Origin of the sequence: Micromonospora sp. HNM0581, assembly GCF_012726175.1 — a bacterium.
In the GTDB taxonomy this organism is placed as follows: domain Bacteria; phylum Actinomycetota; class Actinomycetes; order Mycobacteriales; family Micromonosporaceae; genus Micromonospora.
On the sequence record NZ_JAASAD010000016.1, the window covers coordinates 1 to 57,221 of the forward strand.

50 protein-coding genes and 3 pseudogenes (1 of these 53 running past the window's edge) are annotated in these 57,221 nt (G+C 70.5%); 23 read left to right on the forward strand and 30 right to left on the reverse strand.

Going from position 1 to position 57,221, the window contains the following annotated elements; translation table 11 throughout:
- Positions 1–118: 118 nt before the first annotated feature.
- From HCA58_RS18130 to folP, 6 genes and pseudogenes are all read right to left on the reverse strand, one after another.
- Positions 119–424: a hypothetical protein gene (locus HCA58_RS18130; RefSeq protein WP_169599041.1), complete on the reverse strand. Its 306-nt coding sequence runs from the start codon at positions 422–424 to the stop codon at positions 119–121.
- A 65-nt stretch (positions 425–489) separates the two neighbouring features.
- On the reverse strand, positions 490–1,695 hold the full coding sequence (locus tag HCA58_RS18135) for an ABC transporter permease (RefSeq protein ID WP_169599042.1): 1,206 nt from the start codon (positions 1,693–1,695) through the stop codon (positions 490–492).
- A 189-nt stretch (positions 1,696–1,884) separates the two neighbouring features.
- Positions 1,885–2,370: a DUF3180 domain-containing protein gene (locus tag HCA58_RS18140; RefSeq protein ID WP_205808986.1), complete on the reverse strand. Its 486-nt coding sequence runs from the start codon at positions 2,368–2,370 to the stop codon at positions 1,885–1,887.
- Between the two features lie 109 nt (positions 2,371–2,479).
- A complete protein-coding gene (gene folK / locus HCA58_RS18145; protein ID WP_169599044.1) occupies positions 2,480–3,007 on the reverse strand; it encodes a 2-amino-4-hydroxy-6-hydroxymethyldihydropteridine diphosphokinase in 528 nt (175 codons plus the stop codon).
- The gene (gene folB, locus HCA58_RS23215; protein ID WP_346776039.1) at positions 3,004–3,411 is read right to left on the reverse strand and encodes a dihydroneopterin aldolase; all 408 of its coding nucleotides are present in this window, start codon (positions 3,409–3,411) and stop codon (positions 3,004–3,006) included. Before folB ends, folK begins: the two co-directional genes overlap by 4 nt.
- An 84-nt stretch (positions 3,412–3,495) precedes the next feature.
- A pseudogene (gene folP, locus HCA58_RS23220) lies at positions 3,496–4,329 on the reverse strand (dihydropteroate synthase); the annotation flags it as partial.
- Between the two features lie 344 nt (positions 4,330–4,673).
- On the opposite strand from folP, the gene HCA58_RS18155 reads away from it, so the two are divergent.
- Genes HCA58_RS18155 through HCA58_RS18185 form a run of 7 tightly spaced genes read left to right on the forward strand, consistent with a single transcriptional unit; the run spans position 4,674 to position 12,975 of the window.
- Positions 4,674–4,991, forward strand: a complete 318-nt coding sequence (locus HCA58_RS18155) for a hypothetical protein (protein WP_169599045.1) — start codon at positions 4,674–4,676, stop codon at positions 4,989–4,991.
- A gap of 13 nt (positions 4,992–5,004) precedes the next feature.
- Positions 5,005–5,367 (forward strand): hypothetical protein, encoded by a 363-nt coding sequence (locus HCA58_RS18160; protein WP_169599046.1) that lies wholly within the window; start codon positions 5,005–5,007, stop codon positions 5,365–5,367.
- Between the two features lie 49 nt (positions 5,368–5,416).
- Positions 5,417–8,710, forward strand: a complete 3,294-nt coding sequence (locus HCA58_RS18165; RefSeq protein ID WP_169599047.1) for an ATP-binding protein — start codon at positions 5,417–5,419, stop codon at positions 8,708–8,710.
- A gap of 1 nt (position 8,711) precedes the next feature.
- Positions 8,712–10,652, forward strand: coding sequence for an MFS transporter (locus HCA58_RS18170; protein WP_169599048.1), 1,941 nt, complete (start codon positions 8,712–8,714; stop codon positions 10,650–10,652).
- A 6-nt stretch (positions 10,653–10,658) separates the two neighbouring features.
- Positions 10,659–11,210 (forward strand): hypothetical protein, encoded by a 552-nt coding sequence (locus HCA58_RS18175; RefSeq protein ID WP_169599049.1) that lies wholly within the window; start codon positions 10,659–10,661, stop codon positions 11,208–11,210.
- On the forward strand, positions 11,203–12,369 hold the full coding sequence (locus HCA58_RS18180; protein WP_169599050.1) for a M23 family metallopeptidase: 1,167 nt from the start codon (positions 11,203–11,205) through the stop codon (positions 12,367–12,369). The genes HCA58_RS18175 and HCA58_RS18180 overlap by 8 nt, the downstream gene beginning before the upstream one ends.
- 12 nt (positions 12,370–12,381) lie before the next feature.
- On the forward strand, positions 12,382–12,975 hold the full coding sequence (locus HCA58_RS18185) for a hypothetical protein (protein ID WP_169599051.1): 594 nt from the start codon (positions 12,382–12,384) through the stop codon (positions 12,973–12,975).
- 2 nt (positions 12,976–12,977) lie between these two features.
- Here the strand turns inward: HCA58_RS18185 and HCA58_RS18190 are convergent, their stop codons facing one another.
- Entirely contained in the window at positions 12,978–13,535 is a 558-nt protein-coding gene (locus HCA58_RS18190) for a hypothetical protein (protein WP_169599122.1), read from the reverse strand.
- 195 nt (positions 13,536–13,730) lie between these two features.
- Here HCA58_RS18190 and HCA58_RS18195 point away from each other — a divergent pair, with 195 nt between their 5' ends.
- Entirely contained in the window at positions 13,731–16,286 is a 2,556-nt protein-coding gene (locus HCA58_RS18195; RefSeq protein WP_169599123.1) for an FtsK/SpoIIIE domain-containing protein, read from the forward strand.
- Positions 16,283–16,993 (forward strand): hypothetical protein, encoded by a 711-nt coding sequence (locus tag HCA58_RS18200; RefSeq protein WP_240956460.1) that lies wholly within the window; start codon positions 16,283–16,285, stop codon positions 16,991–16,993. Before HCA58_RS18195 ends, HCA58_RS18200 begins: the two co-directional genes overlap by 4 nt.
- An 11-nt stretch (positions 16,994–17,004) precedes the next feature.
- Here HCA58_RS18200 and folE read toward each other — a convergent pair whose 3' ends face one another.
- From folE to HCA58_RS18220, 4 genes are all read right to left on the reverse strand, one after another.
- On the reverse strand, positions 17,005–17,622 hold the full coding sequence (gene folE, locus HCA58_RS18205) for a GTP cyclohydrolase I FolE (protein WP_169599125.1): 618 nt from the start codon (positions 17,620–17,622) through the stop codon (positions 17,005–17,007).
- 77 nt (positions 17,623–17,699) lie between these two features.
- Positions 17,700–19,718 carry an ATP-dependent zinc metalloprotease FtsH gene (ftsH, locus tag HCA58_RS18210; RefSeq protein ID WP_169599052.1) on the reverse strand — a complete coding sequence of 673 codons (2,019 nt, stop codon included), beginning with the start codon at positions 19,716–19,718 and terminating at the stop codon, positions 17,700–17,702.
- Positions 19,719–20,065: 347 nt separating this feature from the next.
- Positions 20,066–20,641, reverse strand: a complete 576-nt coding sequence (hpt, locus tag HCA58_RS18215) for a hypoxanthine phosphoribosyltransferase (protein ID WP_169599053.1) — start codon at positions 20,639–20,641, stop codon at positions 20,066–20,068.
- A gap of 108 nt (positions 20,642–20,749) precedes the next feature.
- A complete protein-coding gene (locus HCA58_RS18220; protein ID WP_169599039.1) occupies positions 20,750–20,890 on the reverse strand; it encodes a hypothetical protein in 141 nt (46 codons plus the stop codon).
- A 140-nt stretch (positions 20,891–21,030) separates the two neighbouring features.
- Here HCA58_RS18220 and HCA58_RS18225 point away from each other — a divergent pair, with 140 nt between their 5' ends.
- Positions 21,031–21,993: a helix-turn-helix domain-containing protein gene (locus HCA58_RS18225; protein WP_169599054.1), complete on the forward strand. Its 963-nt coding sequence runs from the start codon at positions 21,031–21,033 to the stop codon at positions 21,991–21,993.
- Positions 21,994–22,189: 196 nt separating this feature from the next.
- On the opposite strand, the pseudogene tilS reads toward HCA58_RS18225, so the two are convergent.
- The 3 genes and pseudogenes from tilS to dacB form a co-directional block, all read right to left on the reverse strand.
- Positions 22,190–23,167 (reverse strand): annotated as a pseudogene (tilS, locus tag HCA58_RS18230) (tRNA lysidine(34) synthetase TilS); the annotation flags it as partial.
- Between the two features lie 16 nt (positions 23,168–23,183).
- A complete protein-coding gene (locus HCA58_RS18235) occupies positions 23,184–24,251 on the reverse strand; it encodes a zinc-dependent metalloprotease (protein ID WP_169599056.1) in 1,068 nt (355 codons plus the stop codon).
- Between the two features lie 143 nt (positions 24,252–24,394).
- Positions 24,395–25,870: a D-alanyl-D-alanine carboxypeptidase/D-alanyl-D-alanine-endopeptidase gene (gene dacB / locus HCA58_RS18240; protein ID WP_205809014.1), complete on the reverse strand. Its 1,476-nt coding sequence runs from the start codon at positions 25,868–25,870 to the stop codon at positions 24,395–24,397.
- A gap of 10 nt (positions 25,871–25,880) precedes the next feature.
- Here dacB and HCA58_RS18245 point away from each other — a divergent pair, with 10 nt between their 5' ends.
- Together HCA58_RS18245 and HCA58_RS18250 are read left to right on the forward strand one after the other, a co-directional pair.
- Positions 25,881–26,066, forward strand: a complete 186-nt coding sequence (locus tag HCA58_RS18245; RefSeq protein ID WP_169599058.1) for a hypothetical protein — start codon at positions 25,881–25,883, stop codon at positions 26,064–26,066.
- 331 nt (positions 26,067–26,397) lie between these two features.
- A complete protein-coding gene (locus tag HCA58_RS18250; RefSeq protein ID WP_093409905.1) occupies positions 26,398–26,904 on the forward strand; it encodes an inorganic diphosphatase in 507 nt (168 codons plus the stop codon).
- A 24-nt stretch (positions 26,905–26,928) separates the two neighbouring features.
- Here HCA58_RS18250 and eccD read toward each other — a convergent pair whose 3' ends face one another.
- Complete coding sequence (eccD, locus tag HCA58_RS18255) at positions 26,929–28,329, reverse strand: type VII secretion integral membrane protein EccD (protein WP_169599059.1); 1,401 nt, start codon at positions 28,327–28,329, stop codon at positions 26,929–26,931.
- A 101-nt stretch (positions 28,330–28,430) separates the two neighbouring features.
- On the opposite strand from eccD, the gene eccCa reads away from it, so the two are divergent.
- From eccCa to HCA58_RS18270, 3 genes are all read left to right on the forward strand, one after another.
- Positions 28,431–32,369: a type VII secretion protein EccCa gene (gene eccCa / locus HCA58_RS18260; RefSeq protein WP_169599060.1), complete on the forward strand. Its 3,939-nt coding sequence runs from the start codon at positions 28,431–28,433 to the stop codon at positions 32,367–32,369.
- Between the two features lie 84 nt (positions 32,370–32,453).
- Positions 32,454–33,764 (forward strand): type VII secretion-associated serine protease mycosin, encoded by a 1,311-nt coding sequence (gene mycP, locus HCA58_RS18265; RefSeq protein ID WP_169599061.1) that lies wholly within the window; start codon positions 32,454–32,456, stop codon positions 33,762–33,764.
- 184 nt (positions 33,765–33,948) lie between these two features.
- Positions 33,949–34,656, forward strand: a complete 708-nt coding sequence (locus HCA58_RS18270; RefSeq protein ID WP_346776035.1) for a phosphatase PAP2 family protein — start codon at positions 33,949–33,951, stop codon at positions 34,654–34,656.
- Here HCA58_RS18270 and HCA58_RS18275 read toward each other — a convergent pair.
- The 6 genes from HCA58_RS18275 to HCA58_RS18300 form a co-directional block, all read right to left on the reverse strand.
- Positions 34,577–35,755, reverse strand: coding sequence for a MarP family serine protease (locus HCA58_RS18275; protein ID WP_169599063.1), 1,179 nt, complete (start codon positions 35,753–35,755; stop codon positions 34,577–34,579). The genes HCA58_RS18270 and HCA58_RS18275 overlap by 80 nt on opposite strands.
- A 64-nt stretch (positions 35,756–35,819) precedes the next feature.
- Positions 35,820–36,530, reverse strand: a complete 711-nt coding sequence (locus HCA58_RS18280) for a CoA pyrophosphatase (protein ID WP_169599064.1) — start codon at positions 36,528–36,530, stop codon at positions 35,820–35,822.
- The gene (locus HCA58_RS18285) at positions 36,527–37,135 is read right to left on the reverse strand and encodes a TlpA disulfide reductase family protein (RefSeq protein WP_169599065.1); all 609 of its coding nucleotides are present in this window, start codon (positions 37,133–37,135) and stop codon (positions 36,527–36,529) included. The genes HCA58_RS18280 and HCA58_RS18285 overlap by 4 nt, the downstream gene beginning before the upstream one ends.
- Positions 37,132–37,911 carry an endonuclease III gene (gene nth / locus HCA58_RS18290; protein WP_169599066.1) on the reverse strand — a complete coding sequence of 260 codons (780 nt, stop codon included), beginning with the start codon at positions 37,909–37,911 and terminating at the stop codon, positions 37,132–37,134. The genes HCA58_RS18285 and nth overlap by 4 nt, the downstream gene beginning before the upstream one ends.
- A gap of 45 nt (positions 37,912–37,956) precedes the next feature.
- A complete protein-coding gene (locus tag HCA58_RS18295) occupies positions 37,957–39,096 on the reverse strand; it encodes a CapA family protein (protein WP_169599067.1) in 1,140 nt (379 codons plus the stop codon).
- A 25-nt stretch (positions 39,097–39,121) separates the two neighbouring features.
- On the reverse strand, positions 39,122–39,817 hold the full coding sequence (locus HCA58_RS18300; protein ID WP_169599068.1) for an adenosylcobinamide amidohydrolase: 696 nt from the start codon (positions 39,815–39,817) through the stop codon (positions 39,122–39,124).
- Positions 39,818–40,036: 219 nt separating this feature from the next.
- On the opposite strand from HCA58_RS18300, the gene HCA58_RS18305 reads away from it, so the two are divergent.
- From HCA58_RS18305 to HCA58_RS18315, 3 genes and pseudogenes are all read left to right on the forward strand, one after another.
- Positions 40,037–40,714, forward strand: coding sequence for a Crp/Fnr family transcriptional regulator (locus HCA58_RS18305; protein WP_013736306.1), 678 nt, complete (start codon positions 40,037–40,039; stop codon positions 40,712–40,714).
- Positions 40,715–40,827: 113 nt separating this feature from the next.
- A pseudogene (locus HCA58_RS18310) lies at positions 40,828–41,025 on the forward strand (acyl-CoA dehydrogenase family protein); the annotation flags it as partial.
- A gap of 144 nt (positions 41,026–41,169) precedes the next feature.
- Positions 41,170–41,505, forward strand: a complete 336-nt coding sequence (locus tag HCA58_RS18315; protein ID WP_169599069.1) for a hypothetical protein — start codon at positions 41,170–41,172, stop codon at positions 41,503–41,505.
- A gap of 10 nt (positions 41,506–41,515) precedes the next feature.
- On the opposite strand, the gene HCA58_RS18320 is transcribed toward HCA58_RS18315, so the two are convergent.
- The 7 genes from HCA58_RS18320 to HCA58_RS18350 all read right to left on the reverse strand — a co-directional run bounded on the left by HCA58_RS18320 (position 41,516) and on the right by HCA58_RS18350 (position 49,452).
- The gene (locus HCA58_RS18320) at positions 41,516–42,982 is read right to left on the reverse strand and encodes a serine/threonine-protein kinase (protein ID WP_169599126.1); all 1,467 of its coding nucleotides are present in this window, start codon (positions 42,980–42,982) and stop codon (positions 41,516–41,518) included.
- A 31-nt stretch (positions 42,983–43,013) separates the two neighbouring features.
- Positions 43,014–43,553: a hypothetical protein gene (locus tag HCA58_RS18325; RefSeq protein ID WP_169599070.1), complete on the reverse strand. Its 540-nt coding sequence runs from the start codon at positions 43,551–43,553 to the stop codon at positions 43,014–43,016.
- A gap of 227 nt (positions 43,554–43,780) precedes the next feature.
- On the reverse strand, positions 43,781–47,356 hold the full coding sequence (locus tag HCA58_RS18330) for an adenylate/guanylate cyclase domain-containing protein (protein ID WP_169599071.1): 3,576 nt from the start codon (positions 47,354–47,356) through the stop codon (positions 43,781–43,783).
- Complete coding sequence (locus HCA58_RS18335; protein ID WP_169599072.1) at positions 47,353–48,180, reverse strand: MBL fold metallo-hydrolase; 828 nt, start codon at positions 48,178–48,180, stop codon at positions 47,353–47,355. Before HCA58_RS18335 ends, HCA58_RS18330 begins: the two co-directional genes overlap by 4 nt.
- A 111-nt stretch (positions 48,181–48,291) precedes the next feature.
- A complete protein-coding gene (locus HCA58_RS18340; RefSeq protein ID WP_169599073.1) occupies positions 48,292–48,753 on the reverse strand; it encodes a RidA family protein in 462 nt (153 codons plus the stop codon).
- Between the two features lie 4 nt (positions 48,754–48,757).
- On the reverse strand, positions 48,758–48,913 hold the full coding sequence (locus HCA58_RS18345) for a DUF4177 domain-containing protein (RefSeq protein WP_013736319.1): 156 nt from the start codon (positions 48,911–48,913) through the stop codon (positions 48,758–48,760).
- A 44-nt stretch (positions 48,914–48,957) separates the two neighbouring features.
- Positions 48,958–49,452 carry a hypothetical protein gene (locus HCA58_RS18350; protein WP_169599074.1) on the reverse strand — a complete coding sequence of 165 codons (495 nt, stop codon included), beginning with the start codon at positions 49,450–49,452 and terminating at the stop codon, positions 48,958–48,960.
- A gap of 324 nt (positions 49,453–49,776) precedes the next feature.
- On the opposite strand from HCA58_RS18350, the gene HCA58_RS18355 reads away from it, so the two are divergent.
- From HCA58_RS18355 to HCA58_RS18365, 3 genes are read left to right on the forward strand one after another with little or no spacing between them, the layout of a single operon-like run.
- Positions 49,777–50,352, forward strand: a complete 576-nt coding sequence (locus HCA58_RS18355; protein WP_169599075.1) for a hypothetical protein — start codon at positions 49,777–49,779, stop codon at positions 50,350–50,352.
- 26 nt (positions 50,353–50,378) lie between these two features.
- On the forward strand, positions 50,379–51,356 hold the full coding sequence (locus HCA58_RS18360; RefSeq protein WP_169599076.1) for an ArsA family ATPase: 978 nt from the start codon (positions 50,379–50,381) through the stop codon (positions 51,354–51,356).
- 51 nt (positions 51,357–51,407) lie between these two features.
- Positions 51,408–52,559: an ArsA-related P-loop ATPase gene (locus HCA58_RS18365; RefSeq protein WP_205808994.1), complete on the forward strand. Its 1,152-nt coding sequence runs from the start codon at positions 51,408–51,410 to the stop codon at positions 52,557–52,559.
- Positions 52,560–52,603: 44 nt separating this feature from the next.
- Here HCA58_RS18365 and HCA58_RS18370 read toward each other — a convergent pair whose 3' ends face one another.
- Complete coding sequence (locus HCA58_RS18370; RefSeq protein ID WP_169599078.1) at positions 52,604–52,924, reverse strand: WhiB family transcriptional regulator; 321 nt, start codon at positions 52,922–52,924, stop codon at positions 52,604–52,606.
- Positions 52,925–53,327: 403 nt separating this feature from the next.
- Here HCA58_RS18370 and HCA58_RS18375 point away from each other — a divergent pair, with 403 nt between their 5' ends.
- Positions 53,328–55,775, forward strand: coding sequence for a transglycosylase domain-containing protein (locus HCA58_RS18375; RefSeq protein WP_169599079.1), 2,448 nt, complete (start codon positions 53,328–53,330; stop codon positions 55,773–55,775).
- 84 nt (positions 55,776–55,859) lie between these two features.
- On the opposite strand, the gene HCA58_RS18380 is transcribed toward HCA58_RS18375, so the two are convergent.
- The gene (locus HCA58_RS18380; RefSeq protein WP_169599080.1) at positions 55,860–56,315 is read right to left on the reverse strand and encodes a GatB/YqeY domain-containing protein; all 456 of its coding nucleotides are present in this window, start codon (positions 56,313–56,315) and stop codon (positions 55,860–55,862) included.
- Between the two features lie 25 nt (positions 56,316–56,340).
- Between HCA58_RS18380 and HCA58_RS18385 the strand changes: the two genes are divergently transcribed.
- Positions 56,341–57,221, forward strand: partial view of a metallophosphoesterase gene (locus HCA58_RS18385; protein WP_169599081.1) — the 5' portion only. It continues 13 nt past the right edge of the window; only the first 881 of its 894 coding nucleotides appear in the window; the start codon lies at positions 56,341–56,343; the stop codon falls past the right edge of the window.

The following is a 57,221-nucleotide window of genomic DNA, read 5'->3' on the forward strand; positions in this document are numbered from 1 at the left end:
GCGTCATCGCCGGCAACAACGCCGCGATCCGCGCGTACTCGACCTCGGTCAGCTCGAAGCGTCCACTCACGACAAACATGGATAGCCGAACCGCACCCCAAGATCCAGGAGACACGCCCTAGTGCTTCATCAGGTAGTCGATGAACGCGGCCCGTAACAGCGGTGCGGACTCCTCGTAGCCGTGCCCGGTCATCTCCCGCCAGAGGGCGACCGCCTCGTCGACCGTCGGCCCCACCGAATTCGGTGCGCCGTCAAGCGCGGCGGCCTCGTCCGCGTTCGGCAGGTGCCGCAGCACCGACCAGAAGAAGCGTACGTCGCGGCGCTCCCGAGCGACGGTGAACGCCCGTTCCCGCAGCTCCTCGGTGGAGAGGACGTCCAGCTCCTCGAACGACCGGCCGCCGGAGATCGATGATGTGTCGGACATGTGCCGAGCCTAACCGCCGAGATCACTCTCGGCGCGGCGACGAGACGCGGCGAGCCACCAACCCGTCACCGGTCGTCGGGCTCCCAGGCCCGTGAACCGGTCTCCCACCGTCGAGCTGCCCACGGGTCCGTACCGTCGACGGTGGGTCGAGTCGGCAGCACGGGCGGCCAGTCGGCGACCGGCTGCGGCTGCGTCACGCTCCATCCGCCCCCGGTGGCCGTCGTCTCGTCGGGTGGCGAGGGCAGCGCTCCGAGTACCGGCGTCGGCCGTCCGTACGCCTCCACCAGGCGGGTGACGATGAGTCCGCCGGCCAGCGCCGTACCGCCGACCGCCCAGTGACTGACCGTCCAACCACGGGCCGACGCGTACGCCAGGAACAGCCCGATCGCACCCGCTGTCAGCAGTGTGCCGAAGACACCACCCCGGAGCCCGAACGCGCTGGTGCCGGCGAGCAACGACGCCCCCACCGCGAGCACCGTCCAGTCCAACCCCGCCGCCGGTGTCACCGCACCGTCTGTCGAGGCGACGAGCACTCCGGCGAGGGTCGCGAACACGGTGGAGCAGACGTACCCGGTGGTCGCCATCGCGGCGGCCGCCGCACCTCGCCGGCGGGCCGGGTCGACGATCGGACGGAACCGACCGACCAGCCGACGGATCGGGCTGACCGCTCCGAACAGCCCACCGAACACCGCGACTGCGGCGAAGCCGACGAAGAGTTGTCCAGCGGTGCCCCGAGGGTCGTAGTCGCCCTGCACTAGCACAGGCGCGGAGCGCTGCTCGATGTAGACGACGACACCCGCCGCACCACCGAGGCTCGCCGCCCAACCCGGCACGTGCAGCAGCACGACCACCAACCCGAGCACCAGCCCACCGATCGCGGCCACCGCCGCGGCCGTGCCGACGGCGCCGAGCGCCCCGCGGTCACTCTGTTCGGCGAAGTGCAGCCCCGCCGCGACCGTCACCGGCCCGACAGCGAGGTTCACCGCACCGGTACGCAACGTCAACCCGACGGCCAGTGCCAGTAGACCCAGGGCGACAACGTCGACGATGACGTCCCGCAACCCGCTGCCGCGCAGCAGGGTCGGGTCCTCCCGCCACACCAGGTAGACAAGCGCGCCGAAGCCGAGCAGGAGAAGCGTCTCCCAGACGATGTAGATGCCGAAACGGTCCCGGCCCGGCTCGGCGTCGGATTCGTCGAGGACCTCCTCCACCCCGGTCGCGGGACCAGCCGGCTCCGGCGGTCCGTCGCGGTCCGGTTCGTCGTACCCCATGGTCCTGCCTCCCAGCGGCTGCCCGGACTCCACCGGCGTACGGGCGGACCGGCGGCGGGGCGTTGCCTTTCGGTCCGAGGCACCGTACCCGCGCACGCTGGCCGGGCGGAACCCCTCCGCCGGATCCCAACGGCGGGGCCGTGTCCGCCCGGGCCGTTCCGCGCCGCAGCACGCTCAGGGTGGGCGACGCTAGCGATGACCCGGGTGGCTCTCCCAGTCGTCCGGCTCATGTTCGTCGTCGGGCCGCTCCGGGACCCGACACGCCCGCTCCAGCCAGAGCGCGGCGGCCACCAGGGCAACCGAGGCCAGCAGGCCCGCGACAGCAGCCGGGCGATCATCGGCAGCCGCCCGCGTCGGCTGCACGAACAACCATCCCGTCAGCCCCGCATACCCACCGGCGAAGATGGCACCGACCAGCGAGGACGCCTTCGCCAGCACGACGAAGCGAGCCACCATCAACGGGTCGACCGGATCACGGCCGGGTCGGCGGTCGATCCGGCCCCGGGTGTTGACCGCTGCGTACGCCTGCAGCACAGCCAGCCCGGCAAGCGTCACCACCGGCAACCAGGGCAACGCCGGCAGCCGGTCGTAGTAGATACCGCTGATCAACAGCCACGCTGCCGCAGCGGCAGCGAGGGCGGTCACCACCAGGGTCGAGATGCGGGTGGGGCCCATCCTCGATCCGTCAGGCGGTTGGGGCCCGCTCATCGGTGCCCTCCGCTCACAGCCACACCGTCAGGGAAGCCCGTCGCGCTGAGCCTGACGGTCCGCTCGCTGCGCTCGCTCATGCCGTCGACTCTAACGTCAGATCGGGTCGGGGGTTCAGTTCCGGTACCTCCATCGCGACCGGGCCGGCGGTGAGCAGGTCGGTCAGCCAGCCGTGCCCGGGCAGCCGGCCGTAGGGCTCGATGTCGATCCACGGCCGCAGCACGAAGGCCCGCAGATGTGCCCGGGGATGCGGCAGGGTCAGCTCCGGGTCGTCACTCAACACCGGGCGGGCGTCGTCGGTCCACACCGCGACGACGTCGACGTCGAGCGTACGGGGACCGAAGCGCCGCTTCGGATCCCGGAGCCGACCGGCGGCGTCCTCCGCCGCCCGGGCCCGCGCCAACCAGTCGTAGGGACCGGCGCTCGGATCCGTGGCCAGCAGCACGGCGTTGAGGTACGTGGGCTGCTCGGTATCGCCCCACGGTGGGGTCTCGTATACCCCCGAGACGACCAGCACACTGTCACCGAGGACGGCGAGAGCGGTACGCAGGTGACAGAGCCGGTCACCGAGGTTGCTGCCGAGGGAGAGCACCGCGCGGGTCATCGGGTACGCGTCCGACGCATCGTCACGGCCACGTCGGTGAAGGCGTGCGGAACCGGAGCCTCGGGCTTGTGCACCGTGATCGACGCGCCACACACCCGCGGATCCGCCAGACACTCCTCGATCAGCCGGTCGGCCAGGGTCTCGATCAGACTGACCGGCTCGCCGGTGATCACCCCGATCAACCGCTCGGCCAGTTCGCCGTAGTGCACGGTGTCCCGTACGTCGTCCGACCGGGCTGCCGGGGACAGATCGAGTTCGAGCGTCGCGTCGACGACGAACTCCTGCCCGTTGGCGCGTTCGAAGTCGTATACGCCGTGCCGGCCGTGGGCCCGCAGTCCGGTCAGCTCGATCCGGCCGGTCGTGCCGTCGACCGCAGCTCCCTCGACGGCATCCGGCTGCCCGATCTGACCAACCGCCGACCCGGAGGAGGAGACACCCGCGGTCGACTCGGTGGTCGGTGGAGTGCCGGCGGCCGGCACCGCGGTGATCAGGCGGGGACGGCCGGTGGCCTGCCAGACGGCGAGTGCGTCGACGGTGGCGCGTACGTCGTGCACACGTACCCCCCAGGCGCCGGCGGCGACCGCGAGCAGGCTGGTGGCGACGGTAGCTGTCTCCCGCCCGTCCGTGGGACGGGGCGCACCGTCCGCACCGGCCAGCAGGTGACCCAGGTAGGACTTTCGACTCGCGCCGAACAGCAGGGGGAAGCCGAGTTCGAGCAGCTCCGACAACCGGGCGCTGAGCTGCCAGTTGTGCGAGGCGTGCTTGGCGAATCCGAGACCTGGATCGATGATGATTTGATCAGGACCCACCCCGGCGGCGAGCGCCGCGTCCGCCCGCCGACCGAGTTCGGCACGGACGTCGCCGACCACGTCGCCGTAGCTGGCCAGCTCACTCATCCGTCGGGAGTGGCCGCGCCAGTGCATGAGCACCCAGGGGCAGCCGGTGTCGCGTACCACCCGGGCCATGTCGGTGTCCGCGAGCCCGCCCGAGACGTCGTTGACCACGACTGCGCCGGCCTGCAGCGCCGCCAGGGCCACCTGGGCGCGGGTGGTGTCGATGCTGACCGGAACGCCGGCCGCGGCGAGTTCCCGGACGACTGGCAGTACGCGGGCGGCCTCGGTCTGCGCAGCCACCCGGTCGGCACCCGGCCTGGTCGACTCCCCGCCGACATCCACCAACGCCGCCCCTTCGTGTCGGAGCCGGACGCCGTGTGCGACGGCGGCGTCGATGTCGGCGTAGCGTCCGCCATCGGAGAACGAGTCGGGCGTGACGTTCAGGACGCCCATCACCACTGGGGCCGGGGCCCGCACCAGATCGGTCACGAGTAGGACCGTACCGGTCCCGTCGCTCGCCGCATTCCACCCGGTCGACAGCCCCTGACATGCGGATTCGAACGGGTGTGCGATCGGTCGTCCAGGTCGGTTCAGGCAGTATCTTCGCGGCTTGTCGCAAAGGGGGGCGGCCCGTACGCTGTGGAATTGCCCAGCATCGAGATGGCGACGGTTGGAGGGAGGGCCGAAGCGGGACAACCCGCCCAAAAATCGCCACCCTACGTGGTGGTTGTCGCACGCAGGGTCTCCGGCGCTGCGCACAGTGAGCACCGATCCCGCAAGGCTTGCCTACTGCACCACCGCGGCGCCGCCGGCCGCGATTTGGGGAGGTTTCAGTGATCGCCATCGAGCTGATGGAAACGGCGTCCGCAGGCGCCCTCCACCTGCTCTCCACCTTGGCATCGTCGATCCCGTTCGCCGCCGAGGAACCGAAGGGGATCGACACCGAAGGCGTCGTCACCTTCTTCGCCAGCAAGATCGCGCCGATCCTGCTCGCGGTGCTCGGCGTCATCTTCATCGGCCGTGCCAGCCGTGGTGAGATCTCGAAGGTGCTGACCAGCTCGGCCATCGCCATCGTCGGGTTGGCCTTCATAGCCGGAGCCGCCACCCTCTTCTTCATCGGCGACTTCCTGATCAACCTGATCTTCGAATAGGCGCGGGCACGAGATGCGGCTACGCACCGACGACGACATCTACCGGGCTCGCCTGGTCTATCTCGGCCCGCCCGGCTACACCCTTCCGGTACACCTGCCGTACGCCCAGTACGGGCTGTTCATGCTGCTCGTTCCCCTCTACATGTTCATCCACTGGCTGTTCACGTTGCAGGTCGAGCTCTTCCCCGCCTGGGAGATCGCGCTCGCCATCGTGAGCACCTCGTTCGTCTTCCGGTACGTCGACCCGGACCGTCCGGCGCGCATGGTCATCCGCACCGCGCTGACCGACTGGCGACGCACCCGGGAGCCGGCCGCCGAACAGCGCGATCCCCGCCTGGTCGGCAGCGGGATCAGGATCCGGGAGGAACTGGCATGACCGGCTACACGCCGTACGGGCCGAACGAGGACACGGGCAGGGCGATCGCATGAGCCGCTCCACCACGCCGGGATCCCCGGCGGGACGTCCGGCCGCAGCACACGGTAACCGTGCGCGTTCATTCGACTACCCGGAATCCGGCGAGGTGGACGAGTCCACGCTCGATCCGGCTCTCGCCACCACCCCCGGTCACGGCGGCGTCGGCGTGTTCCAGGCGCCCCGCCCGGCGCAACGTCGGCCGGCTCCGGCCGAACCGGCGCCGGCCAGCCGGGACGGCGCAGACATCGACTCTCCGTTCCTCGATCTGTTCGGAGGGACGTACCCCCGCCCCGGTTCCGCCCAGCGGGGCAACGGCCTTCCCACCCGCACCCTGCCCCAGCAGCCGCATCCCACATCCGCACCCGCCGCCGGCCCCACGCCGGCGAGCCGTCACACGGCCCAACCACCAACGCCCCCGCGACCACCCGAGCCCACCCCACCCGCTCCGGTGGTCGACGACGCGACGGCGGCCACCAGCGTGCCGCCGAACCAATCCCGGGCAACACCTGTCCCAGTAGACCGACTGCCGAGCGCCCGGTCACCAGCCGACGATCGTCCCGCCGAGCACGACCGCCCGCTCCGCGAAGACCGCCGTACCCGTGACAGTGCCCCGCCGGCCGTCGACACCGAGACAGGGCCGCCGCGTCAGGTAGCGGTGCCGACGAGCCGCCCGGCCCCCCGGCAACGGTCCGTCGACCACCGGGACCGGCCCGTGAAACCGGTCCGCGTCCGACCACCGAAGATCAAATTCGGTGACCGGGATCCGGCGGTCGAGCTTGCCATCACCGAGATCGCCGGCCACCTGACCTTCACTCCCAACACGGTCACCGCCTGGTACTGGCTGCCCGAGGTCCGCTGGGCCTTCCGCCCCGACGCGGAACGAGAGGCGTTGCTCTCGGCCATCTCCGAGCAGTACGCCGGCCTGGCCGGCTTCCGGCTGCACCTGCGTCGGACCACCCGGCCCTTCCCAGCCGACGAGTGGGCCCGCACCATCGACGCGAACACCGCCGCGCCGCTACCCGACGTCCCCGGCACCCCCGGCTGGGCAGAACACCTGGTCGCCGCGCAACGCCACCTACTCTCGGTCAACCACGCCGAGGGCCAGACCTACCTCGGCGTCACCTTCGCCCGCCGTTCCCTCGGCGACTCGCTGACCGAACGCCTGCTGCGCACCTTCGGCCGCGGCGTCGCCGAGGGCGAGCGACGCAAACTCGGCCGCACCGTCGAACAGTTCGACGAGGTGCTCGGCGCCTTCGGCATGCGCGGACGGCGGGTCACCGCGCACGAACTGGAATGGCTGCTCTACCGGTCGGTGGCACTCTGCATGGCACCCCCCGGCACCCTCTCGCCCATCACCGACGGCCGCTGGGAACGCGGCGACCTGCTCGCCCTCACCGAACAGGTCGAGCGCTACCGCACGCCGTACGGTTCCACCGTCAAGCTGGTCCACCGGATGACCGGCGAGGAACGACACGTGGCGGTGCTCGCCGTCGGACGGATGGAGCCGCTCGAGATTCCTGAGCGTCACGAACCCTGGCTGCACTTCCACGAGCGGTTGCCATGGCCGATGGAACTCTCCACCCGGGTCGACATCCTCGGATCGAGCGACTCCTTCCGCAACCTCGAACACCGGCTCCGGATGATCCGGTCACAGCAGCTGGACTACGCCGAGCACGGCATCGACGCCCCGCCCGAGCTGGAGCGACTCGCCAAACGAGCCCTGGTCATCGGCGACGAGATGACCACCGGCCTGCCGGTGGACTCCGCCCGAGCCCACGGCTGGCACCGGATCGCGGTCGGCGGCCGTACCCGCGAAGAGTGCCTGGAGAGGGCCCGCCGGCTCATCCAGCTCTACTCACGCGAGTTGCGCATCTCCCTGCAGCACCCGAAGAACCAGGACTGGCTGGCCCGTGAATTCATCCCCGGGGAGCCCATCGCCAACACCGGCTACGTACGCCGGATGCCCGTCAACTTGCTCGCCGCGGCGCTGCCGCAGGCGGCCTCCACGGTCGGTGACCGACGAGGCGACCTGGTCGGACGCACCGCCGGCACCTGCCGCCGTCCGGTTTTCCTGGACCTGCACTTCCCCATGGAGGTGCGGGAACGCTCCGGCCTGGCGGTCTTCGTGGCCGAGCCGGGCGGCGGCAAGTCCACGCTACTCGGCGCATTGGGCTACCTCGCCGCCCGCCGCGGCGTCCAGGTGACTCTGCTCGACCCGTCCGGCCCCCTGGCCCGACTCTGCGCGATGCCGGAACTCCGCCCATACTCGCGAGTGCTGAACCTGACCGGCTCCGAACACGGCACGCTGGCACCGTACTCGCTCATCCCGACACCGCTGCGCAGCGAATTCGCCTCCGGAACCGCCGGTGACCGAGAGTTCGAGATCGCGGTCTCCAACGCGCGGGCCGAACGCCGAATGCTGGTACAGGACATCTGCATGATGCTCGTGCCCCCGCAGGTGGCCCGGGAGGCCTCCACCGCCACCCTGTTCCGGCACGCCGTACGCCAGGTGCCCGCCGAGGAGACCTCCACCCTCGACGACGTCGTCACCTGTCTCGGGCAACTCGACGACCACGCCGGCCGGGAACTCGCCAACCTGCTGCTGGACACCGCCGAAATGCCGCTGGCGATGCTCTTCTTCGGTCGCCCACCGGAAGGCCTACTCGGTCCCGACGCCACACTCACCGTGATCACGATGGCCGGCCTGCGACTGCCCGACCTCAAAATCGAACGCGAGTACTGGTCGGCCGAGGAAGCGCTCGCCCTGCCGATGCTGCACACCGCGCACCGGCTGGCGGTCCGCCGCTGTTACGGCGGCTCGATGGGCTCGCGGAAGCTGGTCGGACTGGACGAGGCGCACTTCATGGAGGGGTGGCGCTCAGGCCGGTCCTTCCTTGTCAGACTCGCCCGCGACTCCCGAAAATGGAACCTCGCCGCCCTCGTCGCCTCGCAGAACCCACGCGACATCCTCGGTCTCGACGTACAGAACCTCGTCTCCACCGTGTTCGTCGGCCGGATCGCCGAGGATGCCGAGATCGCATCCGAAGCACTGCGGCTGCTGCGCGTACCGGTCGACGACGGCTACGAGGCCACCCTCGCCTCCCTCTCGACAGCCGACGCGACCTCCGCCAACCGGTTGGGTTTCCGTGAGTTCGTGATGCGTGACGTCGACGGCCGGGTGCAGAAAGTCCGGGTCGACGTGTCCTATGTAGAAGGATTGCTGGACCACCTCGACACCACCCCCGCCGCCATCGCCGCCGCCGCAGGGGTGCTGCCGACCGTGCTGCCTGACTTGGAGGCGTGACATGGCGAGGGCCCGGGCAAGGATCACGGCGCTCCTCCTGGTACTCGGCGTCCTAGCCGCAGCGACAATCAGCTGGCCCGGGCTCCCGGCCGCCCCGGCGTACGCGGCTTCGTCCGCGTACGCGGCGAAAGCCGCCGAGCTCTGCACAACCGAAGAGTGGCAGGTCGATTTCCGCGCCTGCGTAACCAAACTGCAGCAGGTCGCGGAGTCGGAGGTGACCTGCCGCAATCCCCCGACACCGACCGCGCCGGACTCCGGCATCGCCGGCTGGTTCGCCTCCCGCCCGGAGGCCTCAAAACTAAGAGGTCCGAAGGGCTACTACAGCGACTACGGCTATGCCGGCTACAGCTACAGTACCTATAAGATCGAATCTGGGTGTGCGACTACTTTGCTGCATCCGGATTACAAGTTCACGAACACCATCGCCAATGGCGAGTTCATGATTGCGACGGCGATCATCGGTGCCTCGAACGCACTGCGCGAACGCGCATGGGAGCCGGGCAACATGTGGGGCTGGGCGGATCCCCTCGTCGACCAGGCTACCAAGGCGATCTACCAGAAGGTGTTCAGCGTCTTCGGCATCGTCACCCTCTGCGTCGTCGGGCTCTACCTGCTCTGGCGCTCACGCCAGTCCGACATGAGCAGCGCGATGACGACTGCGGGGTGGGCGTTGGTGGTGATGGTGGCGGTGACGGCGCTGGCCGCCTGGCCGGTGAAATCGGCGAACCTCGCCGACGGTGCCCTCGTCTCCACACTCGGCGTCGTACACAACGCCGTGGGCCCCGCCGCCAAGGACGTGCCGCCGGACCGGTGTGCGATGCCCAACCCGGACGCCTGTATCGACAAGCGTCCCCCGGCGGTCCGTGCCAGTGACACCGCCACCGAGTCGATGCTCTATCGGAACTGGCTGCGCGGTGTGCTCGGCTCGGCCGACAGCGAGACTGCCAAGAAGTACGGCGCCGCACTCTACGACGCCAAGTCCCTGTCCTGGGGCGAGGCCGAGAAGATCCGGACCAGTCCTGAAACACGCGAAGCCACCATCAGCGCCAAGAAGCAACAGTGGATGACCGTCGCCGCGCAGATCGAGCGGGAGGACCCGGAGGCATACGAGTACCTGCAGGGCGTCCGGGACATGGACCGGGTGGGTGCCGGATTCATCGCGGTGCTCGCCGCGCTGCTCTTCGCGATGTTCGACCTGACCGCGTCACTGCTGGTACTGCTCGGCTTCCTGCTGTTCCGCTGGGCAGTGATCGCGGCACCGATTCTGGGCACCATCGGCCTGCTCCGACCTGCCAGCGCCGGTTTGCGCCGGCTGGGCAACGCGGTGGTGGCGGCGCTGTTCAACATCGCCATCTTCGGCACCGGTGCCGCCATCTACCTCTTCGCGGTAGACCTCATCATGAGCACGGCCACCCTCCCCGGGTGGCTTCAGGTGGTACTGGTGTGGCTCTGCGGGGTGGTCGGCTGGCTGCTGTTGCGCCCCTACCGCCGGATCACCCAGCTCGGCGGCAAGGACAACAGCGAGGCGGTGAGTACTGCGGGCTCCTGGCATCGCAGGTTCTTCCGAGACATGCGCACTGCCGCGCGGCTAGACGTCGCCGAGCCCGGCGGCACCACGGAGCCCAGCCTGGGTCGGCGTAGGGCGATCGCGGCGGAGCAACCGAAGGTGCGCCCGGAGGCCCGTCCGGATCCGACTCCGGCCGATGCACCGCCCACCGCGAAGCGGCCAGCGGATCGGAAGACGGACCGCGACGAAAGCTCCGCCCAAGAGCAAGGCACCAAGGCTGCCTCGGATGCCACCAAACCTCGGCGTCGGCAGCCGGCTTCGTGGACCGAGCCGGACGTGCCGGACGAGAACCCCTCCTACGTCATCTACCGTCCCGGTTCCAGCGACAAGGCCCGCGAGAAGCCGGCACCACGGGTCCGCACCGAGGCCAGGTGAGCACACGTGCGCCGGTTGATCGATTTTCTGCTGCTGCGGTTGCTGCGGTCCCGGATCGGTATCGCGCTCGGCATCGCCCTTCTGGTGCTCGGGGTGATCGGAGCCGCCAGGCTGGTGGCCGGCCCGACCGACCCGTCGGCAGGGTTGAGCAACCGCCCGCCAGACCCGATCACCACCGTGCACCCGACCACCGGGAACGACGGGGCGATCTCCACGACCACGACTCCCTCCCCGTCCACCCGATCCGGCCAGCCGGGCCCGGACGTGATCGCCGCGCGATTCGCCGCCGCCTGGCTCGGTCGACCAGGCCAAGCCACTACGGACTGGCACGACGCGCTGCGTCCGCTTTCGACATCCGGTCTCACCGAGAAGCTCGCCGGTGCCGACCCCATCAGTGTGCCTGCCGACGCAGTTGTCGGCGACGTCACACTGCGTCCACGAGGCGCGACGTTCGTGGAGGCGACGATTCCGCTCGACGACGGGCAACTCCGGCTGGAACTGTTGGCGCCCGACGGGCGATGGTTGGTGGATGCGGTGGACTGGAGCAGGTATGAGTGAGCAGCAGCGTCCCCGCCGGCCGGTCCGAATCGGTGCGCTGGCCGCCGCGCTTACCGCAACACTGGTGTTGCTCTGCTGCACCGGAGGCGCCGGGGCCTTCTTCCTCACCGAGTTGGGCGGCGACGCTGCCGAGCAGTTCACTCCGGCCAGTATGGATTGCACTGGCGACTTCGAGGTGGACGTCACAGGCACGATGCCCCGCTTTGCCGAGTACGGCGAGCGTCAGTTGCGGAACGCGGCTGTAATAATCAAGGTCGGCCAGGAGATGGCGGTGCCGCCGCGAGGTTGGGTGGTCGCAGTGGCGACCGCAATGCAGGAGTCGCGGTTACTCAACCTGGCCAACAGCACAGTCGCTGAGTCTCGGGACATCCCGAACGAGGGAGTCGGGGCCGATCACGACTCCGTCGGTCTGTTCCAGCAACGGCCCTCGTGGGGAACGATCGCCCAGCGGATGAATCCCGAATACGCGTCCCGCAGGTTCTACGAGAAGCTCGTCGACGTGGACGGCTGGGAACGACTGCCACTGACCGTGGCTGCTCAGCGGGTGCAGATCAGCGCTTTTCCGGACGCGTACGCCAAGCACGAAGAACTCGCCGCCCGCATCGTGGACGCCCTGGCGGGGGGTGCGGCGCGAAGTGCACTCATCGCGGGTAAGGAAGTTTGCGACGCCGCGGCGAGCGGTGAGGTCGCCGCCTCCGGTTGGACTGCGCCGATTCCGGGCGGAGTCGGCTCCGGCTTCCGCACCGCCAGCCGGCCCGGACACAACGGTGTGGACATCTCAGCGATAAAGGGCACGTCGATCAGGGTCGCGGCGACCGGCCGGGTGCTGGTTTCCCGCTGTGACCCTGACTGGAGTGGAAGGATCAGCTGCGACGAGGACGGCTGGCCGGGCAAGGGTGGCTGCGGGTGGTTCATCGACGTCCTGCACAGCCAGGGTGTCATCACCCGCTACTGTCACCTGAAGGATCGTCCCGATGCTGCCGTAGGCGATACGGTGCACGCTGGTGACGAAATCGGCAAGGTGGGTAGCAGCGGCAACTCGTCCGGGCCACACCTGCACTTCGAGGTGCATGTCGACGGCGACCGCAGTAGTCAGGGCGCCATCGACCCGGTGCCGTTCATGCGGTCGAAGGGCGCGCCGTTGAAGGGCGTCGGGTGAACCACGGACATCATGACCGAATCATTCCCAGACCCGTTCGCCGATCAGCCCGACTGGGCTCCTCGGCCGCCCGGCCCGATCGAGATCGTCACTGCCGCCGAGAGCACCGAGCTACGCGGTCGACGGGTGCTGGTCGGGTTGCCTGGTCTGGGATGGCGCGCAGACCTGCGTGCCGACGAACGGGTGGTGCAGAACAGCCGCACCTACGTTCCCGTCATTCCCGAGCATGAGTGGTACCGCGCGGAATCGGACCGGGTCGAGGTGTTCGCTCCGCTGGTGCCGCTCGAACGGGTCTGGGTCGAGACAGTTGGCCAGTCGACCCCTCCGGCGAGGGTTGACGGCTTACGTCTCGTCTCATTGGACGCACCGGCCGGCCGGGCGCCGACTCCGGCCTTCGAGGCGACTTCGATAACCGGGCGACGGGTCGTGCACATGGTCGGCACCGTCGAGCACCGTGATCTGCGCGCCGTGACCGAGACCTACTCGGGTGCAGAAGGCGACATCTGCGTGCGGGTGACGCCTGAACTGGAATGGTACCGGTGGGCCTGGCGCGGTCAGTCACCATCCACCTTGGAGGTACCAGTCCACGAGCTCTGGGTGGAGTAAGGCTAGCTAGACATCGTGGCAGAGCAGATTCGCCAATCGTCGTTTAGACGTGTGGCGAAGATCCACTCCTGCCGATCGCTCTGTCGTACACCCTCGATCTGTGCAGAGAAAGTTAGGTCGACGCGAACTTGGGCTTTATCGTCGATCCGATCTACTTCGAAACTTTCCCAACTCACATAAATAGACGTACCAAACCGCTCTTCGCGGGCAACGAGATCTTCTCGCAACCGTCGCAGCGCGTCGAAATCACTAACCCCTTCGCAGTTGAATAGGCTCGCGCGAGCGTCATTGCCATCGACCAGATAGGCACGCAGATGGCTATCAACCACTACTGCGGGGGTGCTGCGATCGGGGGTGGTGGCTCGGTCGTAGACGACGTAGGCCACCACCCCTCCAGTCAGGCAAAGCACCGCGACCACACCGGCGACCACAGTCAGGACCGTCCGTAGGCGCCGTCTGGGCCGGTTGGGCACCGGCACGGCTGCGGGCGGTGCCAGCTGCTCCTGCGGGGTCCTCTGCGTCGGTACCCGGGAAAGCTGGGAACCGGCGGGGGGCGGCACTGATTCCACCCCCTGAGGCTATCGGCTGTCGGCCCGCGACCCAATGCCCCAGTTTTCGCAGATCGTGACTGGGCGCTGCCGATGGGTCATTTCCGCCACGACACCAGTGCGGTAGCGCCGCGCGTCCCGGAGGTGAAGCACTTGCTGGGTTACCGTCGATTCTGCCCGGCGAGTGCGCGCCGACCGGGCAGAGGGGTGGACACGGTGGGCAGTCCGAAGGCACGGACGCTCCGCGCCGCCGCGCTGCACCGCCGGGCCGCGGCGACGGTGGTGGCGGCGACGTCGATCCTCGACGGAACCCGCCCTGTCCCAGCTGACCAGCGTCGCCAGTACGCGCTTGCCGAGAAGCTGCGTGACGCGGCCGCCATCCTCGCTCCTGGTTGGGCGGGCGCACCTTTGGACACCGTCGAACCGGAACAAGCTGCCGGCGAGGGGCCGCCTCCGTTCGTCCGGCTGGGCGTGGCTGCCCCATTGGACGACGCGCGTTACCCGGCCCTGGTGCCGCTGTTCGGCAGCGGCCACCTCGTGGTGGACGCCGACGCGCACGATCCGAGGGTCGCCGGCCTCCTGCGGGCCGTGCTGCTACGGGCGCTGGCGACGACGCCGGCGGGGGCGCTGCTGGTGCGGGCGGTGGACGGGACAGGTGCCGCGCTGGCTTCGTTCGCGGCGCTCGGCGACGCCGGGCTGCTGGCCCCACCGGCGACGGACGCCGAAGGTCTGCACGCCGTGCTGGCGGAGGCGGAGCGGTGGGTGACGCCGGACACCTCCGGTCGCCGCCGGCACGACCGTTCGCTGCTGCTGGTGCTGGCTGCACTACCCGAACCACACGGGCAGAGTGACCTGGCACGCATCGAGGCCCTCGCCGAGCAGGGGCCCACAGCCGGACTGCACCTGGTGGTGGCGGGTTGGCCACCGTCCCGGGCCGCCCTGCCCAGGGCTACGCCGTTGGCGATGCGGACGTCGTACGCTCTGCTCGGTGATCCGCCGAGCGCGCCGTTCGCCGCTGCTGGCACCGGTGGGGGTTTGAACTCACCGGTCTTCGTCGACTCGGATCCGCCGACCGAGCTGGTCGAGGGCGTGTGTCGTCGGATCGCCGCGCAGGTCGAGGCTGGCAGCCGACTGTCCCTGGCGCAGCTGTTGCCGTCGGTGGACGAGTTGTGGCAGGAGACCGGGACGGACGGGCTGAGCAGCGTCGTCGGCGATGCGGGCGGGCGAGCGGTGTCGCTCGGTTTCACCGAACTGACACCGCACTGGCTGGTGAGCGGCCGGTCGCGTAGCTGCCGGTCGGCTTTTCTGACTACAGCGTTGCTCGGACTCGTCGCCCGATATGGCCCGGAAGAGCTGACGCTGTACCTGGTGGACCTCGGTGAGGGCGAGTCCTTCGCGGAGTTTCTACAGACCGAGCGGGATCGGTCTTGGATTCCGCAGGTCCGGGCGGCCGCGATGGCAGCTGACCGGGAGTACGTTCTGGATCTGTTGGAGCAGTTGACGGTGGAGGTGAACCGCCGTACGGAGGCGTCCGCCCGCGCGGGTGGGCAACGCTTCGCCGAGTTGCGTGAGCACCGTCCGCTTCCCCGGGTGGTCTGTGTGATCGAGAACCTGCCGGTGCTCTTCACCGAACGGGACCGTCTCTCCGACGACGTAGCCGTCCGGTTGGGCGCTCTGGCCAGGACCGGCCGGGCGTACGGTGTCCATCTGGTGCTGGCCGGCGAGGGTGACCTGGGCTTGGGCGTCCGTTCCGACGGCGGGCAGCGGGACTCGTTGCCGGGCCAGTTTCCGGTGCGGGTGGCGTTGCCTGGCGGTGGGGCGGTGCTGGTATCGACGAACGATGCCGCGGCCGGTCTGCCGGTGGGCAGTGCGGTGGTCAACACAGCTGGCGGTCTGGGGGGCCCTCGGGGGGCGATCCGAGGCCACGAGCGGATGGTTCGGTTTCCCGATCCGGCAGCCGAACCGGAGGCTGTGACGGAGTTGCGCCACCGCGTCTGGGCGGCCCGCCCGTCGACGGCGGTGCCGCCGGTCGTTTTCGCCGGGTACGCCCGCCCGATGCTGAGCAACGATCCGCGCTATCGGGCGGCTGTCGCGGGGCGGTCGACGACCCCGGCCGCGTTGCTGGGCAGGGTGGTGGATGTCGCACGCACCACTGCGGCGGTGCCGTTCGGACCGGCAGCGGGACGCAACCTCGCGGTTCTTGGTCCACGGACCACCGCGTGTGGCCTGCTGGCGACGGCTGCCCGTAGCATCGCAGCCCATCATCCGGCGGGTTCGGTGCGGTTCGTGGTCGCCGTTTCGGATGTCGGGGTGGAGCATCTCGCCGACGATCTCGTCGCGGATCTGGGCGAGCGCCACCACGTCGACCGGGTGGACCTTGCCGGGCTGGTAGCTGTGGCGGATGCCGGCGAGCCGGCGTACCTGGTCGTCTTCGGTCTGGATGTGGCGCCGGTCGAGCAGCTGCCGCCAGCCCGACTGCGGGCTCTGCTGCGTGACGGGCCACCGGCCGGGCAGCATCTGCTCGGCTGGTGGCGTACGGTGCCGTCGTTCGCGACGCTCGTGGAGGCGGACGAGACGGTCGACAAGCTGACCGCCGTGGCGGTGGCGGGTGTGCCGGGGGCTCAGCTCACTCCGGTCTTCGGTCGTCCAGTGGAGTGGCGGCCCCGGCCTGACCGGGTGGTGCTCTGGGACGGGCCGGTGGAGCACGGCGTGGTGCTGGTTCCGTACGAGGTGCCCGGCAGCGTGAGTGGGGTTTCCGGATGACGATCGATCATTCGCTGGTCGCTGCCGCGGGGCCGGTTCCGCGGCGGGGAGTCGACGTCCCGGGTGATCCGGTGCGGGCTGCGTGGGCCGACTATCTGGCTGCGGCCCGCCAGCTTGACGGGGTTCGCCGGGACGCGGCGACCGCCGCGGGTGAGCAGGCCCGGGTGGTCCAGGCTGCCCGGGAGGAGCTGGCCGGGGTACGCGGCCGCCTGGTGTCGCAGGAGAGCCGGCTCCGCGAGTTGGGCGTGTCACCGATATCGCTGGCACCGACCCCTCCGGAGCTGGCCGAGGCAACCCGGTCGATGAGCGGCGGCCCGGCGGCCGTGTTGACGGCGCTGCGGGACGCTCGGCGGTGGGCTGTGGGCGCGGATGACACGCTCGCCGCCCGCGGCCTGTCCCGGGTCGCACATTGGCCGGCTCACGCTCGCAACCTGCTGGTGTATGGTCCGCTGGCGTTGGTCGGACCGGTGCTGCTGGTGGTGGTGTGGCTGCTGAGCGGCACCGGTGCGGTGACCATGCTGGCGGTGCTGGTGGGACTGCCGGCACCGGCGGTCGCGTTCGGTCTGGGCTGGCTTGCGGTGGGCCGCTGCTTCCCGCCCGGGCCGGGGGGCCGGATGGACCGTACGCCACGTTTCGGCGCGCTCACCTGCCTGGTCCCGGCCGTGGTGGTCAATGCGGGGATCGTGTTGGCGATGCTGTCTTCCTGACCGGATCGCGGTCAGCGGGGGATGATCAGCGCCATCGCCTCGGCCCGGGACTTGGCGTCGTGCTGCAGGGTGCCGCGTACCGCGGAGGTGATGGTCTTCGCACCGGACTTCTGGATGCCCCGCATCGCCATGCACATGTGTTCGCATTCGAGGACGACGACCACGCCGCGCGGCTCCAGTCGCCTCATCAGCAGGTCCGCGATCTGTGAGGTGAGTCGTTCCTGCACTTGGGGGCGCCGGGCGAAGACCTCGACCAGCCGGGCCAGTTTGGACAACCCGGTGATCCGCCCGTCGGGGCCGGGGATGTAGCCGATGTGGGCACTGCCCCGGAAGGGCAGCAGGTGGTGTTCGCAGAGGCTCATCACGTCGATGTCCCGGACCAGCACCAGTTCCTCGTGGTTGGCCTCGAAGGTGGTGGTGAGCACGGTTGCCGGGTCGACGCGCAGTCCGGCGAGGAGTTCCGCGTACGCCCGGGCGACCCGGGCCGGGGTCTGTTGGAGGCCGTCGCGGTCAGGGTCCTCCCCGACCGCGATGAGAATCTCGCGGACCGCCTTCTCGATCCGGCCGAGGTCCATGGTGTCCTCGACGGGACGGCCGGTGAGGCGGCCGTTGACGAGCCGGGCGGCGATGTAGTCGAGACGGTCGGTGTCGGATTTGGTCGCGGCCGGTTCCTGCTGGGAGGAACCGGCCGCCCGGTCGTCGGTGCTCAGTGCGAACCGTCCGATGAGTTGTTGGAGCTACCGCCACCCACGGTCGCCTCGGCACCGTCGGCTTCCGCCTGCACCTTCAGCGCGTCCTTCTCCGCCGGGGTGAGCACGGGCGGTTCGGTGGAGGGCTGTCGCTTTCCGAAGCCGTTGTACGGGGCCATCGGGGGACGCTTGACCACCCGCGCGCAGATCCTGGACATGTCGGCGGTGGAGAGGGTTTCCTTCTCCATCAGTTCGAGCACGATGTTGTCCAGGACGTCCCGGTACTCGACCAGGATTTCCCAGGCCTCGTCGTGGGCCAGTTCGATGAGTGCCCGCATCTCGCCGTCGATCTCGGCGGCGACCGCGTCGGAGTAGTCCCGCTCGTGGCCCATGTTACGACCGAGGAACGGCTCGTCCCCGCTCGTGCCGTACTTGATCGCACCGAGCTTCGAACTCATTCCGTACTGAGTGATCATCGCACGGGCGAGTTGGGTGGCCTTCTCGATGTCGTTGCCGGCACCTGTGGTGGGCTCGTGGAAGACGAGTTCCTCGGCGGCCCGCCCGCCCAGCGCGTAGGCGAGGGTGTCGACCATCTCGGCACGGGTCTGGGTGTACTTGTCCTCCGTGGGCAGCACCAGGGTGTGGCCCAGGGAGCGGCCCCGGGACAGGATCGTCACCTTGTGCACCGGCGCGGCGTGCGGCAACGCCCAGGCGACGAGTGCGTGCCCACCCTCGTGGTACGCGGTGATCTTCTTCTCCTGGTCGCTCATCACCCGGGTACGCCGCTGCGGGCCGGCGATCACCCGGTCGATCGATTCTTCGAGCGAGTCGTTGGAGATGGCCCGCTGGTCCTTGCGCGCGGTCAGCAGGGCCGCCTCGTTGATCACGTTGGCGAGGTCGGCGCCGCTGAAGCCCGGCGTCCGCTTGGCCACCGAGTCGAGGTCGACATCGGGCGTGAACGGCTTGCCCTTGGCGTGTACCCGCAGGATGGCCTTGCGGCCTTCCATGTCGGGGGCGTCCACCGGGATCTGCCTGTCGAACCGGCCCGGGCGCAGCAGCGCCGGGTCGAGGATGTCGGGTCGGTTGGTGGCGGCGATCAGGATGACGCCGCCCTTGACATCGAAGCCGTCCATCTCGACGAGGAGCTGATTGAGCGTTTGTTCCCGCTCGTCGTGGCCACCGCCCATGCCGGCACCACGGTGCCGTCCGACGGCGTCGATCTCGTCGACGAAGACGATCGCCGGAGCGTTCGCCTTGGCCTGCTCGAACAGGTCACGGACCCGGCTGGCACCGACACCGACGAACATTTCCACGAAGTCGGAACCGGAGATCGAGTAGAACGGCACCCCCGCCTCGCCGGCCACTGCCCGGGCGAGCAGGGTCTTACCGGTCCCGGGCGGCCCGAAGAGGAGAACACCCTTGGGGATCTTCGCGCCGAGCGCCTGGTATTTCGCCGGGTTCTGGAGGAAGTCCTTGATTTCGTGGAGTTCCTCGACGGCCTCCTCGGAGCCCGCCACGTCGGCGAACGTCGTCTTCGGAGTGTCCTTGGTGATCATCTTCGCCTTGGACTTGCCGAAGTTGAGCACCCGGGAGCCGCCGCCCTGCATCTGCGACATGAAGAACAGCAGCAGCAGCACGAGCAGCACGATGGGGAGCAGATTGACCAGCAGGCTGACCCAGATGCTGTCGGATGACACCTCGGTGTCGGCCGGCCCGGTGACCCTGTTGTTGGCCTTGGCGTCGAGGACCTCGTTCCAGACCTCGTTGCCGACCTCGTACGGGAACTGGGCTTCGATAAGCTTCGTGGTGGTATCGCCGAACTCGGTCTCCTCGGCCAGCTCGAGTTGGATCGTCTGTTCCTTGTCCTGGAAGACGACCTTCTCGATGCCACCCTTGTTGAGCTGGTCGAGCGCGACGGACGTGTCCACCCGGTGGTAACTGGGTCCACCGGTGAACAGCTGACTGAGCACGACGGCGCCGAGGATGACCAGGATGACCCAGAACACCGGTCGGCGGAAGAAACGCGTACGTTCCATGCTGTTGTCGAGCGCCGAGACGCCCGCATCCTCCTGATCGACGTCCTGACCGACTGTGGGTGTCGCCGCCTTGGCGGCTGCCGGAGCCGCCGTGCGGGCCGGCCTCGACCCCGGGGCGCGCTTGCCGCGCCACGGTCATTCGACGGTACACCGTGCGAGACCGCTATGAGCTGGCGAGCCCAGCACTTACGCGCACGGCGAACCGGATGTCAGCCGGCGTGGCTCGGAGTCGGATCTCCCGGCCACCGTGGTCAACGGTAGTCCGATCAGCTGAAAGTCGCCTGAACGTCGGGCGGGTGCGCCCGCGACGCCGACATGTCGACGGCGTCGCACCGGGACCTGGGCGATCAGGAGCGGGCGTAGACCTCCGGCTTGAGAACCCCCACGTACGGCAGTTCCCGGTAGCGCTCACCGAAGTCGAGGCCGTACCCGACGACGAACTCGGTCGGGATGTCGAAGCCGACGTACCTGACCGGCACCGGCACCTTCACCGCATCCGGCTTGCGGAACAGCGCCACGACCTCGACGCTCGCGGCCGACCGGGACTCGAGGTAGCGCAGCAGCCAGGACAGGGTCAGCCCGGAGTCGACGATGTCCTCCACCACGACGACGTGACGACCGGCGATGTCCCGGTCGAGGTCTTTGAGGATCCGGACCACGCCGGAGGAGGTGGTGCCCTGCCCGTACGAGGAGATGGCCATGAAATCCAGCTCGGCCGGGGGACCGTGCCGGCCCAGCGCCCGGGCGAAGTCGGCCATGAACATGACCGCTCCCTTGAGTACGCAGACCAGCAGCAGCCCATCGGAGACGTGGGCATAGTCCGCGGAGACCTGCTTGGCCAGCTCTGCGGTCTTCTCGCGGATCTGCGCCTCGGAGATGATCACGTGGTCGATGTCGGCGTCGTACCAGGAGCCGTCAGCCATGACCATAGCCTGCCGTACGCCCCGGGTTCGCTGTCGGCGGGGCCGCCCGTTTCCACGCGACCCCGCCAGGGATTTTTCAGGATCAAGGGGACATTCGCCTCAGCGGTGTCACGACTGCCACCTGTGTCCGGCATCGGAGGGCTTCCAGTCCGCGGAGTCGCGGCTGTCGGCGGCAAGCCCAAGAGCGGACAGCACGGCGAGGGAGAGGAAGAACAGCAGGAAGAACAGGAAACCCATGGCGGCGCTCACTTTCTGGCATCTGCGGTTGTCGGATCGCCGCCGGTGCGCACCGGACACCTGCCAGTGTGCGTACCTCACCAGCCCTCGCACAGTGGCAGTGATGCCATCCCTACTCGATTTCCTGCCATCGATAGGGTTACCCTTGTCACATGCTTCGTTCAGTGGCCGTACTCGTCCTGGACGGCGTAGCCCCCTTCGAGCTCGGTGTGCTCGCTGAGGTGTTCGGCACCGACCGCACCGCCGACGGGCTGCCCAGTTACCGCTTCGACGTGTGTGGAACTCGGCAGGCCCCGGTACGCACCTCCGCCGGCTTCCACCTGATACCGAACGCCGATCTGGCGCCGTTGGACCGGGCGGACCTGGTGGCCGTCCCCGCACACGACCCAACCACCACCGCGCCCGCGGAGGTCCACGAGGCGCTGCGTCGGGCTGCCGATCGCGGTGCGTACCTGTTCAGTGTGTGTGCCGGCGCGTACCTGCTGGGTGAGGCAGGACTGCTCGACGGTCGGGATTGCACCACCCACTGGCGCCACGTCGACGAGTTGCAGCGACGCCACCCGACTGCCCAGGTCCGCAGCAACTCGCTCTACGTGCAGGACGGTCGCCTGCTCACCAGCGCCGGCACCGCCGCCGGCATCGACGCCTGCCTGCACCTGGTACGCCAGGCGCACGGCTCGGCCACCGCCACCCGGCTCGCCCGACGGATGGTGGTGCCCCCGCACCGCGACGGCGGCCAGGCTCAGTACATCGAGGCGCCGATCCCGAAGGCACCGCAGGCACCCACGCTGGAACCGGTGCTGGAATGGCTGATGGGCCATCTGGACCGACAGACCACAGTCGACGAGCTGGCCGCGCGGGCCGGGATGGCCCCGCGCACGTTCGCCCGCCGCTTCCGCGCCGAGACCGGCACCACCCCGCACGACTGGCTGACCAACCAACGGGTCCTGCTGGCCCGTCGCCTGTTGGAGGACACCACGCTCACGGTGCAGGGAGTGGCCGAACGAGCCGGCTTCGGCGACGCCGCCGTCCTGCGGCACCACTTCACCCGCCGGGTCGGCGCCACGCCACAGGCGTACCGCGGCACGTTCCGCGACCGCACCCCAACTGGTTGACCGGCCGGCAGACACGTCCGGCAACGCGCAGGCGTACCCGGACGACACCACACCACCGTGCCACCCGACGCATCGGCGGGCTCGGCGTACAGCGGGTGCCGTGCACGGATCATCCCGCGGCCGTCGCCTCCTCGGACGCTGCCCCCGTCACCTGCGGCACCGGAACCCGGCCGGCCGGCGAGACCGGGGGCGGCTCCGACACCAGACGGCCGTCGCGGCGGAGCACCCGCAACCCGCCCGGCAGGTAGCTGGCTCGCTGGCCGCGCCACGCCGTGACCAGCCCATCGAGCGCGGCAACGTGGCGATGCGACAGCGCGGCCGGCGGTACACCCGACTCGTGGGCCCAGGCGCGCAGCACCCGGCCCCGTACTGCGGGCGCCAGATCCGCCAAGGTCCCGGTGGCCAGGCCGCCGTCGGGATGCCGGGCCCGGCTCAACGCCTCGACGGCCAGTTCGTCGAGGACCGCGTTGTCCGCTGCCACCAGCGCGGCGGTACGGGCGAGATTGTCCAGCACTCCCGGTCCGAGCGCCCGGATCAGCACGGGCAGCACGTCGGCCCGGACCCGGGAGCGGGCGTACGACGGGTCGCTGTTGTGCGGGTCGTCCCAGGGCACCAGTCCGAGGGCGGTGCAGGCAGCGCGGGTCTCCGTCCGCCCGATCTCCAACAAGGGCCGTACGAGTGGTGTCCCGGCGAGATCCCGGCGGGCCGGCATCCCGGCGATTCCGCGCGGGCCGGCGCCCCGGGACAACGCGAGCAGTACCGTCTCCGCCTGGTCGTCGCGGGTGTGCCCGGTCAGCAGTGCCGCAGCCCCGTGCCTCTCGGCGATTTCGACCAGCGCCTGGTAGCGGGCTTCGCGGGCCGCCGCCTCGGGGCCACCCGGCCGACCGGCGACCTGCACACCGACCACTTCCACCGGCGCCAGACCGGTGTCCTCCGCCCAGCGGGCCACCGCCTCGGCACGGCCCCGTGACCCGGCCTGCAACCCGTGGTCGACGGTGACCAGCCCGGCGGTGCGGCCTGCCCGGGGTGCCACGAACGCGGTGACCGCAGCCAGGGCCAAGGAGTCAGCTCCACCCGAGCAGGCGACCAGAACCGGACCACCGGCAGGCAGATCGACCAACGCACGACGGACCGCGAGCCGGATCGCGGCAACCGACGGGGAGAGCGCGGCCATCGGCTCGGCGACGCGCTCAGCCGGCCGTCGGCACCGGGCCGACGGCCCCGTGCACCCGCGCCACCCAGGCGTCCGGTTCGCTCAGTTCGGACAGCCGGGGCAGGGTGAGCGGCGACTCGAATACCCGGTTGAAGCCGGCCATGCCGACCCGGTCCACCACTGCGTGCACGAACCTGCGGCCCTCGGCGTACTGCCGCATCTTGACGTCGATGCCGATCAGCCGCCGGATCGTCTTCTCCACCGGGTTGCCGGCCTCACGTCGCCGGTTGAAGCCGGCGCGGATCCGCTCGACACTCGGGATCACCTGCGGACCGACGCCATCCATCACGAACTCGGCATGCCCCTCGAGCAGGGTCATCAGGGCGGTCAGCCGGTCCAACACGGCCCGCTGGCCGGGCGTCTGCACGATGTCCAGAACGCTGGACCTGCTCTGCGGGTCGCGGACCGTGTCAGCCAGGGTGCTCACCCCCCGGCGCAGCCGTTCCAACAGGTGCTCGCCCCCCTGGGCGGCGTCGACGAACGCCTGCACCTCGCCGAGGAAGTAGGCCCGCATCCAGGGTACGGCGGTGAACTGCGTCCGGTGGGTCACCTCGTGCAGGCAGACCCAGAGCCGGAAATCGCGCGGGTCCGCGCCCAGCTTGCGCTCGACGTCGACGATGTTCGGCGCGACGAGCAGCAGTTGCCCCGGGTCGGCGGAGAAGACCTCGTACTGCCCGAGGACCCGACCGGAGAGATAGGCCAGTACGGTGCCTGCCTGCACTCCGGTCACCCGGGAACCCACGGCCTCGGTGAGCACGCCCGGCTGTTTGTCCTGAGCGAACCGACCGACCAGCGGGGTGATCACCTCGCGGAGGCCGGCGACGTTCGTGGCCGCCCAGTCACGCCGATCGACCACGCGCACCGGCGGGTGACTCACCTGCGAGGTCAGCCCGGTGAAGGCGGCGACGTGACCGGCCGCTTCATCGGTCAACCGACGCAGCTCGGAAACCACCTCGGTGGCCTCGTCGTAGGTCACCCGAGGGCCCGATTTACCCAGAGCCCCCGCTGTCGCGGTGGCCAGATCCCAGTCCACGAACTGCGCCATGCAACCCACCGTACCCGCGCCGCGACACACACCGGTGTGCCGAAGCAGTGCCGACCCGACGGCAGGGCTGCGCAGCCCCTGTCGGGGGAGAATTCGCCATCCGCGCCGACGGAAGTGGCACCGGCGGGAGTCGGTCGATCTGCTCAGCGACAGCCGCAGCCGGCCAGAGCGGTGGCGATCCTGTCCAACGCAGCCCGGGCTGGCTCCATGCCGTCCGGCGGCACGTCGTCGGTGAGCACCGCGAAGGTGAGCAGTCGACCTTCGGCGGTGGTCACCACCCCGGCGATGGCATGTACCCGGGTCAACGTGCCGGTCTTGGCGCGGACCACTCCGGCACCGGCGGCTGTGCCCGGTGTCGCACCGTATCGGTCGCGAAGGGTGCCGGACCAGCCCGCGACCGGCAGCCCGCCGAAGATGCCGCCGAGTTCAGGTCGGTTCGGGCTCGCCGCGAGCACCAACAGCTCGGTCAGCAGGATCGGGCTGATCAGGTTGCTCCGGGACAGGCCACTACCGTCCGCCAGATCGAGTCCTGCCTCCGGCAGGCCCAGCTCGGACACCACCTCAGCCATCGCCGCAGCAGCACCGGTAAAGGAGGCCGGCCGGTCACGGGCCAGGGCGACCTGTCGAGCCAGCGCCTCGGCGACGATGTTGTCACTTTCACTAATCATGATGTCGACCAGCCGGATCAGCGGCGGCGAGTACACGATACCGAGCTCGGTGCCGGGTCGGTCTCCGGAGACTGTCGCGGTAGCTGCGGTGGCTGCGGTGGACGCTGGTGGGGCGGTGCCCTTGCGTACGGCGCCGACCGGCACACCGAGCAGTTTGGCGAAAGCGCGACCGGCGACCAGGTCCGGTTCGGTAACGCGTTCGGCCCAGCCCTGCCCGGCCTTCGGACTCTTGCGAGCTCCGTCGAGCATCAGCGCGGTGATCGCCCCGCCGTAACCGCCGGAGGGAATGTCGTCGTCCCAGCCGGGCTCGTACACCGGACCGGAGTAGCTCGAGGAATCGACGACGACTTCCGTGGGTGCGACTCCACCCAGCGCCGAGCGGACCTGTTCGGCGAGATCTGCGAGGCTGGCCGCCCCCGAGTAGAAGCCCTTCGCCTCGGCTGCCAGCGTCGGATCCCCCCCACCGACCAGAACCACCTCGCCGGGCTGTGCGCCGGACACCGCCCGGGTCGGTATCCGGTGGCCAGGACTGCGGGCCGTGAGCACCGTCACGGCGGTCACCAGCTTGGTCACCGAGGCCGGCACGGTCAACTCCCCGCCGCCGCGCTCGAAGAGCAACTCCCCGGTGAGAGCATCGGCCACCGCCACATTGACCCGGCCGCCGAGTGTGGTGTCGTCGACCAGCGGTTCGAGCACGGATCGGAGCCCGTCGGTGCCGGGCGCCGACGCGGCGACGTCGACGGCAGCCAGCACCGGGAGCGGCACGGACTCCACCGTCCCGCTGGCCGCCGGTGTCACTGGTTCGTCGCCCAGCCAGCGCCCCACCGGCCCGGGGCGGACCGCGACCAGGCCCGCAACCACCAGCACGAGCACCAGCACGGCGGCAAGCAGCAGCGGCAACCGTCGGCGCGGTGCCGACCCGACCGGCGGCGAGGCGGCGCCGGCCGGCAGGTGATCCCGCATGCCGTCCACCGGCGAGTCGTCCGGCGCCGGGCTTACCGGTGCTGCCGCCGCTTCGGCGGGGCTCGTCGGGACGGCGTCCGATCCGGTCGACGACGCGGCGGGGCTCGTCGGAGTGGCAGCACCGGGCGTGGCGGCCCGTACCGAGGCTGTGCCTCGATGTGGTGTCGTCGGCGGCGTGCCCTGAGGCGGGTTCTCCCCGGACCGGTTCACGGGTGTCGGTGTGACGGGCGGCGTCGGAGGTTGTGGCCGGAGGATCTGCGCATCCGGCACCGGTACCCGGCCGGTGACCTGCCCGGCCTGCGGTCGATTCTCGCCGCCCTCAGCGGCACCGCCTGGACGGTAGTGTGAATCTTCCCTCCCCACGACCCCCTCCTCCCCCACCGGGAACCGGCCTGGGTGACACTACTTCGGTCCGAAGACTATGCGGCGGTCGGAGTCGGCGGGTTGGCAAATCGCCACCTCGGCTCCCCCGCCGGTTCCGTCAAGCCAGCGTGGGCCAACGAGGGAGCGTGCAGATGGATTTCGACGTGACGGTTGAGATCCCCAAGGGTCACCGCAACAAGTACGAGGTGGACCACGTGACCGGGCGGATCCGGTTGGATCGCACCCTCTTCACCTCCACGCAGTACCCGGCCGACTACGGCTTCATCGAAGGCACCCTGGGCGAGGACGGCGACCCCTTGGACGCCTTGGTACTGGTGCCGGAGCCGACCTTCCCAGGCTGCCTCATCCGGTGCCGCACTATCGGCATGTTCCGGATGACGGACGAGAAGGGTGGCGACGACAAGGTTCTCTGCGTTCCCTACGAGGACCCACGGCAGGAACACCTACGCGACATCCACCACCTCGGCGAGTTCGACCGGCTGGAGATCCAGCACTTCTTCGAGGTGTACAAGGATCTTGAGCCGGGCAAGTCCGTCGAGGGTGCGACCTGGGTCGGGCGGACCGAGGCCGAGGCCGAGATCCAGGCTTCGTACCGGCGCGCCCGCGAGGCCGAGGAACGCGGCGAGTCCACCCACTGAGGTGTCGGACGGGCAGGGGGAAGCTCAGCCGAGCAGCCCCCGCGCCCGCTCGTAGAGGCCCAGCACCGCACAGGCGACCGGCACCACCGAAACCACCAGCAGGGTGTCGGACAGGTCGGCGAGCCGCCCGACGTACGGGGAGACCGGTCGGCGGGCGTACGTCGCGCCTCCCGCCACCACCAGCAACGCGACCAGCAACCCGCCGGCGACCAGGACCAGCCGGATCGTCGCGTCGACGGCCCCGGCCAGCGCCCCGCCGAGGACCGCGTACCCGGCCAGGCCGGCGAGCACCGGCGCGACCCGATGCTGGACCGTCTTGAAGAGCCGGGCCCGCAGCAGCAGTACCGACGACGTCACCCCGACCAGTAGCCGGCCAGCGACGCCACCGGCGCTGACGAGGAGCACGGCCGCGCCGACGGTCAGCACCGCCTGCCCGATGAGCATGCCCGTGAGCATCTCCTCGGTACGGGCCACCGCCGCGTGGACCCGACTGCGGTCCGGCAGCTCACGAGCCCGGTCCGAGTCGTCCGACAGGTCGGTGGGCAGGGCCGTCGGCGGCAGCGGCACCTTGCCCAGGCGGATGGCCAGCAACGGGACGACCCCGATGGCGAAAGTCATCGAGCAGAGCAGCACGGCAGCCGCGCCGGCCGGTTCGAGCAACAGACCACCGAGGGCGGCTGATCCGGCCCCCACGCCGACCACCGCGCCCGCCACGAAGATCCTCAGGCGGGTGGCCACCCCGAACAGCCCCAGCACCGAGACCAGCAGCAGCCCGACCGACCCGGCGAGCAGCTCAGGTGCACCCACCCAACGCAGAACGCCGATCGGCCCCACCGGATCGCCGGAGCCGACAGCGAGAGCACCGGCGAGCGCCGCGTAGGGCAACGCGTAACCACCGAGAGCGGCACCGGACGGCCCGTCGCCCTGCGCCCGGGACAGCACGGTGCCGGCCAGCACCAACAGACCCGCCACCGCCGTCGCGGCCGTCCAGCCGGCGGGATCGCCGGGCCCGCCAGCGGTCAGGGCGAGCAGGCCGACGGTGACGGGTACGCCGGCGCCGGCCAGTGCAGTGGTCCGGGAGGCACCGGACGACCAGCCACCGCCCCGCCGGCGGGCGGCATCGGCGATGGCCTCCACCACGTCGTCGTACTCGAACTCCGGCCACTCGGTGCGAGCCGGCACCAGGTGCAGCACCTCACCGTCGTTCACGCCCTGGGCGGACAGCGCCTGCCCACCGGTCAGCACGGTGCCGTCGGCTCGCCGCAACAACCAGCCACCGTGCTGCTCCCCGTCGTCGGCGAGCCCGTCACCGGCGTGCCGCAACACGTCGGGCAGCAGCTCGGCGAGGGGCACCTGCTCCGGTAACGCCACGTCGACCCGACGGCGGGGCGTACTGATGGTGACCCGGGCGAGCCCGACCGTCATCGACTCATCTCCATCCCGAGCGGTTCTCCTGCTGCGCGGACGACAGGACTTTACCTACCATGAGCCAAGCTCGGGTCACCGTACGAAGTCGGGAGGGCCGTGTGTCCACTGTCGTCATCCGGCGGCCGGCGCGACGGCCGGCGCCGGAGATCCCCGTGGGTGACCTGCCGGTGCAGGCGCCCCCGGAGCTCCCGGCCGGCACCGGCGCCCGCTGGCAACAGCTACTGATGGTGCTACCGATGCTCGGCGGCACGGTCGCGATGGCGATGATGTTCGGGCGGGGCGGCGGGGCGTACGCGTACGTGGTCGGTGGGATGTTCGGTCTCTCCTCCCTGGCGATGCTCGCGACCTCCTGGGGTAGCGCCTCCGGCAGTCCGAAGAAGTCCGAGATGATGGCCGCCCGCCGGGAGTACCTGCGGCATCTGGCGACCCTGCGCCGGCAGGTTCGGCAGACCGCGGAGCGGCAACGCGACGGCCTCTGCTACCGGCATCCCGGTCCGTCGCTGCTCTGGTCGACGGTGCACAGCCAGCGGGTGTGGGAGCGGCGTCCCACGGACCCGGACTTCGCGGTCGTGCGGGTAGCCGTCGGACCGCAGACCCTGGCCACGCCTTTGGTACCGCCGGTCACCCGCCCGCTCGATGAACTGGAGCCGATGACAGCGGGCGCGTTGCGCCGCTTCCTGGACGCGTACTCGGTGGTGCCCGACCTACCGGTTGCCCTCTCGCTGCGCAGCTTCGCCCGGGTCTTCGTCCGCGCGACTCCGGTCGGCGCCACCGGATCGCCGGCCGCGCAGGCACTGGCCCGAGCCATGCTCACCCAGCTCGGGGTGTTCCACGCTCCGGACGAGCTGCTGGTGGCCGTCTGCGCCGGACCGGAACGGCGCGACTGCTGGGAGTGGGTCAAGTGGCTGCCGCACCTCCAGCACCCCACCCGTACCGATGCCCTCGGTCCGGTGCGGCTGGTGGCGAGTTCCGCGGTGGAGCTGGAACAGCTGCTCGACCAGGTGTTGGCCGGCCGGTCGAGGTTCAGCCCGACCGGCCCGGCCACGAACCTGCCGCACCTGGTGGTCGTCCTCGACGGCGGCGACCTCACCGGTGCCACCGAACTGGTCGGGGACGGCGGTATAGCCGCGGTGACCCTGATCGACCTGGACACACCGCCGCCGCGTCTGCTCGACCGGTTCTCGCTGCTGCTGGAGTTGCGGAACGGCCGCCTGGTCTCGATCACCTCGGACGGGCCAGCCGAGGTCGGTACGGCGGACGCGCTCGGGGTCGCCGAGGCTGAGGCGGTGGCCCGTCGGCTGGCCCCACTGCGGCTGGCCTCCCCCCGGGGCGCCGACGCCGCACCCGGTGCCGAGGCGGGTCTGCCGGAGCTGCTCGGCATCGGCGAGCCGGCGGCCTTCACCGCGGAGCAGGGATGGGTCCCACGGTCACCACGAGACCGGCTGCGGGTGCCGATCGGCGTCGGTGTCGACGGCGGGGCGGTCGAGTTGGACCTGAAGGAGTCGGCGCAGGGCGGCATGGGCCCGCACGGGCTGCTCATCGGCGCCACCGGGTCCGGAAAATCGGAGCTCCTTCGTACGCTGGTGCTCGGTCTGGCCGCGACCCACCCCGCCGAGCAGCTCAACTTCGTGCTCGTGGACTTCAAGGGTGGGGCCACTTTCGCGCCCTTCGACCTGCTGCCGCACACCGCCGCTGTGATCACCAATCTGGCCGACGCGTTACCGCTTGTCGATCGGATGGTCGACGCCATCAACGGGGAGTTGGTCCGCCGGCAGGAGTTGCTGCGCCGGGCCGGCAACTTCGCCAGTCTGCGTGACTACGAGCGGGCGCGGTCGGCCGGCAACCCACTACCCCCGCTGCCGTCACTGCTGCTGGTCTGCGACGAGTTCTCCGAACTGCTGTCGGCCAAGCCCGACTTCATCGACCTGTTCGTGCAGATCGGCAGGCTGGGCCGGTCCCTCGGCGTGCACCTGCTGCTGGCGAGTCAGCGGCTGGAGGAGGGACGACTACGCGGGTTGGACACCCATCTGTCGTACCGGATCGGTCTGCGTACCTTCTCCTCGCTGGAGTCCCGTACGGTGCTCGGGGTGCCCGACGCGCACGAACTGCCCCCGTCACCGGGGCACGGTTTCCTGCGCTTCGGCACTGAGCCGCTGCAGCGTTTCAAGACCGCGTACGTCTCCGGCCCGGTACGTCGACGCGCCCTGGCCACCGACGCGGCCGCGCCCGAACGCCCCCGCCTGATCGCCTTCTCCACCTACGTCACACCGGTGGCGCAACCGCCCACCCCACCGGTCGGCGACGAGCCTGCGGAGGCCACGGAAACCCTGCTGCGTCTGCTTGTCGACCGGCTCGCCGGTCAGGGCACACCGGCGCACCAGGTGTGGCTGCCGCCGCTGGACGCCGCCCCGACCCTGGACGAGTTGGTCGGCCCGCTCACGGTCGACCCGCGCCGCGGGCTCACCGTCGGCAGTCCCGAGCTGCACGGTTCCCTCCAGGTGCCGGTGGCCGTCGTCGACCGACCCTTCGAGCAGCGCCGTGACCTGCTGTGGTTGACGTTGGACGGCGCCGCCGGCCACATCGCGTTGGTCGGTGGCACGCAGAGCGGCAAATCCACCGCGCTGCGTACGCTGATCTGCGCTCTGGCCCTCACCCACACGCCGGCCGAGGCCCAGGTCTACTGCCTCGATTTCGGTGGTGGCGGGCTCGCCGCCGTGCGTGATCTCCCGCACGTCGGCGGGGTCACCGGACGGGCCGACCCCACCGGCGTACGACGCACCGTCGGCGAGATGTCGACCCTGCTCGGCGATCGGGAACGCCGCTTCGCCGAACAGGGCGTGGAGTCGGTGGCCACCTGGCGACACCGCCGCGACAGCGATGGTGCCGCAGCTGGCGCCGACCTGCGCGGCGACGTGTTCCTCGTCGTCGACGGTTGGACGACCCTGCGATCCGAGTACGAGGATCTGGAGCCGCTGATCACGGACCTGGCCACCCGGGGGCTCTCCTACGGGGTGCACGTGGTGGCGACCGCGGTCCGTTGGCTGGACTTCCGACCGGCCATCCGGGATCTCTTCGGCTCCCGCCTGGAGCTACGCCTCGGCGATCCGTCCGACTCGCTCGTCGCCCGACGGTCGGCGGCGCAGGTGCCTGAGCAGACCCCGGGGCGCGGCATCACCTCGGAGAGCCTGCACTTCCTCACCGCGCTGCCCCAGCTGACCGATACGGACACCGCCGGGCTGGTGAAGCAGGTAGGTCGCGCGTGGCCCGGTCCGGTCGCGCCCCCGGTACGCCTGCTCCCAGCCGTGCTGCCCTACACCGACCTCGATCTCGGTGCGACGACGGGTGTGCGCATTCCGGTCGGTGTCGCCGAGGCGGACCTCCGTCCGGTGGTCCTCGACTTCGCCACCGAGCCGCATCTCGTGGTCTACGGCGACGCCGAGAGCGGCAAGTCGTCGTTCCTTCGCGCCCTGGCCACCTCGATCGTCGCCCGGTTCACGCCGGAACAGGCCCGGGTGATCGTGGTGGACTACCGACGCAGTCTGCTCGGCGCCATCTCCACCGAACATCTGATCGGCTACGGCACCGCCGCGGCGCACACCGCCGACCTGGTCGAATCGGCTGCTGGCTATCTGGCGGACCGCGCGCCGGGCCCAGAGGTCAGCCCGACGCAGTTGCGGGAACGGTCGTGGTGGTCCGGACCGGAACTGTTCGTACTCGTTGACGACTACGACCTGGTGGCGAGCGGGCCGGCGAACCCGCTACAGGCTCTGGAGGAGCATCTGCCGCACGCTCGCGACGTCGGGCTGCACCTGGTGCTGGCGCGCCGTTCCGGCGGTGCCGCCCGCGCCCAGTACGAGCCCTTGATACAGCGGTTACGGGAACTGTCCACCTCGGGTCTGGTGCTGTCGGGCAGCCCGGAGGAGGGGGCGCTCGTCGGTCCGGTCCGTCCGGGTCCGCTACCGCCCGGACGCGGTCGGCTGTTCACCCGACGCGAGGGCGTACGCCTGGTCCAGCTGGCTCACCTTCCGCCGCAGTGACGTGGACTCCACGGAACGTCCCTGTCGGCGGCTCAGAACCGGTAATCTCCGTTCGTCATGTGTACTGCGACGAATGGCTGAGATGTGACCAGGCTGCGGCACGGTGTCCCGGCGAGGGCCGGCCGGTTCGCCGACCGCGCGCTGCTCACGGTGGTTGCCACCGCGCTGTCGGCCGCCGTCGCGGTGGTGCCCGCCACCGCCGAGCCGGTTCGCGCTTCCGCGCTCGGGATGCCGGTGGCTCACAGTCCCGACTCGGCGGGGCGCGCCGACCAGGTCCGTGACGAGCAGTGGCAGCTCGACAGGTTGGGGGCGCGGACGGCGTGGCGCACCTCGACCGGGCGCGGTGTGATCGTGGCCGTGATCGACTCCGGGGTGGACGGATCCCACCCCGACCTGACCGGTCAGGTGTTGCCCGGGCTCGACCTGGTCGCGCCGATCGGTTCGGCCGAGCCGGATCCGGTCGGGCACGGCACCACGGTCGCCGGCCTGATCGCCGGGCGTAACGACGACCACCGCGGTGTGGTGGGTCTCGCGCCGGACGCGCGGATCCTGCCCGTTCGGGTGTTGGACGCGGAGAACCGTTACGACGACGCGCTGATCGTGGCCAAGGGCGTGCGATGGGCGGTCGACAACGGCGCGGAAGTGATCAACCTTTCGCTCGGCGGGAACGGCGACAGCGCGGCGCTGGCCGCTGCGATCGACTATGCGTTCGCCCGGGACGTCGTGGTGGTCGCCTGCACTGGCAACCTCGCCACCTCACCTGAGGCGAAGGTGTGGTATCCGGCCCGCGAGCCCGGCGTCATCGCGGTCTCCGGTTTGGAGCGCAACAGCGACAACCTGTGGAGCGGTGCTATCACCGGGCGGACCACGGTCCTGACCGCGCCCGCCAGTGGGCTGGTGGGTGCCCGTCCCCCCGGCGGCTACTGGCGGGTGCAGGGGACCAGCTTCGCGGCACCGCTGGTCGCCGCCACCGCTGCCCTGGTGCGGTCACGCTACCCACAGATGTCGGCCGGGGACGTGGTCAACCGGCTGCTGGTCACCGCCAGGGACATCGGGCCCACCGGTCGGGACGAACGGTTCGGGTACGGCCTGGTCGATCCGGTCGCGGCGCTGACCACCGAGGTGCCGCCGAGTCACGGGAACCCACTGGACGACAACGATCCACCCGGGGTTGCCGGATTCGGTCCGGCGCCCGGCTCCGCGACGAGCGGCGATCCCGACGATGAACAACTCGGGCTGACCGGTCCCCCGGCGGAGACCCGGTGGCGGGCCCGGGCCGCCGGTTCGCAGGACGACACCGGCCCGGAGCGGCTCTGGATCGGCTCGGCCATCCTCGTCGCGCTGCTCACCGGTGCGGTGCTGATGGTGCGTCGGCTGCGGCAGTCGTACCGCTGACCGACCACCGCCGTCGGCCGGCCGACGAATTGTCCCGTTTGCGCGGGACAGCTCCGGGCGGCGGGGTACAACCATCGTCGTGGACGCCTCAGAACGGGCCGGCACGGCACGGCACACCGGTCCGCGGCGACGAGAGCCGCGGGGCCGACGGCCAGGTGCGCGACCGGTCCACACCGTCTACGGTGTGCTGCTGGTCGCACCGTTCGCGCTGCTCGCCACGCTGGTGCTGGGTGGCTGGCCGCCGCTGCGCCGACTCGACCTGGCGATCACCACCCACCTGCACGGGTACGCCCTGGATCATCCGGTCTGGGTCCGGGTGATGAGCCTGTGGACCGACGCCTTCGCACCGATGCCCCTGCGGGCCGCAGCGCTGGTGCTGGTGGTCTGGCTGGCACACGACGGTGCGCGGCGACTCGCGGTATGGGCCGCGTCCACGATGCTGCTCGGTGGTCTGCTCGGGCCGCTACTGAAACTGCTCGTCGGCCGGCACCGACCCGATCTGTCCGATCCGGTGGCGCAGGCACCCGGTCTGGCCTTCCCGTCGGGCCACGCGTTGAACGCGGTGCTCGCCGCCGGGGTCCTGCTGGTGGTGTTCCTGCCCCGGACCAGGCCCCGGTCTGCCGCCCGGACGGCGATCTGGGCCGGGGCGCTGACGATCGCTCTGGTGACCGGGTTCAGTAGGGTCGCGCTCGGTGTCCACTGGAGCAGCGACGTGCTGGCCGGTTGGCTGCTCGGGGTGGCGGTGCTCGTCGCCACCGCCACCGCGCTCACGGTCCGGTCAGCTCCGGGTCAGGTTGACCCGGCAGCATCCGTCAGGTGCAGTCACCGGTGTCGGTGCCCCGGGTGCGTGCGGCGCCGGCCAGCGCCACCGGTCGGGCCTCGGCGGCGGTGACCGCGAAGCCGGTGTTCGGGTCGTCGGCCGCCGCCGCGAAGATCACCCCGAGTACCAGGCCGTTCGAGGAGAGCAGCGGCCCACCCGAGTTGCCGCTGCGGACCAGGGCCCGGATGGTGTAGATCTCCCGATTCACGTTGCCGGACGAGTAGATGTCCGGGCCGGTGATCCGGTCGACGTCGCGGATCCGCGCCGACTGGGCGTTGTACGGCCCGTCGAGCGGAAACCCGAGCACGATCGCGTCCGCGCCGGTGGAGGCGTTGCCGGCGGCGAATCGCATCGACGGGCCGGGCAGCCCTGGCACGTAGAGCACGGCGAGGTCCCGGTCGGGGTCGTAGACGACCACCTCACCGTCGTACCGGTCCCCTTGTAGTTCCACCGCGACCGTGCGGGTGCCGGCGACCACGTGCGCGTTGGTCATCACCCGGTCGTCGGCGTACACGAAACCGGACCCTTCGATCCGACGCGAGCAGCTCGGTGCCGACCCGAGCACCTTCACCACCGAACTTCGACCGTTGTCGACGACCTCGGAACCGGCGAGCGCCGGGTCGGGCGGCTCGACCTGCCGGGCCTGGGTACGCCGCAGACCGTCGAAGACGTCCGGGAAGCCGTTGGTGTCGACGGTGTCGCGCAGCGCGGTGGAGAGCTGTTGCGCCTGGTCGGGCAGCACCCGATCGACCACGTTGAGCAGTGCGCTGCTCTTCACCGAGGCGGCGAGCCAGGGCACCGAGGAGGACGCGAGCGGAACGGCGACCAGCCAGGCGACCAGCAGCACCGCGAAGAGCGAGACGAACGCGCCCCCGACGTCGTCGGCCCGCCGCCCCACGTCACTCGCGATGGTGCGACGCAGGTGCGATCCGAGCAGGCCGGCCAGAGCCTGGCCCACCACGGCCAGGCCGAAGATGGCGACGAGTGAGATGAGCACCCGGGTGCCGCTGTCCACGAACTGCTGGGCGACCAGCGGGCCCACCTGCAGACCGATCAGGGCGCCCAGGAAGAACCCGGAGAAGGAGAGCACCCCGATGACGAACCCTTGTCGGTATCCGCTGATCGCGAACACGAGCATGAGCAACAGCAGGACGAGATCCACGGCCGACACGGCTCAAGCGTACGGGGCGGGGGATCCAGGCGAAGTCGCGCGTATGCGGATGGTGACGGTCAGGTCAGCGCAGGGCGCTCTCGTCGACCTCGTCGGTGCCGGCCGACGGGGCGGGTAAGGCGCCGACCGGCGGCAGGTCGATGACCCGGGCGCGCGACCACGGGCCACTCCAACCTCCCATCTCCAACAACGCGGCAAGTACCCCGGCCGTGAATCCCCAGACCAGCATCCCGCGTACGGAGAAAGCCGGACCTGTCCAGCCGCTGGGGTGTCGTACCTGGAGCCGGTTGTCCGGGTCGACGAGCTCAGCGATCGGCAGCCGGGCGACATGCGCCACTTCGGCAGGTTCCCGGGAGTCCACCGGGTGCGGTGCGTGCCACCAGGCGAGCACCGGAGTCACCACGAATTCGCTCACCGGTATCCACAGCCTCGGCAGTTGGGCCAGCACCGTGACGCTTGTCGGGTCGAGCCCGACTTCCTCATTGGCCTCACGCAGCGCGGTGGCGGCGGCGTCGTGGTCCTCCGGGTCGGCCACGCCGCCGGGGAACGCGGGTTGGCCGGCGTGGTTGCGCAGGGTCGCGGCCCGTTGGAGGACCAGCACATCCGGGCCCGAGGAGGCGTCCTCGCCGAGCAGTACCAGTACGGCGCTCTCCCGGCCACCGCGGTCGGGCGTACGCAGCTGGGTGAAATCCTCGGTGCGCGCGGTGCCGAGCCGACCGAGCAGCGGCCCCAGCCAGCCCGGTGCCTGGCGTCCCGCCGGTTCGTGCCCGCTCACGCCGGCACCGTGAGGCCGAGGTGCCGGCGGACGAGTTCGGCCAGGCGGGCGTCATCGAGGGCACCGGAGCTGTCGATGTGCCGGATGCGGCCCTCGACGTCCACGAGGACGGTCAGCGGGACGGCGTTGCGCCGCAGTGCCCGCTGCACCGCCTCGCCCTGGTCGACGAGCATCGGGAACCGTACGCCGAAGTCCTCTCCGATGGCCTGGGCGCCTTCGCGGCTGTCCCGGCTGTTCACTCCGATGACGCGCAGCTGCCCGTCGGCGCGTTCGTGTAGCCGCTGGAAGGCGGGGAGTTCCTTACGGCAGGGTGGGCACCAGGAGGCCCAGATGTTCACGACGGCCGGTCCGCGGATGTCCCGTAGGGCGACCGGTGTCCCGCCGGTGAAGCAGGTGAGGGTCAACTCGGGCAGCGGGTCACCGGTCACCTCGCTGACGCTGGGTTCGGCCGGTCCGTCGGTGAGGCCGGCGCAGCCCTCGAAGGGGGACGGGCGTGCGGCGGCTGTGCCTCGTCCGGCTGGTGCGGGGTTCTCGGGGTCGGCTGTGCAGGCGGTCGCGAGTGACAGCAGCAGCGGCAGGGCCAGCAGCGTGAGCCGGCGGTTCATGGTGCCTCCGCCCGCACCGCCTGCACCGGCACCAGCTCGGGATCGACACCTGCGGCGACGGCGAGGTCCCGGGCGCGCGGGCCCTTCAGCAGCTTCGCGGCGGCGGCTGGCTCGATCGGCCCGGTTCCGTACGAGGGGCAGAGTTTCACCAGGGTGCAGGCCCCGCAGGCCGGCTTGCGGGCGTGGCAGACCCGGCGGCCGTGGAAGATGATCCGGTGCGACAGCATGGTCCAGTCGCGTTTCGGGAACATCGCCCCGATTGCGTGCTCGATCCTGACCGGGTCGGTTTCGGTGGTCAGCGCCCAGCGGTGTACCAGCCGCTGGAAGTGGGTGTCGACGGTGATGCCGGGCACGTCGAAGGCATTGCCGAGGATGACGTTCGCGGTCTTGCGTCCGATCCCGGGCAGGGTGACCAGGTCGTCGAGGCGGCCGGGGACCTGTCCGTCGTGGCGTTCGACGAGGGCCTGACCCAGCTGGATCAACGAGTTGGTCTTGTTGCGGTAGAAGCCCGTCGGACGGATCATCTCCTCCATTTCGCCGCGCTCGGCCCCGGCGTAGTCGGCGGCGCTCGGGTAGCGGGCGAAGAGTTTCGGGGTGACCTCGTTGACCTTCCTGTCGGTGCACTGGGCCGACAGGATCGTGGCGACGGCCAGCTCGAGCGGGTTGCGGTGGTCGAGTTCGCAGTGCGCGTCAGGGTGGGTCTCGGTGAGCACGCGGCCGATCCGGCGCGCCCGACGGGTGCGACCCAACTCGGTCTCGGTGGCGCTTCTGGTCACGACGGCCAGCCTACGTCGCCGGTTCGGGCGTCTGGGCCGCCGGGATCAGTCCGCGTCGGGTGGGCTGATCTCCCCGGCGTCGGTGAACCGGGCACCGGTCTCCGCGAAGTCCAGCTCGGTGAGGTCGCGGAGCAGCCCGAGGCCACGGGCGTCGGGGTCGATCGTCGGCTTGCGGACCCCGTCCATGTAGGTGGAGGTGAAGGAGCCACCTGCCCAGGTACCGTCTGCTTCGAGTGACACCTTGAGCACCCCGCCCCAGCCGAGACGGCCGTTGTTGCTCAGTGAGTTGCCGCCGCCGGAGAAGTTGCCCAGGCTGTAGGCGATCAGCCGGCCCTGGTAGAACTCCATGCCGCGCAGCACGTGCGGGCCGTGCCCGACGATCAGGTCGGCACCAGCGTCGATCATGGCGCGGGAGAACTTGATCGGATCGCCGCGGTTCTCGCCGAGGAACGTCTCCGTGCCGGGCCGCACCCGGGTCATCTCTGACCCTTCAGCCCCCATGTGCACCTGCACCACGACGATGTCGGCCAGGTTGGTCGCCTTTTCGATCACCTTCTGGGCGGCCGGGATGTCGGTGAGGCTGTTCGACCAGCGGTACGACGAAAAACCGGCGACGGCGACCTTGACGCCCTTCACCTCGACGACCGTGATCTGGTCGGGTGCCCCGGTGTGTTCCAGCCCGTGCTCCTCCAGTGCCTTCTGGGTGTTCTCGTAGCCCTGCGGCCCGAAGTCGTACCCGTGGTTGTTGGCCTGGTTGAGCAGGTCGAAACCGGCGTCGGCGAGGTGTCCGGCGTACTCCGGCGGTGCCCGGAACTGGAAGCAGCGGGTGGAGTCGGCACCGCACTTGCCGGTCCCGGTGTCCACCGTCAACGGCTCTTCCAGGTTGCCCATCACCAGGTCGGCGGCGAGTGCGTTCCGCACCGAGTCGAAGAATCCTTCGCCGTTGTCGGGGGGCAGCCGGTCGGGCGCCATGGCCATGACGATGTCACCGGTGGCGGACAGTGAGATCTTTTGGACCTTTGGGGTGGCCGATCCGACAGGTGTGCCCTCTCCGCCGCCGGGCTGCCAGAGCGGCCCCCCGTCGCTGCTCGCGCAGCCGGCGAGGAGCAGGGCGGCGAGGAGTGTCCCCAGAACGGCCAGGGTGTGGCGACGGGATCGGGGCGCGGAAGGGGCGGCAGCATACATCGTGCGCGACCCTACCGGCCGAACATCACCGGAACGACCGCCGATCGGGTGAGAGAAGGCAACCTCGGAGACGATCCGACCATGGGACGACAGTGTCGCCGCCCACGGTCCGCACGGCGGCGTGTACCGCTCGGGCCAGCGGTGCCCCCCAGGTGGAGCGGGGTCCGCCGTAGGCGTCGGCCGGACCGTCCGGTGGGCAGAGCACCGTGACAGTGTCCGTCGGCGTACCGGTGCCGGGCAGCCCGAGCTCCCCGATCGCCTGCGCTTTCGCCTCGGTGGCCGTGGCGACGGCGTTGACGAGCGCCGCGTCGCCGAGCCGCGCCGGAACGTAGGCCACGATGTTCACCGTGCCGACCCGTTGCGCCGGAGCTGCGACCGCGGGTGCTGCCGCCGGCACCGGTGTGCCCAGGCCGACGGTGGCCCAGACCTGCACCCCGGCGTCGGTCCGTCGCGCCACCTCGGCCACGTCGACCCCGGTCATCAGGCCCACGCCGGGCCCGTCGAGGCCCAACTGCCGGGCCATTTCGGTCAGGTGGTCGGCGGGGTCGTTCCGGTCGTACGACATGGGCACCGTCGCGTTCAGCACCCACTGACGAACGCCGATCCCGCCGCCCAGCGGGGCGGAGCTGACCGCCTGGACCGGCCGCCCGGTGCGCCAGATGAGCACTGGGATGTCGCATTCGTCTTCGCGGCGGGTGGTCAGCAGTGGCTCGGGCAGCACGGGGTGACCCTACGTCCGGGTCGTCACCCCGCCGGTCCCGGCCTGACCAGCTGCGGGATACCCAGGGTGATCACGACGGGCAGGTTACGCCGAACGATCAAGATTCCAGGGGTGCACCTCTGATTCCTGCTCACGTGCGCCTAGACTGGTCGGCGCGCGAGGGATCAGCGGACGGCGGACCCAGGCCGAGCAGACGGCACGCGCAACCGGAGGTGCGCGATGGACGAGGTACTGGCCCGCAGCGGGATCTTCCAGGGTGTCGACCCGGAGGCGGCCGAGGCGCTCGCCAAGGAGATGGAGACGATCGAGGTCCGCAAGGGCGAGGTGGTCTTCAACGAGGGCGAGCCCGGCGACAGTCTCTACATCCTGCTGTCCGGCAAGATCAAGGTCGGTCGGCGGGCTGCGGACGGGCGGCAGAACCTGATCGCCGTGATGGGCCCGTCGGACATGGTCGGCGAGCTGTCGCTGTTCGACCCTGGTCCGCGTACGGCGACTGCGACCGCGGTCACCGACAGCCGGCTGGCCCGGCTGCGCAAGCAGGCGCTGCGGCCGTGGCTCAACAACCGGCCGGAGATCGCCGAGCAGCTGCTGCGGGTGCTGGCCCGCCGGCTGCGCCGGACCAACGACGCACTGGCGGATTTGATCTTCACGGACGTGCCCGGCCGGGTGGCCAAGAACCTGCTCCAGATGGCGGGGCGCTTCGGCACCCGCGACGGTGGCGTGCTGAGGGTGACGCACGACCTGACCCAGGAGGAGATCGCCCAGCTTGTCGGCGCCTCTCGGGAGACGGTGAACAAGGCCCTCGCGGATTTCGCCTCGCGCGGCTGGCTCCGACTGGACGGCAAGAGCATCATCATCCTCGACCCGGAGCGCCTGGCCCGCCGCGCCCGCGTCTGACCGGTGCCAACCACCCGCGCGGTGTTCAACTTCGCCACCCACGGCCGGGCGGTGCCCACGGCACCGGTCCAGGTGGACTGACCGCACCCGGCGGCTCGACCTGGGCGTTCGGCCAGTACGCCTCCGGCGAGGCGGCGGCCCTGGCGGTGGACACGGCCGTCCAGGTGCTCGGCGGCGCCGGCATGACCACCGAGTACGGGGTGGCGACACTGCTCGGTGCGGTCCGGGCCGGTCGGATCGCCCCGGTGAGCCGGGAGATGATTCTCAACTTCGTCGCCCAGCACCTCCTTGGCCAGGTCAAGTCGTCCTGAGTCGCCGTCCGCAGAAGCGCATTTCCGACTCTCCAGCCTCTGCCAATGCAGGACCTTCCTCCGGCAAGCTGTTGTTCGTCAGCTGTTCCGCATGATGAAGCTGTCCGCTGTTGACAGGTCGGCAATCTCCGACATTCTGGACCTGTGAAACGGTTCCCAGGATCCGACGCACGGACCGTGGCGGTGGTCGCGGCCCTGGCGGCGTTCTGGCTGCTCGCGGCGTTGCTGGTCGGCCGCCGGCAGGATCTGCTCGGCGTGGCCGGGGCGCTGCTCTTCGTTCTGCTCGCCACCGTCGCAGGAGTCGCCGTCACCGCCGCCCGGCAGCGTGATCCGGTTGCTCGACCGGAGCGTGGGAAGCCGTACGTGAGGCCCGGGATCGAGCGGTCCAGTATCGATGCCGACACGCTCGAAATCCTCGGCGATCGGGAGGCCGTCCGCGCGATGCGGGAGAGGCGTCGACACGATCGGCGTGAACCCTGACCGGGACGTGTCAGCCGCCGGTGAGCGTGGGTGAAGCCAACCCGTTCAAGCCCCGCCCGGCCAGACAACGGTAGGTGGGGTCGATCTGCGCGTCAGCCGGCGGCAACACCTCAAGATTCCATCCAGCGACCTGGCGTAGGCCGCTGACCAGCCGGAACGTCTTCTCGTTGCAGACCTGGCGCACTTGGTGATCCGCGACGATCTCGTCGTGGCCGGCCCCGACCAACGCGACCGGCAGCTGCCCCTGGGCGTAGCTTTCCCAGGTGTGCCGGGCATCGCAGGGCATGCGGGTGGCCTCGGCCCGCTGGCCACGTACCTGCACCGGCCCGAAGCACTCCAGCTCCGGCGCGCACTGCGTCCCGGCGGGAAGCACCTCCTGATGAGTGGCGCAGCCCGGGCGAAGCATCCCGGTTGCCGCCGGACGGGCCGGCATGCTGGGCTGCGGTGACGGTCCGCCACCGGCCGCCCAGGCGCCCACCCCCGCCGAGGCGGCGAGAGCGACCGCCCCCGCAGCCCCGAGGAACCAACGACGGCGACGACGCCGCTCCGTGGAGCCGCTCTCCACCGGCGGGGCCGCGCGGCCGGCATCGTGGCTGCCGGTGGCGGCACCGCCGACAGGTGACACCCGGGGGCTCGCCCCGCCGCCGGAGCCGTCGAGCGTGAGATTGGTGAGCAGATCGCGCAGTTCCGCGGCGGACGGGCGGGCCCCAGGGTCGTTCGCCATGCCGGTACGCAGCACGTCGATCAGGTCCTCGGGGACGCCGGGCAGGCCAGGGATCGGCTGGTTGAACATCTCCAGCACGGTGACCAGGCTCGGGTTCCGCTCGCTCTGCCAGCGCGGTGGCCGGCCGTGCATCACCGCGTACAGCGTGGCGCAGAGCGCGTACACGTCGACGGCCGGCGAGGGCGGGCTGTGACTGAACATCTCTGGCGGCGCGTACGCCGGCGTGAGCACCTCCAGCGCGACGGAGGCGTCCCGCATCTCGGCGACCACGGCCAGCCCGAAGTCGGCAAGCACGGCCGGGTTGAAGTGCGAGTGGAGGATGTTCGCCGGCTTGACGTCGCGGTGCAGCACTCCGGCGGCGTGCGAGTGGGCGACCGCATCCGCGATCTTGATACCGAGATCGCGGGCCTCGACGGCGCCGAGCGGTGAGTTACGCATCCGTTCGGCGTACGAACCGTCGCAGAGTTCCATGATGAGGTACGGGTGCTGGTCGATGGTGACGCCGACGTCGAAGAGGTCGACCACGTGCGGGTGCGACGACATCCGGCCGGCCGCACGCGCCTCGCGCAGGAAACGGGCCTGGTCCCGGTCGCTGGCCAGAGTCCGGTTCTCCACTTTGACGGCGACCTCGCGACCCACCGAGATCTGCGTCGCCCGGTACACAGTGGCGTAACCACCCCGGGCAAACACCTGCAAACCAGTCAGACCAGGCACGATGGGCGTCGGCAGGGCGCCGGGCGGGGTGTCGGTCACAATCTCGAAAATACCGAACTCTGCCGGCCGCTCACCGAACCGCATCGGTGGCCGGTCCCACAACCGGTGTCCCGGCACCGCTGGGGCCGTCCGACGCCGGCTCGTCGTGGGTCGATCCGATCCCGCCCGCCGCTGCGGTGGCCCCAGGGACGCCGGCCGCACCTGCGCCCGCAGACCGACGCGCATCCCACCAGAGACCGCCGGCCGTCGCCACCGCACCCACACCCTCCCAGAGCGCCACCCCGAAGAACCGCCCCGGTGCGACGTCGGCCAGCACCGCGAGGGTGAAGACCGTGAACGTGACAAGCCGGAACACCACTGTGAAGCGGTAGAAGACACGCCACTCGGTGGCCGTGGCGAGCAGGTAGTAGACCCCCATGTTGAACGACGCCATCGAAGAGGCCGTCACGAAGACACCCGTGTAGTCACCCGGTGCACGGCTGGGCGGAATCTCGAAGCCGAGCATCCGCAGCAGCGCCTCCGGCCAGAGCAGACCGACCGCCCCCATCGCCAGCGCCAGCACACCGAACACCGCGATCGTCCAACCCGCAACCGAACGCGGCAGCCTCATCTTCGCCCCCCTCGACGGCACGACCGACGACAGCGACGGCCGCGTGCACCAGACACGCTAGCGGTCAGCCCCTGTCGGCCACATCCCCGGAACCGTCAATTCCGCACCGGGCACCGACCGACCGGACGGCCGGTGGGCCCCACCCGTCCGGGTCAGATGACGCTGCCGGACCTCGCGTTCGGAACGCAGGCACTCCGACGACACCGCCGCAGCTACGTCGGATGCGGTCAGCCGGGGGTACGCAGCCGGTTCAGCAGCGCCTCCGCGGCAACCCGTTCGCTGCGCTGCTCGGTGGCGTACGCCAACCGGACCACATCCTCGGCACCAGCCTTCGCCTCCGCCGGCCGTCCGCAGGCGGCCAATGCCTCAGCCAGCACACTGGCCGCGATCACCTGGCTACGGACGTCCTCGGCCGGTGCCCGCACCGCCCGACGGGCCCAGTCCAACGCCTGTTCGCGCTGGCCCTGAGCGAGCAGGGCCGAGGAGTAACGCGCCATCGACTGCCGCCGCGAGAAAAGCAGTGCCGGGGTGGTGGCCGCCATCGTGGCGACCGGGGCGAGCAGGCCGACGGCGGTACCGGAGTCGCCCGCCGCCAACCGGGCGGTGGCCAGCAGCACCCGGGGAGCCACCTGTGCCGGTGCCTGCGGATTGTGCGGGTCCACTGTGGTGAGCACCGCCCGCGCGTCCCGCTCGGCGGCGGCCACGTCACCCATCTCCAACGCGACGAAACCGCGTAGGGTGCCGGCCATCCCGGTGAGCAGTGGGTGAGCGGTCCGGTTAGCGTAGGCGAGCGCATCGGTGAGCAGGTCCGCAGCGTGCTCCGGCTCACCCAGTCCACGGGCGACCACGCCCCGGACGACGAGCGCGAAGCCCTGCCCCCAGTCGTCCGACGCGGCAGCGAAGTCCCGGTACGCCCGCCTGGCCTCCCGGTCGGCGTCGACCAGCTCACCCAGCTCGGCGTTGGCGTACGCGTCGACCGCCCGCAAGGTGCCCACCGCCCACGCCTCGCCGACCCGTTCACCGAACGGTAGGAAGATCCTGGCCAGCCGGCGCGCCTCCCGCAGCCGACCGGCGAGCAGCCGGGCGAAGGCGGTGGTACCGCGCAGCCACGCCCGCCCGTACGGATCCTTCAGCTCGGCGAAGAGCCGGGCAGCCCGGCCGAGCACCGCGTCCGTACCGGCGAAGTCGCCCCGGGTGGTGGTCACCCAGGCCAGGTTCTGCAACGACCACGCCTGGCCCCGGCGGTCCTGCACGGCGAGGCTCACCTGGTACGCGGCCGCGAGCCGGCTACTGGCCTGGCTGAGCCGGCCGACCAGAAAGTCGGCCATACCCAGCCGACGCATCGCCGAGGCACGCAGGGTGGGCAGCTCGGCGTCGTCGGCCACCTGAAGCGCCTCCCGCCAGTAGGACTCGGCCCGTCGTAGGTCACCCATCACCTGCTGGGCCTGCCCGGCGAGCAGCAGGGCGCTGGCCCGCGTCGCCGGATCTCCCGCATTCGCGGCGATCTTCTCGGCCGACGCGAGCGCATCAGCGGCCCGCCCGACCTGAAGCAGTGCCCGGGCGTGCGCCACCCGGTCGATCGCGGGGATCCCGTCACGTGCCAGCTCGGTGGCGCGTTCGGCGTACTCGACGGCGAGCGCGGGTTCCCCCGCGTGCAGCGCCCGGCGGGTGGCCCGGCCGAGCGCCGCCACACCCAGTGGGACGACCGCACGCGCTGACGCGTCCGGTCGTAGCGTGACCGCGTCAGCCAACGTGGTGGCCCGCTCGACGTGCTCGGCCACGAAGTCGTCCCGGGCCGCCTCCGGGAAACCACCCGGACCGCTCGGGCCGGCGACCTCGGTCTCCGGAGCCGCCCAGCGCGCGAGCGCGGCATGCCGTTCCGCCAGCTCCGCCTTGCTGATGCCGGAGTAGGAGGCCTCCCGCATCAACGGGGTGGCGAAGGCGTAGCCGCTGCGGGTGCGGTGCAGCATCCTGCGCTGCAGTAGTTCCTCCACGGCCCGTTCCAGCTCGACGGCGGCGACGGCGGCCGGTCGACCGTCCCGACCGGTGCGCTGCTCCCGCAGCGCCTGAAGCGCACCGTCCGGCACGGTGTCGCCGACCACCGCGGCGTCCCGCAGTACCGAACGGGCCTCGGCGGGCAGGGCATCGATCCGGGCGGCGAGCACCGCCGCGAGGTCCCGGGAGAGCAGTCGGCTGCCGAGCGAGCCGGGCGCCAGCCGCCAGCTGTTGCGTGGCCCCACGGTGAGCGCGCCACGCTCCATCAGCAGGGTGACCAGTTCCGCCAGGTAGAAGGGGTTGCCCTGGGCGGTGGCGAGCAGCCGGTCGGCGTCGGGCTGGGGAAGCCGTCCCCCGCCGAGATAGCTGGTCAGTAGCCGGGCCGCGTCGGCACCTCGCAGCGGTGGCAGGGGCTGCACCTCGGCGTCGGAGACCCGGGCCAGTGTGCCGGCGGTACGGACCAGCTCGGGCCGTCCGAGCAGCAGCACCAGCACCGGCCCGGTGAGCCGGGACAGGGTGACCTCCAGCGCGCCCATGGTCTCTGCGGTGGCGTCGTGCAGATCGTCGACGAGCACCACCAGCGGTGCTTCGTCGGCGAGTGCGCTGAGCAGGTCGGCCACCGCGTTGGGCACCGCATCGGCGTCGGCCGGCGGCTGGGTGCTGCTCCACTCGCCCTGGTCCGTCGGGCCGCCACTGGGCAGCTCCGCGTACCCGAGCAGAGCGAGCAGTTGATCTGTGGCGACCGGAGCCGGATCCGTGCGGGTACGACTGAGTCGTTGCCCGAGCCGGCGCAGCCGCTCCTCCACGGCCGCCCGGGTCACCGCGGTCGCGGTGTCGTTGGGTAACCCCGTCGCGGCACGTACCAGATCGGCGAGGGGAGCCAACCGGCGACGCTCACCGAACGCCGCGCAGCGCACCGACAGGACCCGGGCGCCGGTGTGCGCTGCGTACCGACCGGCGCCGACGTCGTAGCCGGCGGCGAGCCGTTCCACCTCGGCGGCGAAACGGGACTTGCCGATGCCCGCCTCGGCGGTCATCAGCAGCACCCGTGGCTCGGTACGGTCGATCACCTCGGCGAGTCGGCCGGCGACCCGACCGATCTCGGTCTCCCGGCCCACGAACGGTGCCTCGTCGCCCAGCCCTGAGCGGGTGCCGGGGGCATCCAACAGGCCGAGCAGCTCGTACGCCTCGACCGGTTCGCGCTTGCCCTTGAGCCGCAACGGGCGCAACGCCCGCCAGCTCGCCACGTGCCGGGTCGCCGCGGCGGTACGCCCACCCGCGTAGACCGCGCCGACGGCGGCGGCGTCGGCCAGCCGGGCGGCGGTGTTCACCGTGTCGCCGATGACGGTGTACTCGATGGCGGCCTGGATGCCGGCGATCACGTCGCCGGTGTTCAGCCCGACCCGCAGTCCCAGTGGCGCACCGCCGCCCCGCTCGTCGTCGAGCACCCGACGGACCGCCCGTTGCATGGACAACGCGGCGCGTACCGCCCGCTCGGCGTCGTCCTCGTGAGCCACCGGGGCACCGAAGACCGCCATGATGCCGTCACCGGTCAGCTTGTCCACGTGCCCGCCGAAGGTCTTGACCGCCCCCGCCAGCGCGGCCAGCACCCGGTCGGTGACCGCACCGACCCGTTCCGGGTCGAGATCCTCCGACCACGAGGTGAAATCGGACAGGTCACCGAAGAGCACGGTCACCACTCGGCGCTCGGCGGCGGGCAGGGTCGCGGCGGCCGGCAGCGCGGCTCCGCAGCTGTGGCAGAACCGGGCGCCGGGCACGGCGACGGTTCCGCACACCGGGCAGGTCACGCTGGACCCAACCTCGCGTCGCCGCCGTCGGATTCCCGGCCCAGGTATTCGAGCTGGGCACGTACCGACCATTCCGCCGCCCACCACAGCGACCGGTCCACGTCGGCGTAGACGATGGCGACGACCTCGGCCGCGGTCCGCGCGCCAGTGGCCAGTGCCGTCCGGACCTGCTCCAGGCGGGCACGGCGGTGGGCGAGGTAGGAGTCGGCGGCGGCCCCGCAGTCGGCCAGCGCCGGGCCGTGCCCCGGCAACACCGGCACGCCCCGGTACGCCGAGAGCAACTCCAGACTGTTCAGGTAGTCGCCGAGGTGACCATCCGGATGTGCCACGACTGTGGTCCCCCGGCCGAGGATCGTGTCACCGGTGAGGACCACCCGCTGACCGTCCCGCTCGACGAGGAAGCAGAGCGAGTCGGCGGTGTGCCCGGGGGTGGCGAGCAGATCGATGCTGAGGCCGGGAACGCCCAGGTCACGCCCTGAACCGGCAGGTGGCGTACCGCCGATGGTGTGTGCCGGGTCGGCGGCCACGACGTCCACCCCGCCGAGCAGTTCGTGCAGGCGCGCCGAGCCTTCGGTGTGGTCCGGGTGGCCATGGGTGATCAGCACCGACCCGATCGGCCCCTGCGCGACGATCGCCGCGAGGTGTGCCTCGTCAGCCGGCCCCGGGTCGACCACCACGGCCGGCTCGCCGGGCCGCGCCCGCAGCAGCCAGGTGTTGGTGCCGTCCAGCGTCATCGGCCCCGGGTTCGGTGCCCGCAGCAGGGTGACCCAGTCCGGCAGTTCGCTGGCGAGGGCGGTCACCGCCCCCGTCACATGCCCTCCCATGGCTGCGATCGTACGACTCCGCGGACGCACCCCCGCGATCTTGCAGTCCCGGTCCCCGATTCGTCCTCGTCAGGGGCCTTCGTCCGGCCGGAAACTGCAAGATCGCAGCGGTCAGGAGACCTCGACGATCACCTCGACCTCGACCGGCGCGTCCAACGGGAGTTCCGCGACGCCGACAGCGGACCGGGCATGCCGTCCCGCCTCGCCGAAGACGGTGCCGAGCAGGTCCGAGGCACCGTTGATGACCCCGGGTTGCCCGGTGAAGCCGGTCGCGCTGGCGACGAAGCCGGTCAGCTTCACGACCTTGACGACGTTCTCCAGGCCGACAAGCGAGTCGATCGCGGCGAGGGCGTTGAGTGCGCAGCGCTGGGCCAACTGCTTGGCCTGCTCGGCGGAGACGCCAGCGCCGACCTTACCGGTGGCCAGGAGCTTGCCCTCGGCCGTCGGCAGTTGCCCGGAGACGTACACGTGCTGCCCGGACTGCACCGCCGGCAGGTAGCTCGCTACCGGGGGCACCACCTCCGGCAACTCCAGACCGAGTTCCGCGAGCCTGGCGTGGGGTCCGTTGTTCACGACGTCACGCCTTCGGGCGCTTCAGGTAGGCGACCAGTTGCTCCGGGTTCGGCCCCGGAACGACGGAGACCAGTTCCCAGCCGTCCTCACCCCAGTTGTCGAGGATCTGCTTGGTCGCGTGGACCAGCAACGGAACGGTGGCGTATTCCCATTTCTGCATCGGTGGAGGGCTCCCTCGGTGGCGTGAACACTTCGGGACACAGCCTACGGTCCACCGGCCGGTCGAGGCGCGGGACGCTGCTCAACCTCGGGCCGGTGTTCGGGTGCGGCCCGCTGCTCGGGCGCTGTCGGCAGTTCACCACAGGGACCGGCGTGCTCGTAGGGCTGGGGGCAGCGCGTGCGGTCCGGCAGCAGCAGGTCGCAGAAGACCCGGTGCCGGTTGTTCTGGTCGTCGGCGGTCGACACCTCCGTCTCGCCGGCGTCGAGTTCGAGCAGGAAGTTCAGCGAGGTGGCCAGCCGACCGGCCAACGCCGTGGCGGCAGCCAGATCGGTCACCCGGATGGGTAGGTGGATGACGTACCCGGGGCCGTCCTCCTCCCGCCCACCAGCCGGCTCGGCACTCGTGACCGGCTCGACGTAACGCCGGTACGGCCGTTCGTTGATCGGCCGCCCGCCGGGGGAGTCTCCGCCCGCCGTCCGGCTGCCCCGCCGCGGCCCGACGGGGAACTGTGCTCGGGGGGTGTTGTCCGTGTCACGCATGCACTGCCTCCGGGCGTCGTACCTGGTCACGGCGCCGCTCACCGGTCCGGTCCCATCCGCCCGGCCCGGACCGGGGCGTGCCGGAGCGACCGTAGGACCGGTGCACCGATCGCATCAACAGGACGCGCACGCCTGATCGCCTTCGGTCACATTTGCGACACCAGAACAGCCGAAAGCTGATGGTCATCGCAGGATCAGACACACCGGGCTGTCCGCGGCGGTACCGCGGACCGCTACCCTTCCCGTCTGGACGGGCGCCCGGCCCGGCCACCCGATCCCGCGCACACCGCCGGTACGTGGTGCTGCGCCGCACCCGGGGGGACCATGACCCAGCCACCCGCAGGCGACCCGACCGGCCCCACCGACCTCCCGCCGACTAGGTCCTCGCCATCGGCCTCCGGCGGCACGCCGCCGGAGGAGGCCGGGTACCGGCCGCAGCACTCACCGGCCCAGTCGCCGCGTCGGCGTGGACCGCTGTTGGCCTCGCTCACGCTGGTCGTGGTGCTGCTGCTCTGCGCCGGAGGCGGAGTGGCCGCTTTCCTCACCCTGCGCGACACCGAATCAGGTGAGGGCGCACCGGATCCGTCGGTGGCGGTCGACGACTTCCTGACCGCGATCTACCAGGAGCGGGATGCTGTCAGGGCGTCGGGGCTGGTCTGCACCGCCGCACGCGACCCGGAAAAGATCCGGGCCAAGGTGGCCGAGGTGGAAGAGTACGTCTCGACATACCGGAGCCCCCGGTTCCGCTGGGACACCCCGACGGTGGACAACGAGACCGGCGACCGGGCGACAGTCACCACCACCGTGACCGTGACCACCGCTGACGAGAAGATCGCCGACCAGGACCTGCGCTTCACGGTGATCCGCAAGACCGGCTGGTGGGTCTGCGACGTCGCCTGAGCACTCCGGATGGATAGGCTCGACGGGTGGGAGCAGCGCAGCGACCGACTGACCGGACCGGCATCGACTGGTCTGCCCGACTGCACGTGGTGACCGGCAAGGGCGGCACGGGCAAGACCAGCGTTGCCGCCGCATTGGCCCTGGGGCTGGCCGGCGGTGGGCGACGCACCCTGCTGGTGGAGGTGGAGGGGCGGCAGGGCATCTCGCAGCTCTTCGGCACCGACCCGCTGCCGTACGCCGAACGACCTCTGGCCGACGCGCCCGGCGGCGGGCGGGTGTCCGCGCTGGCGGTCGACGCCGAGGAGGCGCTGCTCGAATACCTCGACATGTTCTACAAACTTGGCGCCGCAGGCCGGGCACTACGCAAGTTCGGGGCGATCGACTTCGCCACCACGATCGCTCCGGGTCTGCGTGACGTACTGCTCACCGGCAAGGTCAAGGAGGCCACCACCCGCACGGTCGACAAGCGGCGAGTGTACGACGCGGTGGTGCTCGACGCACCGCCCACCGGCCGGATCGGGCGGTTTCTGAACGTCACCGCCGAAACCGCCCGGCTGGCCAAGATCGGGCCGATCAAGACGCAGAGCGAGGGGGTGTCCGCGCTGCTGCGCTCACCGATGACGGCGGTGCACGTGGTGACCCTGTTGGAGGAGATGCCGGTCCAGGAGACCGTCGACGCGATCGCCGAACTGACCTCGCTGGGTTTCGGGGTGGGCCGGGTCATCGTCAACGGGACCCGGGCACCGCTGCCTGCCGGCGGCTTGGTCACCGAGGCGGCGTTGGCGCGGGGCCTGCGTGCGGCGGGGCTACCGGCCGGCGAGGAAGTCGTCACCGGCCTGCGCGACGAGGCGCGGGATCTGATCATCCGCCGGGATCTCGAGGATTCGCTCCGCACGGATCTCGCGGAGTTGGGTGTGCCCCTCGTCGAGTTGCCCCTGCTGCCCGACGGGGTGGACCGGGCCGGTTTGGAGACGCTCTCCGCCGCGCTGGTCCACGGCGCCTGACCCACACCTCGCCTCGGCCCGGCGCGGAGCCGGTCGGCCCGATACGCTCGATTGGTGCCTTCCGACAACGCCGCGCCGCCGCTGGACGTCGACCGGATCCTGGCTGACCCGGGTGTCCGGATCGTGGTCTGCTGCGGTGCTGGCGGAGTCGGCAAGACGACCACTGCTGCCGCGCTCGCACTGCGCGCCGCCGAACAGCACGGCCGCCGCACGGTGGTGCTCACCATCGACCCGGCGCGGCGGCTGGCTCAGTCCCTCGGCCTGACCGAGCTGGACAATACGCCACGACAGGTCAAGGGAATCGACGTCGAGGGGAGCGGCGGCGAACTGCACGCCATGATGCTCGACATGAAGCGCACCTTCGACGACGTGGTGTTGACGCACACCGATCCGGCGAAGGCGGCAGAGATTTTCGCCAACCCGTTCTACCAGGCTATGAGCTCCACGTTCGCCGGCACGCAGGAGTACATGGCGATGGAGAAGCTCGGCCAGTTGCACGCGCGTGGCGAGTGGGACCTGATCGTGGTGGACACCCCTCCGTCCCGCTCGGCCCTCGACTTCCTCGACGCGCCAGCCCGGTTGTCGCGGTTTCTCGACGGGCGGATGCTGCGGCTGCTGCTGGCTCCGGCGCGTACCGGCGGTCGCAGCATGTTCAGCTTGGTCACGGCGTCCTTCGGGATGTTCTCCCGGGTGGTGCAGAAGGTGATCGGCACGCAGCTGCTGACTGACCTGTCGGGTTTCGTCGCCGCACTCGACTCGATGTTCGGCGGGTTCCGGCAGCGCGCCGAACAGACGTACCGCATCCTGCAGGCGCGCGAAACGGCCTTCCTGCTGGTCGCGGCCCCGGAGCCGGACGCGGTCCGGGAGGCCGCCTATTTCGCCGGTCGGCTGCGGGCGGAGAAGATGCCGCTCGCCGGGCTGGTGCTCAACCGGGTGCACCAGCCGACGGTGGTGGGGCTGGGCGCGCCCGAGAGCCGCGCCGCCGCTGACCGGTTGGCCGCAGCCGGTGGCCACGAGGGCACCGTCGAGGTGTTGCGCGCACACGCCGCCCTGGCCGAGCAGGCGGTCCGCGAGCAGCGGGTGGCGGCACGGTTCGTCGAGGCGTTTCCGCAGGTGCCGTCGGTGTCGGTGACAGCGCAGCCCGCCGACGTGCACGACGTCGACGGGCTGCGGACGATCGCGGCGGCGGTCAGCCGGCGCTGACCGACGGTCGTCCGGCGTGAGCCGCGGCCGACCGTGCCGGTTGCTCAGTTGCCGGCCACGGCCAGGATCTTGTCCTTGCCGGCCTTGTCCTTGGCGTTCTTCTTCATCGCCGCCTCGAACATTTTGCGCCAGCTGGTGACCTGGGGGTGGCGACGCAGCAGCGCGCGACGTTCCCGTTCGGTCATGCCGCCCCACACACCGAACTCGATCCGGTTGTCCAGCGCGTCGGCCAGGCATTCGTACCGAACTGGGCAGCTCCGGCAGATCCGCTTGGCCACGTTCTGTTCGGCGCCCTGTACGAACAACGCGTCCGGGTCCCCGTTCTGACACGCCGCCAACGACGGCCAGTCAGTGATCATGCCCATCTGTACACGTCCCCCCTTGCTGTACTACCGACGCCGTCGCGGGCCAGCCGGCAATCCCCCCGATTCGTCCGGCACGCCCTACCCCTGGGGCGGCCCAGACAACATGTGGCACTGTCGCCGCCTACATCATGCTCTGTAGTCGCACGATTACGCAACGTTGTCGGCAAAATCCATCATTTCGGACACTCCAGGCTTCTAGGACCTGGGATCGCCGCTTACCCCACCGCAGTCGGCGAAAACACCACGAGCCGCCGCCGCAAGGAGGAGGCTCAGCTCGAATCCACGCAACCGGACACCCGGTGCCACGCGTCTAGCACAACGAGGACGACGCGCGCAGGAAATGGGGAAAAGACGCCCCAGCGCCCCTCGCTACCTGTTCGCGTACCCTGTCGAGGTGACCTGGATGCGGAAACGTGACCATAACGTCCTGACCAACGCCGCATCGCTGCTCATCTGTGGGCTGTTGGCCGGTGTGGTGGTTGCTGCGGCAGCCTTCCCCGCGGTGGCGATGTCGGGTCTGGCCGCCAAGGCCGGGGCGGAGACCTTCGGCGCGCTCCCGAAGGAACTCACCGTGGCCCGCGCACCCCAGATCAGCTATCTGCTCGCCTCCGACGGCAAGACACCACTGGCCACCATGTACGACGAGAACCGGCGGGACGTGGAGTTCGACGACATCTCGGAGAACATGCGCAACGCCATCATCGCCGCCGAGGACCACGACTTCTACAACCACAACGGGGTCGACCTCAACGGCGTGGCCCGGGCCTTCGTGAACAACAGCCAGGACGGCGCCGACCGGCAGGGCGCATCGACCCTGACCATGCAGTACGTCCGGTTGGGCATCGCCTACTCGGCCACCCACCCGGCCGACGTGATCGCCGCGACCGAGGACACAAGCGCCCGCAAGCTGCGCGAGATGCGGTACGCACTCCAGCTCGACAAGGAGATGTCGAAGGACGAAATCCTGGTGCGCTACCTGAATCTTGCCGCCTTCGGCAACGGCGCGTACGGCATCTACGCCGCCAGCCAGGTCTACTTCGACAAGACGCCGAAGGAGCTCACGATCGACGAGGCCGCCATGCTCGCCGGCCTGGTGAAGGCGCCCACCTCGTTCGACCCGACGACCAAGAGCGGCTACCCGCAGGCCGTCGACCGACGCGACTACGTCATCGACAACATGGTGAAGACCGGGGCGATCACCCAGCAGCAGGCCGACGAGGCCAAGGCCGTCAAGCTGGTCGTCAAGGGCAAGCGGGCACCGAACGGCTGCGTCGCCACCAACAAGAACGCCTGGGGCTTCTTCTGCGACTACTTCTACCGCTGGTGGATGTCGCAGGAAACGTTCGGCTCGACCTCGTACGACCGGGAGCGGCGGCTCAAGAGCGGCGGCTACACCATCATCACGACCCTCGACAAGCAGGCCCAGAACGGCGCCGACAAGGCGGTCCGTAAGGCCAAGTCGGTGAACGCCAAGGAAGCCGCCATGGTTGCGGTGGTCGAGCCCGGCACCGGCCGGGTCCGGGCACTGTCGGTCAACCGGAACTTCAAGCTCGACAACCCCGACAAGCCCAAGAACAAGCCGCACAGTGACCCGGTGCAGCGCGCGAAGGGCAAACTCGGCAACTACCCGAACACGGTGAACCCCCTCCTGACCGGCGGCGACGGCATCACCGGCTACCAGGCCGGCTCGACCTTCAAGATCTTCACCATCGTGGCCGCGTTGGAGAAGGGCATCCCGCTCAGCTACACCTTCAACGCGCCGCAGCAGTTCAAGTCGGAATACATCATCGACAGCAGCAGTCCCGCCGCATGCCCAGGCACCAACCTCTACTGCCCGACGAACTCCGGCCTGAAGGCCGGCGGCGTACAGAACATGTGGAGCGCCTTCTCCTCCTCGATCAACACGTACTTCGTTCCGTTGCAGCAGCAGGTCGGCGCAGAGAACGTGGTGGACGTGGCCAAGCGCCTCGGCATCCAGTTCCGGCAGAGCAAGGACGCGGAATTCGCCAACTCCAAGGAGGCCGCACACCAGTGGGGCGCGTTCACCCTGGGCGTCTCGCAGGCCACCCCGCTGGATCTGGCCAACGCCTACGCCACCCTCGCCGCCGACGGCAAGTACTGCGAGCCGATTCCGGTGCAGGAGATCCGGGACCTGGACGGCAACAAGCTGGACGTGGCCAACCCGCGCTGCGAGAAGCGGATCAGCACCGAGGTGGCCCGTGCCGCCGTGGACGCGGCCCGCTGCCCCGTCGGCGACAACTCCTCCACCAGCAAGTGCGGCGGTAGCCGGACGGCCGCACAGACCAAGGGCATCGTCGACGCCCCGGTGGCCGGCAAGTCCGGCACCACCGACTCCGAGAAGACCGCCGCCCTGGTCGCGATGACCAAGCAGTACGCGGTCGCCGGCATCATGGCCGACCCGGACTGGCCGCAGACCAACGTCAAGATGAAGCACAACCAGTCGGACGGCATCAACCCGCCGGTCTGGGAGACGCTGCGCGACGCGATGAAGGGTAAGGAGCGCATCGATTTCGACCCGCCCGGCAAGAAGATCTCCCAGGGCGATCAGCGCACCATCCCGGGAGTCGGCTGCGTGGACATCGAGCGGGCGAAGTCCCGCATCTCCGGTGCCGGATTCGAACCGATCGTCTCCAACAGCCGGATCACCTCCGACTGCCCCGCCGGCACCGCAGCCGGCACCAGCCCCAGTGGCCGCACCATCAAGGGCGGCATCGTGACGATCCTGGTCAGCGCCGGTAAGGGCAGCAACAACGACGGCGGTGACGACCGTCCCTCGTCGGGTCCGCCCAACAACCCCGGCCGTCCCCCGGACGACCGGTCCGGCGACTGACCGCCTCACAACGCCGCGACGGGCGGACACCCTTGTCAGGGTGTCCGCCCGTCGGCGTATCAACAGCAGACCCGGGAACCTGTTTCACAGGCCCAGTTGACGGCGTACCTCGGCGGCCACCCGGCCACCCTCGGCCTGGCCGGCCACCGCGGCCTGAGCCGCCTTCATCGCCGGGCCCATCTGAGCCTTACCGGTGAAGCCACCCGCGGCGAGCGCCCGGGTGACCAGCTCGGTCAGCTCGGCGTCGGAGAGCTGCCTCGGCAGGTAGCGGTCGAGAACCTCACCCTCGGCGCTCTCCCTCGCGGCCTGCTCGGTGCGGCCCGCGTCGGCGAAGGCGGTGGCGGCCTCGCGACGCTTCTTGGCCTCCCGGGTCAGCACGGCCACCACCTCGTCGTCGCTGAGCTCCCGCTTGGCCTTGCCGGACACCTCGGCGGTGCCCACTGCGGCCAGGGCCATCCGCAGGGTGGAGGTGGTCAGCTCGTCGCGGGCCTTGAGGGCGGCGCGCATGTCGGCGGTGAGACGGTCCTTCAGCGTGCTCATGGACGGTCAAACTACCCTGATCGGCATGCGAAAGCGCACACTATTCCGGCTCGCGACCGCGACCGTCGCGACGGGGGCCGCCGCCCTGGCGTACGCCTCCCTTGTCGAGCGCAACTTGTTCACCCTCCGCCGCTTCGACGTACCGGTGCTACCGACCGGCACCGAGCCACTGCGGGTGCTGCACCTGTCGGACCTGCACATGACCCCCAACCAGGTACGCAAGCAGCAGTGGGTCGCCTCCCTGGCCGCTGTGGACCCCGACCTGGTGGTGGTGACCGGCGACAACATGGCACACCCGGGCGCGGTGCCGGGCGTGTTGCGGGCACTGCAACCTCTACTCGACTACCCGGGTGCGTTCGTGTTCGGCTCGAACGACTACACCGGGCCGGTCTGGAAGAACCCGTTCACCTACTTCCTAGCCGACCGGGAGTACTCCGAGGGCGTCGAGCTGCCCGTCGAAGATCTTCGTGACGTACTCACCGGGGCCGGTTGGGTCGACCTGAACAACCGGCGGACCACGGTCAAGGCCGGCGGCCGGACGATCGACCTTGCCGGAGTGGACGACCCCCACATCGCGCGGGACGACTACCCCTCGGTCGCCGGCCCGGTCCCCCCCGACGTCGACCTTTCCGTCGCACTCACCCACTCCCCCGAACCGGCGCTGCTCGACGAGATGGCCGCCGACGGCTTCGGGCTGCTGCTCGCCGGGCACACCCATGGTGGCCAGGTGTGCGTACCGGGGTTCGGGGCCCTGGTGACCAATTGCGGGCTGCCCCGGTCGATGGCGAAGGGCCTGCACCGCTGGCCCGGGTCAGAATCATGGCTGCACGTCTCCGCCGGGCTCGGCACCCATCCGACCGCCCCGGTACGGTTCGCCTGCCCCCCGGAGGCCAGCCTGCTCACGCT

Excerpts from the sequence above, each read along its gene's own strand:
- HCA58_RS18200 (WP_240956460.1), top strand. The coding sequence starts at position 16,283 with ATGACGATCGATCATTCGCTGGTCGCTGCCGCGGGGCCGGTTCCGCGG.
- HCA58_RS18130 (WP_169599041.1), bottom strand. The coding sequence starts at position 424 with ATGTCCGACACATCATCGATCTCCGGCGGCCGGTCGTTCGAGGAGCTG.
- HCA58_RS18295 (WP_169599067.1), bottom strand. The coding sequence starts at position 39,096 with ATGTATGCTGCCGCCCCTTCCGCGCCCCGATCCCGTCGCCACACCCTG.
- HCA58_RS18185 (WP_169599051.1), top strand. The coding sequence starts at position 12,382 with ATGACCGAATCATTCCCAGACCCGTTCGCCGATCAGCCCGACTGGGCT.
- HCA58_RS18180 (WP_169599050.1), top strand. The coding sequence starts at position 11,203 with ATGAGTGAGCAGCAGCGTCCCCGCCGGCCGGTCCGAATCGGTGCGCTG.
- HCA58_RS18135 (WP_169599042.1), bottom strand. The coding sequence starts at position 1,695 with ATGGGGTACGACGAACCGGACCGCGACGGACCGCCGGAGCCGGCTGGT.
- HCA58_RS18380 (WP_169599080.1), bottom strand. The coding sequence starts at position 56,315 with ATGAGCACGCTGAAGGACCGTCTCACCGCCGACATGCGCGCCGCCCTC.
- HCA58_RS18325 (WP_169599070.1), bottom strand. The coding sequence starts at position 43,553 with ATGAGGCTGCCGCGTTCGGTTGCGGGTTGGACGATCGCGGTGTTCGGT.
- HCA58_RS18165 (WP_169599047.1), top strand. The coding sequence starts at position 5,417 with ATGAGCCGCTCCACCACGCCGGGATCCCCGGCGGGACGTCCGGCCGCA.
- HCA58_RS18335 (WP_169599072.1), bottom strand. The coding sequence starts at position 48,180 with ATGGGAGGGCATGTGACGGGGGCGGTGACCGCCCTCGCCAGCGAACTG.
- folK (WP_169599044.1), bottom strand. The coding sequence starts at position 3,007 with ATGACCCGCGCGGTGCTCTCCCTCGGCAGCAACCTCGGTGACCGGCTC.
- HCA58_RS18350 (WP_169599074.1), bottom strand. The coding sequence starts at position 49,452 with ATGCGTGACACGGACAACACCCCCCGAGCACAGTTCCCCGTCGGGCCG.
- HCA58_RS18370 (WP_169599078.1), bottom strand. The coding sequence starts at position 52,924 with ATGGGCATGATCACTGACTGGCCGTCGTTGGCGGCGTGTCAGAACGGG.
- HCA58_RS18225 (WP_169599054.1), top strand. The coding sequence starts at position 21,031 with ATGCTTCGTTCAGTGGCCGTACTCGTCCTGGACGGCGTAGCCCCCTTC.
- HCA58_RS18355 (WP_169599075.1), top strand. The coding sequence starts at position 49,777 with ATGACCCAGCCACCCGCAGGCGACCCGACCGGCCCCACCGACCTCCCG.
- HCA58_RS18305 (WP_013736306.1), top strand. The coding sequence starts at position 40,037 with ATGGACGAGGTACTGGCCCGCAGCGGGATCTTCCAGGGTGTCGACCCG.
- eccD (WP_169599059.1), bottom strand. The coding sequence starts at position 28,329 with ATGACGGTCGGGCTCGCCCGGGTCACCATCAGTACGCCCCGCCGTCGG.
- hpt (WP_169599053.1), bottom strand. The coding sequence starts at position 20,641 with ATGGCTGACGGCTCCTGGTACGACGCCGACATCGACCACGTGATCATC.
- HCA58_RS18140 (WP_205808986.1), bottom strand. The coding sequence starts at position 2,370 with ATGGGCCCCACCCGCATCTCGACCCTGGTGGTGACCGCCCTCGCTGCC.
- HCA58_RS18235 (WP_169599056.1), bottom strand. The coding sequence starts at position 24,251 with ATGGCGCAGTTCGTGGACTGGGATCTGGCCACCGCGACAGCGGGGGCT.
- HCA58_RS18250 (WP_093409905.1), top strand. The coding sequence starts at position 26,398 with ATGGATTTCGACGTGACGGTTGAGATCCCCAAGGGTCACCGCAACAAG.
- HCA58_RS18160 (WP_169599046.1), top strand. The coding sequence starts at position 5,005 with ATGCGGCTACGCACCGACGACGACATCTACCGGGCTCGCCTGGTCTAT.
- HCA58_RS18285 (WP_169599065.1), bottom strand. The coding sequence starts at position 37,135 with ATGAACCGCCGGCTCACGCTGCTGGCCCTGCCGCTGCTGCTGTCACTC.
- HCA58_RS18170 (WP_169599048.1), top strand. The coding sequence starts at position 8,712 with ATGGCGAGGGCCCGGGCAAGGATCACGGCGCTCCTCCTGGTACTCGGC.
- ftsH (WP_169599052.1), bottom strand. The coding sequence starts at position 19,718 with ATGGAACGTACGCGTTTCTTCCGCCGACCGGTGTTCTGGGTCATCCTG.
- HCA58_RS18245 (WP_169599058.1), top strand. The coding sequence starts at position 25,881 with ATGCCGTCCACCGGCGAGTCGTCCGGCGCCGGGCTTACCGGTGCTGCC.
- HCA58_RS18345 (WP_013736319.1), bottom strand. The coding sequence starts at position 48,913 with ATGCAGAAATGGGAATACGCCACCGTTCCGTTGCTGGTCCACGCGACC.
- HCA58_RS18375 (WP_169599079.1), top strand. The coding sequence starts at position 53,328 with ATGCGGAAACGTGACCATAACGTCCTGACCAACGCCGCATCGCTGCTC.